57 protein-coding genes, 1 tRNA gene and 1 pseudogene (2 of these 59 cut by a window edge) are annotated in these 56058 nt (G+C 63.9%); 31 read left to right on the top strand and 28 right to left on the bottom strand.

Annotated elements, in window-relative coordinates; genetic code table 11:
• Positions 1 to 216, bottom strand: the 5' portion of a protein-coding gene (locus BM222_RS06735; RefSeq protein ID WP_092227501.1) for an MlaE family ABC transporter permease. It extends 921 nt beyond the left edge of the window; 216 of the gene's 1137 nt are visible here — the first part of the coding sequence; the start codon lies at positions 214 to 216; its stop codon lies off the left edge, out of view.
• Between the two features lie 159 nt (positions 217 to 375).
• Between BM222_RS06735 and BM222_RS06730 the strand changes: the two genes are divergently transcribed.
• The 4 genes and pseudogenes from BM222_RS06730 (at position 376) to BM222_RS06720 (ending at position 2377) form a co-directional block, all read left to right on the top strand.
• Entirely contained in the window at positions 376 to 651 is a 276-nt protein-coding gene (locus tag BM222_RS06730; RefSeq protein ID WP_092227500.1) for a hypothetical protein, read from the top strand.
• Complete coding sequence (locus tag BM222_RS06725; protein ID WP_092227499.1) at positions 652 to 1113, top strand: phage holin family protein; 462 nt, start codon at positions 652 to 654, stop codon at positions 1111 to 1113.
• Between the two features lie 12 nt (positions 1114 to 1125).
• Positions 1126 to 1254 (top strand): annotated as a pseudogene (gene fixK, locus BM222_RS43225) (nitrogen fixation protein FixK); the annotation flags it as partial.
• A gap of 139 nt (positions 1255 to 1393) precedes the next feature.
• On the top strand, positions 1394 to 2377 hold the full coding sequence (locus tag BM222_RS06720; protein WP_092227498.1) for a zinc-dependent alcohol dehydrogenase family protein: 984 nt from the start codon (positions 1394 to 1396) through the stop codon (positions 2375 to 2377).
• 9 nt (positions 2378 to 2386) lie between these two features.
• Here BM222_RS06720 and BM222_RS06715 read toward each other — a convergent pair whose 3' ends face one another.
• A complete protein-coding gene (locus BM222_RS06715) occupies positions 2387 to 4216 on the bottom strand; it encodes a PHA/PHB synthase family protein (RefSeq protein ID WP_210188491.1) in 1830 nt (609 codons plus the stop codon).
• A 126-nt stretch (positions 4217 to 4342) separates the two neighbouring features.
• Here BM222_RS06715 and mgtA point away from each other — a divergent pair, with 126 nt between their 5' ends.
• Entirely contained in the window at positions 4343 to 6886 is a 2544-nt protein-coding gene (gene mgtA / locus BM222_RS06710; protein WP_092227496.1) for a magnesium-translocating P-type ATPase, read from the top strand.
• A gap of 56 nt (positions 6887 to 6942) precedes the next feature.
• On the opposite strand, the gene phbB is transcribed toward mgtA, so the two are convergent.
• Positions 6943 to 7668, bottom strand: coding sequence for an acetoacetyl-CoA reductase (gene phbB, locus BM222_RS06705; RefSeq protein ID WP_092227495.1), 726 nt, complete (start codon positions 7666 to 7668; stop codon positions 6943 to 6945).
• On the opposite strand from phbB, the gene BM222_RS06700 reads away from it, so the two are divergent.
• Positions 7667 to 8629, top strand: a complete 963-nt coding sequence (locus BM222_RS06700) for a universal stress protein (protein WP_244547022.1) — start codon at positions 7667 to 7669, stop codon at positions 8627 to 8629. The genes phbB and BM222_RS06700 overlap by 2 nt on opposite strands.
• On the top strand, positions 8629 to 8970 hold the full coding sequence (locus BM222_RS06695) for a c-type cytochrome (protein ID WP_502690871.1): 342 nt from the start codon (positions 8629 to 8631) through the stop codon (positions 8968 to 8970). The genes BM222_RS06700 and BM222_RS06695 overlap by 1 nt, the downstream gene beginning before the upstream one ends.
• A gap of 53 nt (positions 8971 to 9023) precedes the next feature.
• Here the strand turns inward: BM222_RS06695 and BM222_RS06690 are convergent, their stop codons facing one another.
• Both BM222_RS06690 and BM222_RS06685 read right to left on the bottom strand, forming a co-directional pair.
• Positions 9024 to 10136, bottom strand: a complete 1113-nt coding sequence (locus tag BM222_RS06690; RefSeq protein WP_092227493.1) for an OpgC domain-containing protein — start codon at positions 10134 to 10136, stop codon at positions 9024 to 9026.
• 41 nt (positions 10137 to 10177) lie between these two features.
• A complete protein-coding gene (locus tag BM222_RS06685) occupies positions 10178 to 10639 on the bottom strand; it encodes a CBS domain-containing protein (RefSeq protein WP_092227492.1) in 462 nt (153 codons plus the stop codon).
• Between the two features lie 253 nt (positions 10640 to 10892).
• Here BM222_RS06685 and BM222_RS06680 point away from each other — a divergent pair, with 253 nt between their 5' ends.
• Positions 10893 to 11105 carry a hypothetical protein gene (locus tag BM222_RS06680; RefSeq protein WP_092227491.1) on the top strand — a complete coding sequence of 71 codons (213 nt, stop codon included), beginning with the start codon at positions 10893 to 10895 and terminating at the stop codon, positions 11103 to 11105.
• Positions 11106 to 11151: 46 nt separating this feature from the next.
• Positions 11152 to 11604: a pyridoxamine 5'-phosphate oxidase family protein gene (locus BM222_RS06675; protein WP_092227747.1), complete on the top strand. Its 453-nt coding sequence runs from the start codon at positions 11152 to 11154 to the stop codon at positions 11602 to 11604.
• Between the two features lie 19 nt (positions 11605 to 11623).
• Here the strand turns inward: BM222_RS06675 and BM222_RS06670 are convergent, their stop codons facing one another.
• A complete protein-coding gene (locus BM222_RS06670) occupies positions 11624 to 12328 on the bottom strand; it encodes a hypothetical protein (RefSeq protein WP_244547021.1) in 705 nt (234 codons plus the stop codon).
• Between the two features lie 499 nt (positions 12329 to 12827).
• On the opposite strand from BM222_RS06670, the gene BM222_RS06665 reads away from it, so the two are divergent.
• The gene (locus BM222_RS06665; RefSeq protein ID WP_092227489.1) at positions 12828 to 13391 is read left to right on the top strand and encodes a hemerythrin domain-containing protein; all 564 of its coding nucleotides are present in this window, start codon (positions 12828 to 12830) and stop codon (positions 13389 to 13391) included.
• Positions 13392 to 13485: 94 nt separating this feature from the next.
• Positions 13486 to 13797, top strand: coding sequence for a c-type cytochrome (locus tag BM222_RS06660; RefSeq protein ID WP_092227488.1), 312 nt, complete (start codon positions 13486 to 13488; stop codon positions 13795 to 13797).
• Positions 13798 to 14118: 321 nt separating this feature from the next.
• Here BM222_RS06660 and BM222_RS06655 read toward each other — a convergent pair.
• Positions 14119 to 14195 (bottom strand) — tRNA-Pro (locus tag BM222_RS06655).
• Positions 14196 to 14269: 74 nt separating this feature from the next.
• On the opposite strand from BM222_RS06655, the gene BM222_RS06650 reads away from it, so the two are divergent.
• The 6 genes from BM222_RS06650 (at position 14270) to BM222_RS06625 (ending at position 19990) form a co-directional block, all read left to right on the top strand.
• A complete protein-coding gene (locus tag BM222_RS06650) occupies positions 14270 to 15253 on the top strand; it encodes an L-threonylcarbamoyladenylate synthase (RefSeq protein ID WP_244547034.1) in 984 nt (327 codons plus the stop codon).
• A 17-nt stretch (positions 15254 to 15270) separates the two neighbouring features.
• Positions 15271 to 16698 carry an FAD-binding oxidoreductase gene (locus BM222_RS06645; protein ID WP_092227486.1) on the top strand — a complete coding sequence of 476 codons (1428 nt, stop codon included), beginning with the start codon at positions 15271 to 15273 and terminating at the stop codon, positions 16696 to 16698.
• Positions 16699 to 16700: 2 nt separating this feature from the next.
• Positions 16701 to 17138, top strand: coding sequence for a GNAT family acetyltransferase (locus tag BM222_RS06640; protein ID WP_502690870.1), 438 nt, complete (start codon positions 16701 to 16703; stop codon positions 17136 to 17138).
• Positions 17139 to 17147: 9 nt separating this feature from the next.
• Positions 17148 to 17729 carry an NUDIX hydrolase gene (locus BM222_RS06635; RefSeq protein ID WP_092227484.1) on the top strand — a complete coding sequence of 194 codons (582 nt, stop codon included), beginning with the start codon at positions 17148 to 17150 and terminating at the stop codon, positions 17727 to 17729.
• Positions 17730 to 17831: 102 nt separating this feature from the next.
• A complete protein-coding gene (locus BM222_RS06630) occupies positions 17832 to 18761 on the top strand; it encodes a glycine reductase (RefSeq protein ID WP_092227483.1) in 930 nt (309 codons plus the stop codon).
• 35 nt (positions 18762 to 18796) lie between these two features.
• Positions 18797 to 19990 (top strand): CaiB/BaiF CoA transferase family protein, encoded by a 1194-nt coding sequence (locus BM222_RS06625; protein ID WP_092227482.1) that lies wholly within the window; start codon positions 18797 to 18799, stop codon positions 19988 to 19990.
• A gap of 165 nt (positions 19991 to 20155) precedes the next feature.
• Here BM222_RS06625 and BM222_RS06620 read toward each other — a convergent pair whose 3' ends face one another.
• Positions 20156 to 20914, bottom strand: a complete 759-nt coding sequence (locus tag BM222_RS06620) for an SOS response-associated peptidase (protein WP_092227481.1) — start codon at positions 20912 to 20914, stop codon at positions 20156 to 20158.
• A 62-nt stretch (positions 20915 to 20976) separates the two neighbouring features.
• Between BM222_RS06620 and BM222_RS06615 the strand changes: the two genes are divergently transcribed.
• The 4 genes from BM222_RS06615 to BM222_RS06600 all read left to right on the top strand — a co-directional run bounded on the left by BM222_RS06615 (position 20977) and on the right by BM222_RS06600 (position 22815).
• Positions 20977 to 21477: a hypothetical protein gene (locus tag BM222_RS06615; protein ID WP_092227480.1), complete on the top strand. Its 501-nt coding sequence runs from the start codon at positions 20977 to 20979 to the stop codon at positions 21475 to 21477.
• Positions 21478 to 21494: 17 nt separating this feature from the next.
• Positions 21495 to 21929 carry an NUDIX hydrolase gene (locus BM222_RS06610; RefSeq protein ID WP_092227479.1) on the top strand — a complete coding sequence of 145 codons (435 nt, stop codon included), beginning with the start codon at positions 21495 to 21497 and terminating at the stop codon, positions 21927 to 21929.
• A gap of 103 nt (positions 21930 to 22032) precedes the next feature.
• Positions 22033 to 22410, top strand: a complete 378-nt coding sequence (locus BM222_RS06605; RefSeq protein ID WP_092227478.1) for a TIGR02301 family protein — start codon at positions 22033 to 22035, stop codon at positions 22408 to 22410.
• Positions 22411 to 22548: 138 nt separating this feature from the next.
• On the top strand, positions 22549 to 22815 hold the full coding sequence (locus tag BM222_RS06600) for a hypothetical protein (protein WP_092227477.1): 267 nt from the start codon (positions 22549 to 22551) through the stop codon (positions 22813 to 22815).
• 41 nt (positions 22816 to 22856) lie between these two features.
• Here BM222_RS06600 and BM222_RS06595 read toward each other — a convergent pair whose 3' ends face one another.
• The 5 genes from BM222_RS06595 to BM222_RS06575 all read right to left on the bottom strand — a co-directional run bounded on the left by BM222_RS06595 (position 22857) and on the right by BM222_RS06575 (position 26938).
• Positions 22857 to 23177, bottom strand: coding sequence for a cupredoxin domain-containing protein (locus BM222_RS06595; protein ID WP_092227746.1), 321 nt, complete (start codon positions 23175 to 23177; stop codon positions 22857 to 22859).
• Between the two features lie 10 nt (positions 23178 to 23187).
• Complete coding sequence (locus BM222_RS06590) at positions 23188 to 23721, bottom strand: DUF4142 domain-containing protein (protein ID WP_092227476.1); 534 nt, start codon at positions 23719 to 23721, stop codon at positions 23188 to 23190.
• An 89-nt stretch (positions 23722 to 23810) separates the two neighbouring features.
• Positions 23811 to 24500, bottom strand: coding sequence for an RNA polymerase sigma factor (locus BM222_RS06585; RefSeq protein ID WP_177243068.1), 690 nt, complete (start codon positions 24498 to 24500; stop codon positions 23811 to 23813).
• Between the two features lie 73 nt (positions 24501 to 24573).
• The gene (locus tag BM222_RS06580; RefSeq protein ID WP_092227475.1) at positions 24574 to 25449 is read right to left on the bottom strand and encodes a sulfurtransferase; all 876 of its coding nucleotides are present in this window, start codon (positions 25447 to 25449) and stop codon (positions 24574 to 24576) included.
• Positions 25450 to 25603: 154 nt separating this feature from the next.
• A complete protein-coding gene (locus BM222_RS06575) occupies positions 25604 to 26938 on the bottom strand; it encodes a dihydroorotase (RefSeq protein WP_092227474.1) in 1335 nt (444 codons plus the stop codon).
• 101 nt (positions 26939 to 27039) lie between these two features.
• Here BM222_RS06575 and ygfZ point away from each other — a divergent pair, with 101 nt between their 5' ends.
• From ygfZ to BM222_RS06545, 6 genes are all read left to right on the top strand, one after another.
• On the top strand, positions 27040 to 27921 hold the full coding sequence (gene ygfZ / locus BM222_RS06570) for a CAF17-like 4Fe-4S cluster assembly/insertion protein YgfZ (RefSeq protein WP_092227473.1): 882 nt from the start codon (positions 27040 to 27042) through the stop codon (positions 27919 to 27921).
• Complete coding sequence (locus BM222_RS06565) at positions 27918 to 28544, top strand: DNA-3-methyladenine glycosylase I (protein ID WP_092227472.1); 627 nt, start codon at positions 27918 to 27920, stop codon at positions 28542 to 28544. The genes ygfZ and BM222_RS06565 overlap by 4 nt, the downstream gene beginning before the upstream one ends.
• A complete protein-coding gene (locus tag BM222_RS06560; protein WP_092227471.1) occupies positions 28541 to 29155 on the top strand; it encodes a YfbR-like 5'-deoxynucleotidase in 615 nt (204 codons plus the stop codon). The genes BM222_RS06565 and BM222_RS06560 overlap by 4 nt, the downstream gene beginning before the upstream one ends.
• Before the next feature lie 81 nt (positions 29156 to 29236).
• Positions 29237 to 29743, top strand: coding sequence for a tyrosine phosphatase family protein (locus BM222_RS06555; protein WP_092227470.1), 507 nt, complete (start codon positions 29237 to 29239; stop codon positions 29741 to 29743).
• A 19-nt stretch (positions 29744 to 29762) separates the two neighbouring features.
• A complete protein-coding gene (locus BM222_RS06550) occupies positions 29763 to 30725 on the top strand; it encodes an NUDIX hydrolase (RefSeq protein WP_092227469.1) in 963 nt (320 codons plus the stop codon).
• Between the two features lie 45 nt (positions 30726 to 30770).
• The gene (locus BM222_RS06545) at positions 30771 to 33461 is read left to right on the top strand and encodes a DUF2339 domain-containing protein (RefSeq protein ID WP_092227468.1); all 2691 of its coding nucleotides are present in this window, start codon (positions 30771 to 30773) and stop codon (positions 33459 to 33461) included.
• Here the strand turns inward: BM222_RS06545 and BM222_RS06540 are convergent, their stop codons facing one another.
• The 6 genes from BM222_RS06540 to BM222_RS06515 form a co-directional block, all read right to left on the bottom strand.
• Positions 33462 to 35150 (bottom strand): methyl-accepting chemotaxis protein, encoded by a 1689-nt coding sequence (locus tag BM222_RS06540; protein WP_177243043.1) that lies wholly within the window; start codon positions 35148 to 35150, stop codon positions 33462 to 33464.
• A gap of 304 nt (positions 35151 to 35454) precedes the next feature.
• A complete protein-coding gene (locus BM222_RS06535) occupies positions 35455 to 37191 on the bottom strand; it encodes a methyl-accepting chemotaxis protein (RefSeq protein WP_092227466.1) in 1737 nt (578 codons plus the stop codon).
• Positions 37192 to 37383: 192 nt separating this feature from the next.
• Positions 37384 to 37635 (bottom strand): DUF6894 family protein, encoded by a 252-nt coding sequence (locus BM222_RS06530; protein WP_092227465.1) that lies wholly within the window; start codon positions 37633 to 37635, stop codon positions 37384 to 37386.
• 166 nt (positions 37636 to 37801) lie between these two features.
• On the bottom strand, positions 37802 to 38416 hold the full coding sequence (locus tag BM222_RS06525; RefSeq protein ID WP_092227464.1) for a hypothetical protein: 615 nt from the start codon (positions 38414 to 38416) through the stop codon (positions 37802 to 37804).
• 112 nt (positions 38417 to 38528) lie between these two features.
• A complete protein-coding gene (gene acuI / locus BM222_RS06520; protein WP_092227463.1) occupies positions 38529 to 39515 on the bottom strand; it encodes an acrylyl-CoA reductase (NADPH) in 987 nt (328 codons plus the stop codon).
• A 41-nt stretch (positions 39516 to 39556) separates the two neighbouring features.
• The gene (locus BM222_RS06515) at positions 39557 to 40807 is read right to left on the bottom strand and encodes an MFS transporter (RefSeq protein ID WP_092227462.1); all 1251 of its coding nucleotides are present in this window, start codon (positions 40805 to 40807) and stop codon (positions 39557 to 39559) included.
• Positions 40808 to 41140: 333 nt separating this feature from the next.
• Here BM222_RS06515 and nadA point away from each other — a divergent pair, with 333 nt between their 5' ends.
• Genes nadA through nadC form a run of 3 tightly spaced genes read left to right on the top strand, consistent with a single transcriptional unit; the run spans position 41141 to position 44750 of the window.
• On the top strand, positions 41141 to 42244 hold the full coding sequence (nadA, locus tag BM222_RS06510) for a quinolinate synthase NadA (protein WP_092227461.1): 1104 nt from the start codon (positions 41141 to 41143) through the stop codon (positions 42242 to 42244).
• 8 nt (positions 42245 to 42252) lie between these two features.
• Positions 42253 to 43860: an L-aspartate oxidase gene (locus BM222_RS06505; protein WP_092227460.1), complete on the top strand. Its 1608-nt coding sequence runs from the start codon at positions 42253 to 42255 to the stop codon at positions 43858 to 43860.
• Between the two features lie 11 nt (positions 43861 to 43871).
• Positions 43872 to 44750, top strand: coding sequence for a carboxylating nicotinate-nucleotide diphosphorylase (nadC, locus tag BM222_RS06500; RefSeq protein ID WP_092227744.1), 879 nt, complete (start codon positions 43872 to 43874; stop codon positions 44748 to 44750).
• Between the two features lie 7 nt (positions 44751 to 44757).
• Here the strand turns inward: nadC and BM222_RS06495 are convergent, their stop codons facing one another.
• From BM222_RS06495 to BM222_RS06480, 4 genes are all read right to left on the bottom strand, one after another.
• A complete protein-coding gene (locus BM222_RS06495; RefSeq protein WP_177243042.1) occupies positions 44758 to 46215 on the bottom strand; it encodes a cell wall hydrolase in 1458 nt (485 codons plus the stop codon).
• Between the two features lie 127 nt (positions 46216 to 46342).
• Complete coding sequence (locus BM222_RS06490; RefSeq protein ID WP_143105904.1) at positions 46343 to 46720, bottom strand: hypothetical protein; 378 nt, start codon at positions 46718 to 46720, stop codon at positions 46343 to 46345.
• 14 nt (positions 46721 to 46734) lie between these two features.
• A complete protein-coding gene (ppdK, locus tag BM222_RS06485; RefSeq protein ID WP_177243041.1) occupies positions 46735 to 49662 on the bottom strand; it encodes a pyruvate, phosphate dikinase in 2928 nt (975 codons plus the stop codon).
• Between the two features lie 96 nt (positions 49663 to 49758).
• A complete protein-coding gene (locus tag BM222_RS06480) occupies positions 49759 to 49914 on the bottom strand; it encodes a DUF3096 domain-containing protein (RefSeq protein ID WP_007607177.1) in 156 nt (51 codons plus the stop codon).
• Between the two features lie 235 nt (positions 49915 to 50149).
• Between BM222_RS06480 and BM222_RS06475 the strand changes: the two genes are divergently transcribed.
• On the top strand, positions 50150 to 50503 hold the full coding sequence (locus BM222_RS06475) for a DUF1236 domain-containing protein (RefSeq protein WP_092227456.1): 354 nt from the start codon (positions 50150 to 50152) through the stop codon (positions 50501 to 50503).
• A 183-nt stretch (positions 50504 to 50686) separates the two neighbouring features.
• Here BM222_RS06475 and glyS read toward each other — a convergent pair whose 3' ends face one another.
• From glyS to BM222_RS06450, 5 genes are all read right to left on the bottom strand, one after another.
• On the bottom strand, positions 50687 to 52786 hold the full coding sequence (gene glyS / locus BM222_RS06470) for a glycine--tRNA ligase subunit beta (RefSeq protein ID WP_092227455.1): 2100 nt from the start codon (positions 52784 to 52786) through the stop codon (positions 50687 to 50689).
• Complete coding sequence (locus BM222_RS06465) at positions 52786 to 53721, bottom strand: glycine--tRNA ligase subunit alpha (protein WP_092227454.1); 936 nt, start codon at positions 53719 to 53721, stop codon at positions 52786 to 52788. The genes glyS and BM222_RS06465 overlap by 1 nt, the downstream gene beginning before the upstream one ends.
• Before the next feature lie 224 nt (positions 53722 to 53945).
• Positions 53946 to 54137 carry a hypothetical protein gene (locus BM222_RS06460; RefSeq protein ID WP_092227453.1) on the bottom strand — a complete coding sequence of 64 codons (192 nt, stop codon included), beginning with the start codon at positions 54135 to 54137 and terminating at the stop codon, positions 53946 to 53948.
• A 105-nt stretch (positions 54138 to 54242) separates the two neighbouring features.
• The gene (locus BM222_RS06455; RefSeq protein WP_092227452.1) at positions 54243 to 55151 is read right to left on the bottom strand and encodes a S49 family peptidase; all 909 of its coding nucleotides are present in this window, start codon (positions 55149 to 55151) and stop codon (positions 54243 to 54245) included.
• A 216-nt stretch (positions 55152 to 55367) separates the two neighbouring features.
• Positions 55368 to 56058 carry the 3' portion of a tRNA1(Val) (adenine(37)-N6)-methyltransferase gene (locus tag BM222_RS06450; protein WP_092227451.1) on the bottom strand. 77 nt of this gene lie beyond the right edge of the window, so the window shows 691 of its 768 coding nt (coding positions 78-768); its start codon lies beyond the right edge, outside the window — the gene reads right to left on this strand; its stop codon occupies positions 55368 to 55370.

Here is a 56058-nt window from a genome sequence, read left to right as displayed (position 1 = left end):
ACGCGACAGTTTCTCCAGAAGCCAGGCGCCGAGCGTGTCGAGCTCGCTGACACCGGCCATATCAAGCGTCACGGCCTTCGATCGATCGACGGCCGCTCTTGCCGCCAGAGAGAGCGCTTCGAGCCTCGACACGTTGGCGGCGATCCATGGCCCCTCAGGCCGCAGTTCGAGCCCGTCGCCAGACGGCGTCGCCAGCAGCATTGGTTCCGAGTTCACGCCTGTATCCTCATGGGATCGCTCCTGATCCGTCCAGGTTTCTAGGTCACGGCCACGCACCTGGATTGACCTGCGTCAAGACCGGAACACGCCGTTGACGCAAATCAATTGCCAACGCGCCGGCTCGCATAGGCTTCTTCCATTGAATGGAGGCCGCCAATGTTCGACACCGGCAGCATGAACGACGAACTGAACGCGATGAAGGTCGATGTTGCGCGCCTGCTGAGCAAGGCCGGCGAGCAGATGCCCAATGCGCCGGAAGACTGTGCCGAGGCCTTGGCCGACCAGATCAAGGCCGCGCTGACCGAACTCGGCGAGACCGTCAGTGAGGAGCAAGAGCAGCTCCATAGCCTCCTCGCAGAGCGTCCGGTGGCGTCGCTCGCGTCGACCTTCGCACTTGGCGTGGTCGTCGGATTCATGCTGAGGAGACACTAGGTGGCTACGGAAAATATCATCAAACACCTGCGCGTGCTCTGGCGCACCGACAGGATCATCGCCGACATCAGACTACGGCACCTCCTGATCGGGCTGGGCCTGCGGGCCTTCGCAGCGCTGATCGCCACCTTTGGTCTGCTGATGCTCGAATTGTCGGCCTATTTCGCCCTGGTCCAGATCTGGAGCGCAATCGTCGCGGCGGCCATTCTCGGCGCGATCAATTTCGTCATCGCCGCAATGCTGTTCCTCGTCGCGGGGCGGCCGCCGTCAGGACGCGAAATCGAGCTCGCCAATGAAATCCATGGTGCAGCTATCGAAGCCATTCAGCTCGAGGCGCGCGCGCTCCACGCTCAAGTGAGGGGGACGATCCACCACCCGCTGAGCGGCCTGCTACCGCTTCTCACGCCGCTAGTTGCGATCGCAGTCAAGAGCCTGCGGAAGCCGCCTGTTGCACCCCCCTAGCTCACGGCGGCTTGCCGCCGGGCCATCATCGAAACAGCGGTACGCCTGGTGAAGCGCGCGAGCCTTGAGGTTCTCGGTTTCTCCGGTGCCCGCCGGATCGTGCTGCGCAACCGCCAGCGCCTGCACCATCTCGACGCCTGATTTGACGTCCCGATATGTGGGCCCCTTCGAGAACCTGTGGGCAGTCGCATCTTGCGCTCGCGTCGCGAACGGCGCACACTGACTTCAGATCCGGCGAGACAAGACCCGGACGACGCACGACGAGCCGCGAGAATACGACATGTACGCGATGGCTCTCTCCGCGCGCGGCGCGCCGCTGACGTTGCAGCAACGACCCGACCCGGTCCCCAGCCCCGGCGAGGTTCGCGTCAAAGTCAGCGCGTGTGGCGTATGCCGGACCGACCTGCACGTGGTCGATGGCGAGCTACCCGATGTTTCCTATCCCATCATCCCGGGACATGAAGTCGTGGGCCGCATCGATGCACTCGGTGCAGGCGTCAATGCGCTGGAGTTGGGCATGCGCGTAGGAGTTCCATGGCTCGGCTTCACCTGTGGCGAGTGCATTTATTGCCGCGCCGACAAGGAAAATCTCTGCGATCGTCCTGAATTCACCGGCTACACACGCGATGGCGGCTTTGCCAGCCATCTTATCGCCAATGCCCGATATTGCTTTCCGCTCGGCGAGCATGGCGAGGACGCAGACCTTTCGCCGCTGCTTTGCGCCGGCCTGATCGGCTGGCGATCCCTGGTGATGGCCGGCGACGGCGAAACGCTTGGCATTTACGGCTTCGGCGCGGCCGGCCATATCGTCGCGCAGGTGGCCAACTCGCAGGGACGGAAAGTTTACGCCTTCACCCGTGAGGGCGACAAGGAAGCGCAGCAACTTGCGCTTTCGCTCGGCGCTGACTGGGCCGGCGCTTCAGAGGACATTCCGCCGACCGAACTCGATGCCGCCATCATCTACGCGCCGGTCGGAGCGTTGGTGCCGCTTGCCCTGCGCGCGGTGCGCAAGGGCGGTCGCGTTGTATGCGCCGGCATTCATATGTCCGACATTCCGACGTTCCCCTATCGTATTCTTTGGGGCGAACGGCAGATCGTATCGGTTGCCAATCTCACGCGAAAGGACGGCATCGATTTTCTCGCCGCCGCCGCAAAGATCGATATCCAGACACACACGACGGTATTCCCGCTCGTCGAGACCAATGAAGCGCTCGCCCGTCTGAGGGACGGCAAGCTGACTGGCGCAGCCGTTTTGCGGCCGTGACTGCCGCGTCTACGGCTCGAGCACGTAAGAGCCAGGTGCCTCATCCGACGGCGCGCTCTTCTGTCCCAAATCTGCCGTCAAGCAGCTCGGAACAGACTGACCGGAATGCGCGGCGAGAAATCGCGTCCACTCCGTCCACCATGATCCCTCGTGGGACGGTGCGCGCTTGATCCATTCGTCCGGACCGAGATAGGGATCATGAGCCTTCTTCGTATGCACCTGATAGCTGTGCCCCTCTTGGCCGGGAGGCGCGACAATGCCGGCATTGTGTCCGCCGCTCGTCAGAACGTAGGTGATGTCTGCATCGGCAAGGAAGTTGATCTTGTATGTCGACTTCCACGGCGCGACGTGGTCGCGCAAGGTGCCGACGACAAACATCGGGATGTGCAGATCCGCGAGCGAGACCGGCCTGCCACTGACCTGATATCGGCCCTCGGCGAGATCATTGTTGAGAAACAGGCGCCGCAAATAGTCCGAATGCATTTGGTAGGGTAAACGCGTGGCATCGGCGTTCCACGACATCAGTTCGCTTGGCGCGGCCCGCTCTCCGATCAGATAGTCCCGTACGACGCGCGACCAAAGCAGGTCATTTGTCCGCAACATCTGAAAGGCCCCTGCCATCTGTGCCGTTGCGAGCAGCCCCTGCCGCCACATCATATCCTCCAGGAACGCGACCTGGCTTTCGTTGATGAACAAGGTGAGCTCGCCGGCTTCCGTGAAATCGGTTTGCGCCGCGAGCAGCGTCACCGTTCGCAGGCATTCGGGCCGCTCGCGAACCAACCCGGCCGCCGCGATCGACAACAGGGTGCCGCCAAGGCAATAGCCGGCGGCGTGAATAGCCTGTCCAGGCCGAAGCGAGTTGATGGTAGTGATCGCGGCATCCACTCCGCGCTCGCGGTAATCTTCGAGACTGAAATTGCGATATTCGGGTGTGGGGTTCTTCCATGAAATCATGAAGACAGTGAAGCCGCTCTCGACCAGATAACGGACGAGAGAATTACGCGGCGTCAGATCGAGAATGTAGTACTTCATGATCCAGGCAGGCACGATCAGAACGGGTTCGGGCCGCACGGTCGGCGTCGTCGGGGAATACTGGATGAGCTCGATCAGCTCGTTGCGATAGACGACCTTGCCGGGTGTGATGGCAACGTCCTTACCCACCACATACGTCTGATCGCTCCTGAGCCTTGCACCAGCGAGCAGGGCTTGCCAGTCCTCGACAAAGTTGTGCAGGCCATAGACGAAGTTGCCGCCGCCAGTCTCCATGATCTTGCGCAGAACTTCAGGATTGCTGACGGCGAAATTCGTCGGGGCCACCGTGTCCAGGCATTGGCGCAGCGCGAAGTCGGCGATCGCCGCGTTCGAATGGGCCAGTCCGTGAATACCGGTCGTCGTCGAATGCCACCATTGTTGGTTCAGCAGGAAAGCCTGGGCCAGGAGATTGAAGGATGGCAGCTCCCAATCGGGGCCCGTGAAACGGCGATCGTTCTCCGGCGGCCGGATCACGGACCAAGGCTCGAATACCGCATGCCTCGGCACCATGGCATCGACGAGATCAAACGCATTCTGGATCGCCCGGCCGGCAAGGCTGGCCCGCTTACCGGGTGAAGCCAGAAGGTGCAGTTGCCAGTCGGCAAAAGCCAGCGCCAGCGCTGCCGGCGAGACGCCGCCGGTCAACCGCGCCAGCGCCGCGTGGAAGAATCGATCGATGTCATCGACGGCTGGATCGGAGCCGGACGGCTGCATTGGCACCATTGCCTCGACCGCCTGAGGCTCGATGGGGACCTCGTCAGAATTCGAAGCCATGGGAAGGCGGTTGACGGATGCAGGAGGCGACATGGTGAACTCCTTTGGGCTCCGCAACCTAACTGTGTTGTCTGAGACCGAATTGAGCTGCATCAACCCAAGGATTGACCTGCCTCTTACCTTGCTGGTCGAGCGACCAACAAGCCGGCGAGCCTTCCGATGATCGAGCAGCCTAGCGCGGCCACGGCTTTGGCCGCAGCCGACTTCTGGCAAACACCAAAAGACGCCCTCTACCGCGCGCTAGGCTCTGGCCCCAACGGGCTTTCGCAGGTCGAAGCGGACCGGCGCCTCGCGATATTCGGAGCAAACCACGCTGACGCCTCTCCAAGCCGATCGGTCCTGCGCAAGCTCGGGCAACGCCTTTGGAACCCCTTGATTGCGATGCTCCTGGCGGCCGCGCTCGTATCCGGACTTAGCGGCGACGTTGGAAGCTTCGCGATTATCGCAACCGTGCTCTCTCTGTCCCTCACGCTGGACATCGTTCAGGAACATCGCGCCGAGCGGACCGCCGAAGCGTTGCGGGACTCGGTTGCCATTCAGACCGACGCCGTCCGGGATAGCAAGGACATTACAATACCGGCGACGGGGCTCGTGCCCGGCGACATCGTGAAGCTCCGGATCGGCGACCTCATACCCGCCGATGGCATCGTCCTCGAGGCCCAAGAATTGCAGGTCAATGAGGCCTTGATGACCGGAGAGCCGTTTCCGGCCCTCAAGACGGCCGCTCCCTGCTCCGCGGCGTCGCCGGCGGAAGCGACCAATGCCCTGTTCGCCGGAACCAGCACCGTGGGCGGCAGCGGCACGATGTTGGTGGTGAAAACCGGAGGACAAACCCGGTTCGGCGGGATCGCTGCCGCATTGGCGGCAAACGCTCCGCCAACGGCTCTCGAACAGGGCGTGCGCAAGCTCGGACTATTGATCCTTCGGCTTACCTTGTTTCTCACCCTCTTCGTCTTGATGGCTCATCTCATCGCGCAACGCCCCGCGCTGGAATCGTTCCTGTTCGCGGTCGCGCTCGCAGTGGGGCTGACACCCGAGCTGCTTCCCATGGTGATGACGGTGACGCTCGCCCGCGGCGCGCTGCGCATGGCCGACCGCAAGGTTATCGTCAAGCGACTGTCCGCAATCCATGATCTGGGCGCCATGGAGACGCTTTGCGTGGACAAAACCGGCACGCTGACGGAAGCGAGAATAACGCTTGAAGCGCGGGTCGATCCGAAGGGGCGACCCAGTGACCGCGTTCTGAGCCTCGCGTATCTCAACAGCACCTTCCAAGCCGGGGTCAGAAGTCCCCTCGATCATGCGATACTCTCAGCGAAAGACGGCGGCATGGATGGCTGGGTTCGACTCGCGGAGGTGCCGTTCGACTTCGAGCGGAGGTGCCTGTCGGTGCTGGTGGCACGGAACGACGAACACATCTTGATCGCAAAAGGCGCTCCGGAAGCCATCCTGGCGCGCTGCGTCGCCGTGGACATCGATGGTCTGGCCCATCCGCTCGATCCCGCCTGGCAGAAAAAGATGGAAGACATACAGGATCGATATGCCCGCGACGGCTTTCGGCTTCTAGCTGTCGCAGTCAGATCCATTCCGCTTGGACAGCAGACGATTGCCGTCGGCGACGAGATGGATCTGACCATGATTGGGTTCTGTGTCTTCGCCGACCCGCCGAAGCAGGATGCAGCCTCAGCCATCAAAACCCTTACCTCGCTCGGCGTGACGATAAAGATCCTCTCGGGTGACCACGGCGCAGTTGTCTCTCACGTCGCTCGTTCGGTCGGTCTTCAGTCGAATCGTATCATGACCGGAATTGAGATCTCCGGGCTCACCGATGCAGCGCTCGCGGCCCAGGTCGATAATATCGATCTGTTTGCCCGCATCGATCCTGATCAGAAGCGACGGATCATTGCCGCACTCCGCCATCGCCAGCACGTGGTCGGCTTTATGGGAGACGGCGTCAACGACGCCCCGGCGATCCATGCAGCCCATGTCGGCATATCCGTCACGGGGGCGACCGAAGTCGCCCGCGCAGCCGCCGACATGATCCTGCTCGCTCCCGACCTTTCAGTCCTTGCGGCCGGCGTGCGCGAAGGCCGCAGAACGTTTGCCAACATCCTGAAGTATGTCCGAATGGGAACAAGCTCCAACTTCGGCAACATGCTTTCGATGGCCTTGGCCTCGATCGTTCTTCCGTTCCTGCCACTGCTACCGCTGCAAATTCTGTTGAACAACCTGATCTACGACCTCTCCGAAGTTGGCATTCCTTTCGATGAGGTCGACCGCGAAGATGTCGCGCGACCGGAAACCTGGAACATGGCAAATATCCTCCGCTTCACGATTGTGATGGGAATGGTCTCTTCCCTCTTCGACGTGGTCACCTTTGCCGTTCTTCTCAAGCTATTTGAAGCTGATGCAGCACTGTTTCAGACCGGCTGGTTCGTGGAATCAATATCGACGCAGATCCTGGTGATTTTCGTAATCAGGTCTCGCCGGATGCCGTGGCGCGCAAACGGTCCCCACCCCATCTTGATCGCGACGTCCTTCGGCGCGCTCATCGTGGGCGTAGGACTTGCGCTCGGCCCATGGGGCCAACTGTTCGGCTTTACCGCTCCTTCTGCGGCACTCGTGGCGACGATCATCGCTATCGCGCTCGCTTATCTCGTCTCCGCGGAGATTGCCAAGCGCCTCGCAGTTTCAATTCTATAAGGCCCCCGGGAGTAAACAGCTTGCGCGAGTTGGAAGCGACAACGGTCGGTCGAAGCTCAGATCATGTACTGGCCGCCATTGATCGACATTGTCGATCCAGTGATGAAACCCGCGTCTTCTGCCGCCAAAAACACGACGGCGCGCGCAATCTCTTCTGGTCGACCGAGACGGCCGACCGGAATTTGCGGCAGAATGCTGTTCTCCAGAACATCTCGCGGCACAGCATCCAGCATCTCGGTATGGATATAGCCCGGGCAGATGGCGTTGACCGTGATTCCGAGGCGCGCTGTTTCCAGCGCCAACGCCCTGGTGAACCCAAGCTCGCCGGCTTTCGCGGCGGAATAGTTGGTCTGACCGAACTGGCCTTTTTGTCCGTTGATCGACGAGATGTTGATGATTCGACCGTATCGTCGCGCACGCATGCCGTCGATGACCTGTCGGCACATGTTGAACGCACCGTCGAGATTGGTGCGGATCACAGCATCCCATTGCGTCCGGCTCATCTTGTGAAGCGTCGCGTCACGAACGATTCCGGCATTGTTGACAAGAACGTCGATTGGTCCGAGCGAGGACTCAACGGATTTCACGCCGATGGCGCAAGCATCGAAATCACCAATGTCCCATTGATAGGACGAGATGCCCGTTCGGCTCATGAAGGCTTTGGCCGCCTCGGCGTTTCCGGCGTAGGTGGCAGCTACCCGGTAGCCCGCCGTCTGAAGCGCTTGCGATACGGCGGCACCAATACCTCTGGTACCGCCCGTCACCAATGCCACCCGCGCCATGTCCGGCACTCCCGCCTACACGGTCAGGAGGATATCCGCAGTTCCTGCTGCCGCTTTGACGTGCGTCAAGTCTCCCAATGGCGACATGTGCTGCTCTTTGACGGCAAGATCGAAACGGGAGGCACGCATGTTCAAGGATCTACTGGTGCATATTCCAACAGAGCGCTCGCCGCGCCCCGTCATCGATGCGTCCGTTTCCCTGGCGATGAGTGCCGGCGCGCATCTGGATGCACTTGCGACAGGATATGCCTCGACGAACGTGCCGTTTGTTGCGGAAGGCGGCGCGGCCATCGCAGCATCGCTGCAAGTCGAGTACGAACGTGCGCTGGAACGCGCCCAAGCTGCACTGCGCATTTTCGAGATCGAGGCGAAGAACGCCCGAATCGACTACGGGACATACGCACTGAGCGAGACTCCTGCCGAGATCGTCTCGAAAGCCGGGGCAGCGGCTCGCCTCTATGATTTGACGATCGTGTCACAAGGCGATCCGGATTGCGATACGTTCGACAACCAGCTTCCTAAGGAGCTCCTGTTGCAGTCGGGTGGGCCTTTGCTGTTCATACCTTATACTTTCCGGGGTACGTTCAAGGCGGCACGCGTCGGCATCTGCTGGGACGGCAGTCGCCTTGCCGCCCGCGCCTTACGTGACGCGATGCCATTCATCATCCGGGCAGACGCTCTGACCACCATCACCCTCAATGCATCCGAGGTACCGTCCGACGCATCGCCCGAACACCTCCTGAGGCACCTCGCGCGGAAGGGCTTGCCGGCAAAGACCGTTTCGCTTCAATCCGACCGCAGTAATCTGCAAGCGAGCATCCTGTCGATCGCTGCGGATGAAGGCCTCGACCTCCTGGTCATGGGCGGTTACGGCCATTCTCGATTCCAGGAAGCGGTGTTCGGCGGTGTCACGCAGGAGACGTTCCGCAGCATGACCGTTCCGGTCATGATGTCGCATTGATGGAGCGCGACGTGAGGAGACCCGTACGCGCGATCGCGGGCGCCATGCTCGCTGCGAATTTGCTTCTCCCCTCGAGCCCAACTGTGGCTTCAAGCGTCGAACAAGGCCGGCGCCTTGCACTGCTGTATTGTGCGAAGTGCCACTCGACCGACAAGGTCAGCCTCAGCCCCCTCAAAATCGCTCCCCCATTCAGGACGTTACACGAACGATATCCAATCGAGATGCTGCAAGAGGCCCTGGCCGAGGGCATCGTCACGGGGCATCCGGCAATGCCGGAATTTCGTTTCGAAGCCGATCAGGTCGGCGACTTCATGGCGTTCTTGAAGACGTTGCAGCAATGAGGCTGCTGGCCGATACCGGCTCGGATGCGTGCGAAGGCCGAAGAGAGATGGAGTCAGAGCAATCTCATTCGAGACGCGGCCAGGTCCGTGGTTCGGGTCAACACGGTGGCAACGACTGTGAGAAGCGCGATCCCCATGCCGCTGACCATAATTTGAGCAAGCACGTCGTCGGATGCAGTCCTCAGAAGGAAGTAAGCGGCAACCGAGAGCAAAACTCCCACACAGTAAACCTCGAGCGAATTCTCTCCACAACGAACAGCGCCCAACAGCGCGCGCGACCGTAAGGCGGCCCAATGCGCCGGCACGATATTGGCGACACACACCGCAAGCGCAAGGAAATGCAGAAGCCGCAGCGGATCAAGATCCGACTTGTCTATTGGGTAGATCCAGCCCTTCATGAACTGAGGAACTGCAAGCTCGAGCGCCGGATCGATCCAACTCATTGTAACAGCCAGTGACCAAATCAGGTATGCGGCCGAAAGCATGATCGCCGGACGCGACATCACGAATGGCGCCAACCGCCCACGCCCCACCACCGCCCACCATCCACCGATCGTGACGAGGAATTGCCAGGCGAACGGGTTGAAATACCAGTCGTTCGTCGGCCATCCCCGCAGGTTCCAACCGTAAGTCTGGACCAAGCCGTACAGGAGAGCCGAAAGCGCCAAGGTCGCATTTGGCCATCTGAGCAAAAGCAGGAGCCACGGCGCAAACAGCAAATGGAAGAGCACGAAAGTCGGCAGCACGTCCGTATTGACGGGCCGGTATTGCAGGATTGCCGCACGCGACAGAGCTTCTCCCGGCTTCTGCAGGACGATCGCCACATTTGTCTCGTCTGCGAGGTCGGCATCCATCCAATGAACGGTCACTACCAGACATAGCGTCAACAGCAGAAATGCCGAATAAATCTCCCAGCTCCGCCGTACCGTATGACAGATGGTTGCCCAAGTCCCGGCGCTTCTGAACACGTGCCCATATGCCATCGTGCACGTCAGCCCCGAGACAAACATGAAGACTTCAGAGGTGTCGCTGAATCCATAATGGCTCAACGTAAGCCAACTACAGATATTCCCGGGGATGTGGTTGATGAAGACGAACCAGAGTGCAATGCCTCTGCAGGCATCGAGCCGAATGTCTCGGTCAGGCATCTTGTCGAGTGGACCCATCTCAAAAGCTCGAAAAACCGCCGCTCGGCTGACCTGTTCTCTCAAGGCTTGCCAGGCTTCCCAAGACAGCTTGCCAGCGCCGTGAGGATCTGCATCCGGCCAACGATACCCACGACCTTTCTCTTGCGGAGCACCGGCAGCTGCGAGATCTGGTAGACATCCATTTCCTTGACGACAGCATCGATCGTGGCATTCTCCTCGACGCAAACGGGATGACGGCTCATGACTGCTTCGACCCGCAGTCCCCTGGTTCGCTCACGAGCAAGTTCGCCTTCCTGCTTCCCCAGCAGCCATTCGAGCCAACACCCTTCGGGATAGGTGACGCCCAGCTCGCGACGATGGAGGAAGTCGCCTTCGGCAATGATGCCGACCAAGGCCCCTTCGCGATTGAGAACCGGCAGGCCACGTTGATTGGTCTCGAGAAGGAGATGGAGGGCCTCCAGCAGCGGTGCTTCCGGCCTCACAGTTGCGAACGAGGTCCGCATGATATCTGACGCCCGCATCGTTTCTCTCCCATCGGAATCGCCAAGCCGGTAGTCGGAGCTGCCACGTCACGCAGGCTGCTCCAACGGCCTGCGCTACTCGTCCAGCAAGTGCTTTTCGATGTCGCCGAACGGGTGCCTCGTGAGGTCCTTCGCAAGCTCGGGCGGAGGTCGGTAATTCTTACCGCTTGGCGGAGCTCCATCGCTTGATCCTGATCAATCTGGACTGCTGGCAGATCCGGCAAGATGCCGGGCAAATCGAAAGTGAGAGACCATGGCACATTTTGTCGTCCGCTTTCTCAAGGACGTGGTTGGCGACCAGGGACAGCCTTGTGAAGCGTGCCAACACACGATCGACATCGATGCGCGCGACGAGACGGAAGCAGCCCTGCTGGCCCAGCAGACATTTTGCGAGGGGCGCGCGATTCGAGACTGGTCACTTCACGCCGATCGCATCGCCGTGGAGCCGGCGGATTTCCCAAGCTGAGTACGGTTTGAACACCGCCATCACCACGTTCATGATGAGGCAACCAATGGACGAAAAGTTCAGGCGGAAGATCCTTCGGCTTTTGAATCAGCACCGGACCGCGAGGATCGCTACGGTACGACCCGACGGGTGGCCCCAGGTGACTACCGTCGGCTACGCCAACGATGGACTCGTCATCTATTTTCTTTGCGGAGCGGACAGCCAGAAGGCAGCCAACCTGGCGAGGGACGATCGGGTCTCGCTAACGGTGGACGACGATCCCGCCCAGGTATTGGACATCGCGGGTTTGTCGATGGCGGCACGCGCGAACCTCGTAACGGATCCCGCCGAATTCGAAAAAGCCTTGCGGCTCCTGATCTCGCGATATCCGAACCAGAAAGGCCTCGATCTCCCCATGCCGAAAACCTCGCAGGTCTGCGTCTTTCGCCTGACACCCACGATCGTCTCACTGCTCGACTACTCACGGGGATTTGGACATACCGACCTCATCGCGTGCTAAAGAGCTGCAAGCTGAGAACTTAGCGAGCCCGGTCGGCTTGCAAGGTCTCGAAGAACGCCACGATCGCGTCAATCTGGTATTCGACGAGCTTTGGGTTGAGCATTGCCTGGTTCGGGCCGACGCGACGGTGATTTGACGTCAATAGTTGTCGGAGATCGTTGGCTGAAAAAGATGGTCGGCTGGCAATTTCGCCGAAGCTTGGCGCGGGGAAACGAAAGGCAGGCGTCTCCCTTGAGGAATCCGAGACGACGTGACAGAGGCCACAGGTCCCGTGAGCGAGCGCGCGCCCCTGCGCGACCTGATCCACGAACAGCTGATCGCTGAACGGCGAGTTGGCCGGCACCTGGATGGCGATCGAACCGAATCCGCTGGCGCGGTGGCAGGCGTTGCATTCGTTCGTGAGATCCGAGTAGGCCTTGGAAAAAGCTGCACCATCTTTCTGTTGGATCGCGCGATCCAGAGCTTGCAGCTCTTCGGTACCTTGAGACGATCGCAAGCTTTCGGAGGGGGACGGCATTACCTTCCGCAAGTTTGTCTGGATCTGTCGAAGCTCATAATTCGCCAGATCCCAGTTGCTGAACTTTCCGGCAAACCATAATTTGATGTGTTGGAATTGTAGCGCGATCATCAGGTCGGATAGTTGGGTTGACGTGCTGCCAGCAGGCAAGTTCAGCTGTGCTCCCGCATTGAATGGCGGGAGTATCGCAGCAATCACGACGATCATCAGAGTCCGCAACTTCATGGCGCTTGAAATGGATGAGGCACGATAGCGTCCTTCTGGATCGGCCGGGCCTATCTGATCAGACGAGCAGGTTCGTAAAGAACGGTTCGGTGATGTCGGCGGCTGACGGCTCCGTCCTGTCCGGCTCGGCAGCGGTGACAAATTCGCTTTTACAATTCCAGCAGCGCCAGAGCTCTTGCGCTTCCTGAGCATTAATGCGTTCGTGCCACTCGAGGTGCATCAACCCGGAACCACAGCGAGGGCATCTTTCGTGTAGTGCTGAGAACGGTGCCATATGGAACCTCCCTCGTGTCCGGTGAGCAGCATGCGATGTTGGCGGCATGGTGAAATGATCTAGATCAACGATTTCCTCGTTCTCCGGCAGCTGAGGTCATTTCAGCGTACGTGGCTGCATACTAATCTGACGAGATTTGATCTGTCGCAAAGCAGATGCAGGCCAGAGGATCATTCTTCGAAACGGTTCACTCAGTGGAGTGTTGCCATGATCATTGAACGCCTGTCCCAAGAGCATCGCAATATCGAGACACTGCTCACCATCCTCGAGCGGGAACTCGAGGTGTTCGACCGCGGAGAACGTCCCGACTACGAGGTCATTCGCGCGGTGATCAGTTATTTCGAAGTCTACCCGGAAGTGTATCACCATCCCCAGGAAGACCGCGTCTTTGCCAAGCTAAAAACACGCGATCCAGCTGCTGCTGCGAAGATCGGTGATCTGGCTCGCGAACACCAGAAAGGGGCCCAGCTTCTACGCCGCGTCGCTCGGGTGGTCGACGGCGTACTCGCGGATCGGGAAATGCTTCGCGAAAATGTGGATATCATCGTTCGCGATTTTATCGCGCACGAGCGCCGTCACGTGATGATGGAAGATCGCGATTTCTTTCCCGCTGCGCTCAAGGCACTCAAGCCACAGGATTGGACCGAGATCGCCTCGGCGGAAACCGGTCTCAAGGATCCGCTGTTCAGCGACGTTGCCGAAGAGCGGTTCGATGCGCTGCGCGCCCATATTCTGCGGCTGGAGCAAGAGGCTGAAGCCGAACGAAAGTAGCCGCGTTTTCTTGGCCATAAGGTTCCCAGCAGCAATACGCCGACCAAATGCAGCCGGGCGGACAAGCCACCTCGCCGAACGTAAAAGGCCTACCATGTCCGAAACGCTTAAATCCTCCTTCGTGGTATTGCTCGCGTGCGCGATTCTGGCGCAATCCGCGGTGGCCGATCCCCAACACGGCAAGGACATCGCAAAACGCTGGTGCTCAATCTGTCATATCGTCGAGTCCGGCCAGACGAATGCCATCGACCATGCGCCGCCATTCAGCCAGATCGCGCGAACGCCCGAGTTCGATCAGAACAAACTCGCGTTCCTGCTGCTCAAGCCGCACCCCAATATGCCAAGCCTGTCGCTCCAGCGATCAGAAATATCGGATTTGGCCGACTACATCCGCTCACTCAAGTGACAGAATGACGGAGCTGCAGAACGGATTCTCCCCCGTTTGAATGTCGTAGGGCTTGCCCGTCTGCCCGGCAGGGTCACACGCCACACCCTGCGCCATACCGCTGCAACATGGCTAATGCCACGTGGCGTGCCAATCTGGGAGGCGGCAGGGATCCCAGGCGTGTGTCCCGAGGTCCTAGAGGACACCTACGGACCACCACACCCGGACTTTTTGCAGGGGGCGGCCACCGTCATTGGCCAAAAAAGCCGGTATGTTTCCGTGGTTGAAACGATGGTTGACTCGGGAAGGACCACAGATCAGAAGGAAAAACCTAATGATTTCTGGTCGGAGTGGCAGGATTCGAACCTGCGACCCCTGCGTCCCGAACGCAGTGCTCTACCGGGCTGAGCCACACTCCGACAAGAGGCCGGCTTATAGCGTCGGGTTTGGCGCACCGCAAGCGGCCGTTATGAGGAATTTTGTCCCTGTGAAAATGGGTCTTGAAACGTCGATTTTGCCGGCCGGCCAAGCCGGCGCGGAAGCCGCCGCCCGGACTTTAGCCGCAGGCGGGCTGGTCGCGTTTCCGACCGAGACCGTCTACGGGCTCGGGGCCGACGCGGCGAACGCGGCCGCGATCACCCATCTCTACGCCGCCAAGGGCCGGCCGGCCTTCAATCCGCTGATCGCCCATGTCGCCGACCTCGCCGCGGCACGGCGGATCGGGCGGTTCGACGCGTGCGCGTTGAAGCTCGCGGAAGCGTTCTGGCCGGGGCCGTTGACGCTGGTGGTGCCGAAGACCGACCATTGTCCGGTCTCCGATCTCGCCACAGCGGGCCTCGACACGGTCGCGATCCGCATGCCCGCCCACCCCGTGGCGGAGGCGATCCTGCGCGCCTTTGGCGGCGCGGTGGTGGCGCCGTCGGCCAACATCTCCGGCCACGTCTCTCCGACGCTGGCCGCGCATGTCGCGAGCGACCTTGCGGGGCGGATCGACCTGATCATCGACGGCGGGCCTGTTGCGGTCGGCGTGGAATCGACCATCGTCGGATGCTTCGAGGCGCCGACCCTGCTTCGCCCGGGCGGATTATCGCGCGAGCGGATCGAGGCCGTGCTGGGCCTGCCCTTGGCGCGACCGCCCGTAGAGACCGAGAGCGACGACAGCCAGCCGCTGGCGCCGGGCATGATGGCCTCGCATTACGCGCCGCGCGCCCAGGTGCGGCTCGATGCGCGGGACGTTGCCCCCGATGAAGCGCTGCTGGCGTTCGGGCCTGATCGCCTGCCTGGCCAGGAGGCGACCGCCGCCGTCATGAATTTGTCGCCCACCGCTGATCTCGATGAGGCCGCGGCCAATCTGTTCGGCTATCTTCGAGCGCTTGATGCGAAAGCACCGCGGGCGATCGCGGTGATGACGATCCCCGAAGAAGGCCTCGGTGAAGCGATCAATGACCGGCTGCGCCGGGCCGCGGTGGCGAGATAAGAAACAGAGACGAGACGATGAACATCAATCAATCCGCCATTCCGCCGCTTGCGCCCGAGCTGATCGACCAATTCCGCGAGATCGTCGGCGATCGCCACGCGATCACCGACGCGACCGACATCGAGGCTTACGTCACCGAGGAGCGCAATCTGTTCCACGGCCGCTCGCCCCTGGTGCTGCGCCCGGGCTCGACGGCGGAAGTCTCCGCGATCTGCAAGCTCGCCTCCGCGCATAAAATCGCGCTGGTGCCGCAGGGCGGCAACACCGGGCTCGTCGGTGGGCAGACGCCGCACAATGGCGAGGTGGTGGTGTCGCTGCGGCGCCTGGACAAGATCCGCGAGGTCGACACCGCCTCCAACACCATGACGGTCGAAGCCGGCGTGGTGCTGCAGATCGCGCAAGCGAAGGCATCCGACGTCGACCGGCTGTTTCCGCTGTCGCTCGGCGCCGAAGGCAGCTGCACCATCGGCGGCAATCTCTCGACCAACGCCGGCGGCACCGCCGCGCTCGCCTATGGCGTCGCGCGCGAGATGGCGCTGGGGCTGGAAGTCGTGCTCGCCGACGGCCGCGTGCTCAACGTGCTGTCGAAGCTGAAGAAGGACAACACCGGCTACAATCTGCACAATCTGTTCATCGGCGCGGAAGGCACCCTCGGCATCATCACTGCGGCAACATTGAAGCTGTTTCCGAAGCCGCGGGCGGTCGAGACCGCCTATGTCGGGCTGAAGTCGCCAGCGGCGGCGCTGAAACTACTGAGCATCGCGCAAGGCGAGGCTGCGAACGCACTGACGAGCTTCGAGCTGCTGTCGGAGATGGCGGTGGACTTCTCCGTTCGCCACGGCATCGACGTGCGCGATCCGCTCGCTGAGAAGCATCCGTGGTACGTGCTGATGGAATTGTCATCGCCCGGCGAGGACGCGCGCACCCCGCTGGAGACGATCCTCACCCGCGCCATGGAAAACGGGATCGTCGACGACGCCGTGATCGCGGCCAACCTGACCCAGCGCAACGCCTTCTGGAAGCTGCGCGAAGAGATGTCGGCGGCACAGAAGCCCGAGGGCGGCTCGATCAAGCACGACATTTCCGTTCCCGTAGCCGCCGTGCCCGAATTTATCGCGGAGGCGAACGCCGCCGTCGTCAAGCTGATCCCGGGTGCGCGGCCGGTGCCGTTCGGCCATCTCGGCGACGGCAATCTGCACTACAATGTCAGCCAGCCCATCGGCGCCGACACCGCGGATTATCTGGCGCGCTGGCACGAGGTGAACGCCGTCGTGTTCGAGATCGTGCTGCGCATGGGCGGCTCGATCTCGGCCGAGCACGGCATCGGCGTGCTCAAACGCGACGAGCTGCCCGAGGTCAAGGACAAGACCGCGATCGAGCTGATGCGGTCGATCAAGGCGATGCTCGATCCGCACGGCATCATGAATCCGGGGAAGGTGCTGTGAGCATGCTTGCGATTGACGCCATCGATGATGCCGATGTCGAGACCGTCGTTGCGCTGTGGCAGCGTTGCGGCCTGACCCGGCCGTGGAACGATCCGCATGCCGACATCGCGCTGGCGCGCCGGCGCGAGAACTCCACCGTGCTGATCGGCCGCGACGCCGCTGCGATCGTTGCGTCCGTCATGGTCGGCCATGACGGTCATCGCGGCTGGGTCTACTACGTCGCCGTTGATCCTGATGGGCGCAAGCGCGGCTATGGCCGCGCCATCATGGCGGCGGCCGAAGAGTGGCTGCGCCAAGCCGGCATCGCAAAGCTGCAGCTCCTCGTGCGCCGCGAGAATGCGCAGGCCAATGCGTTCTACCAGTCGCTCGGCTTCGAGGAATCGACGTCGGTGATGTTCCAGAAGTGGCTCGACGGCCGCGAGACCACTGCAAGCAACTGAGATCAAGTCATGACCATTTCCAACCGCGTCCGCATCAAGGACGTCCGCGTGCTCTCGGACGGCTGGACCCCGCTGAAGACCACGACGTTCGACTACCGCCGCGCCAATGGCGAGTGGCAAACGCAGCACCGCGAGACCTATGAGCGCGACAATGCCGCCGCCGTGCTGCCCTATAATCGCGCTGGCCGCACCGTGATCCTGGTGCGCCAATTCCGCCTGCCGGCGTTCATCCGGGGCTACGACGATCTGCTGATCGAGGCGGCCGCCGGCGTGCTGGACGACGCCGCGCCCGAGGTGCGCATCCGCGCCGAGGCCGAGGAGGAAACCGGTTATCGCCTGCACGACGTCCACAAGGTGTTCGAGGCGTTCATGAGCCCCGGCGCCATCACCGAGAAGCTGCATTTCTTCGTCGCCGAATACGAGCCTTCGATGCGCGTCAGCGCCGGCGGCGGCCTCGCGCATGAGGGCGAGGATATCGAGGTGCTGGAGCTCGGTATCGACGAGGCGCTCGCGATGATCGCCGACGGGCGGATCATCGACGCCAAGGCGATCATGCTGCTGCAATACGCGGCGCTGCATATTTTCCGATAGCCCCACCGGGACGACAATTCTGGCCTGCGCGCCCGTGGCGGCTGTTGAGCAAACCACCGACTATCTCTAATCTGGGCTCAACAAGAACCTGGAGACGCGCCCATGTCCGCTCCGCGCGACGACGAATTCGGCTTTGCGCCCGACTATGATTCCCCGGTCCCCTATATGCAGCGCACGCGGGATTATTATAGCGCGATCGGTTACACCACGCCGTATCGCTGGGCGCATTACACCGAAGCGCCGTTCCAGCCGTTGAAGAAGAAACTGGCGCAGTCGCGCGTCACCATCATCACCACGGCGGCGCCCTACGATCCCGCCAAGGGCGACCAGGGACCAGGCGCGGCGTATAATGGCAGCGCGAAATTTTATCAGGTCTATGACGGCGACACGTCGCAGCAGCACGATCTGCGCATCTCGCATATCGGCTACGACCGCAAGCACACCACGGCCACCGACAACGGCACCTGGTTTCCGCTGCCGCAACTCTTGAAGGCACGCGCCGCGGCCCGCATAGGCGAAGTTGCGCCGCGCTTCTTCGGCGCGCCGACCAACCGCAGCCATCGCGTCACACTCGACACCGACGCGCCGGAGATTTTGGCGCGCTGCCTTGCCGACGAGGTCGACGTCGCCGTGCTGGTGCCGAACTGCCCGGTCTGCCATCAGACCACGGCGCTGGTGGCGCGGCATCTGGAGACCAATGGCATTCCGACCGTGATCATGGGCTGCGCCAAGGACATCATCGAGCACGCCGCTGTCCCGCGCTTTTTGTTCTCGGATTTCCCCCTCGGCAATTCCGCCGGCAAGCCGCACGACGTCGCCTCGCAGGCGCAGACGCTGGAGCTGGCGCTCACGCTGTTGGAGACCGCGAGCGGCCCGCAGACGACCATGCAGTCGCCGCTGCGCTGGAGCGAGGATGCGTCCTGGAAGCTCGACTACAACAATGTCGCGCAGCTCTCGCCCGAGGAGCTGGCGCGCCGCCGCGCCGAATTCGACAAGCAGAAGGAGATCGCGCGCGGCAACCGCGCCGCCTGACGTCCTCCAATAACGACAAACAACGGGAGAGAGACGTGACGCGACCGTTCGAGGGCGTGAAGATCCTGGACTTCACCCAAGTTCTGGCCGGCCCCTATGCGAGCTATCAGCTCGCATTGCTGGGCGCCGATGTCATCAAGGTCGAGCGGCGCGAGGGCGAGGACATGCGCCGGACGCCGCTCTCACGCGAATGGGCCGAGCGCGGGCTGGCGCCGGCGTTCCAGGCCATCAACGGCAACAAGCGCAGCCTGACGCTCGATCTGCAAAAACCCGACGCGATCGCGATCGTGAAGAAGCTTGCTGCCCAGGTCGACGTCGTCATGGAGAACTTCCGTCCGGGCGTGATGGACAAGCTCGGCATCGGCTACGAGGCGCTGTCGGCGATCAATCCAAAGCTGATCTATTGCGCGGTCTCGGGCTTTGGCCAGACCGGCCCGGATCGATTGCGGCCGGGCTATGACGGCAAGATGCAGGCGCTATCAGGCATCATGGCGATCACCGGTCACCCCGAAACAGGGCCGACGCGCGCGGGTTTTGCGGTGTGCGACGTGCTCTCGGGCGCGACGGCCGCGTTCGGGGTGTCGAGCGCGCTCTATCAGCGCGACCGCACCGGCAAGGGCCAGCTCATCGACGTCTCCATGCTGGAGGCAACAATGGCATTTCTCTCGGGGCAAATCGCGGACTGGTCGGTCGCCGGCCACCGGCAGCAACTCTCGGGAAATCAGGCGGTCAGCCGCCGGACCACCGCAAACCTGTTCAAATGCGGCGACGGTCACATCCTGCTCGCCGTCAACAATGAGAAGCAGTACCGCGTGCTGATGTCCACGCTCGGCCGCGAGGATACGCTCGCCGATCCCCGCTTCGCCGACTGGTTTTCCCGCAACGAGAACGAGCCCGCGCTCCGCGCCATCATCGAGCAAGCACTTGCGGCAAAGCCGGCACGCGAGTGGGAAAAAATCCTCGAGGACGCCGGCGCGCCCTGCGCCAGCATCTGGAAGATCGAGGAGATCATCGATCATCCGCAGATCAAGGCGCGCGGTGCGATCCAGGAGCTCGACACACCCTACGGCCGCCTGCGATTTGCCGGCAGCGGGTTCAAGCTCGCCCATGGCGGCGGCAAGCTCGACCGGATGGCGCCGGAGCTTGGCGCGGATACGGATGCGGTGCTGGGCGAGCTCGGGTTTGATGCAGCTGGGATCGCTGAGTTGAAGGCTCGGGAGATTGTGTGAAGGCGGCATCCCAAGCTCGATGTCGTCCCGGCGAAGGCCCGGACCCATAACCACCGAATTCAATTTGGCGAAGATTGCTCACTGCCATCTCGCCTCATAACTACTCCCTGGGGTATAGGTCCCGGCTTCGCCGGGACGACGTCGGAGTGAATGGCTCAAGCTGAGCTAGAACAACGAGCCCTGCCCGTCGTCGGCCGAGCTGGCCGCAACTTTTCGCACCGCTTTCTTCGGCCTCGCAGCGTCGGCTTCCATCTCCTCGGCGCTGATCGGCAAGAGCAGCTGCTCATCGTCGTTGGCGACGCGATTGACGCGGGTGGAGACCGGGTGCCAGGCGAATTCGCCGATACGTGGTGGCGCCATCAGCGGCAGGACCGGATCGATCTCGTCGCTCCGGCTGTCGAGCCAGCGCTCGAAGTCGCGCGGGCTGATGGTCACGGGCACGCGGTCATGCAACGCGGCGAGATCCTCGCCTGCTGCAGCCGTGACGATTGCCACCGTGTCGAGCTCCTCACCGTTCGGCCCGATCCAGGTCTCGAACACCGCAGCGAAGCCGAGCGGCGCACCGTCCGCGCGATGGATGAAGAACGGCTGCTTGCGGCCGTCGAGAGACTTCCATTCGTAATAACCATCGGCCGGGATCAGCCCACGGCGCCGGCGTATGGCCTTCTTGAACGCAGGCTTCTCCAGCACCGTCTCGGAACGGGCGTTGATCAGCAGCGTAAAGCCTTTGGGGTCCTTGACCCAGCTCGGCAACAGGCCCCAGCGCATCAGGCGGAAATGGCGCGCGCCGTTCTCGAGCAACACGACCGGAATCGGTTGCGTCGGCGCGACATTGTACCGGGGAGGGAAATTCGGCTGCTCGACGTATCCGAACAGTTGCCGTAAAGCCGCGGGGGCCGAAGTTATGACGAAGCGTCCACACATCTCAGGCGTCTATATAGGGTCCGTTCAGGTCCTTTTAACCCCGAACGTTAACACTGCGGTGGATGAGCTCAATGGCCTCGCAATCCGCGCGGACGCATGCAGAGACGGCCTCCGAGGCGCAAGCCTGGGCCGAACGGCTGCGCGTGGCCAACATCAACCCGCGGACCGGGCTTGCCACTGACTATCTCAACCATTTCAATGAAGCCGTGATGCTCCTGGAGATGATCCCGGATATGCCGGAATGCGCTGAGGACTTTCTGACCTGGTCGCCGCTGTCCTATGCCGAGCATTTCACGGCCTCGAACTTCAAGGCGCGGGACCTGGCCATCGAAGCCTATGAGAAGGCCGATCCAAACGTGCGCGCCCAGTTCGACCACCTCACCGACAGCATGACGTCGATCCTGATTGCGGTCGGTTCCGCGATGCGCGACGTCGAGAAGGACACGACCCGCGTTCGGCTGGCCGAGCAGGCCACCCTCTGGGTCAAGCCGCTGATCGCGGCCTGCGGCGGCATCATCAATGGCGGCGCGGAAGCCGACGTCGACACCATCATGGCGAATTAGCCAGGGTTGCTGAAAAGATGCCCTCGGTCGCCCAGCCCACCCATCCCCAGATCGCGGTCAGCGCGGCGATTTTCCGCGAGGGCAAGGTGCTGCTGACCCGCCGGGCCCGTTCGCCCGCCAAAGGGTTCTATTCGCTGCCGGGCGGCCGGGTCGAATTCGGCGAATCGCTGCACCAGGCCCTCAGGCGCGAGGTCGACGAGGAGACCGGGCTCGAGATCGAGATCATCGGCCTGGCCGGCTGGCGCGAGGTGCTGCCGGCCGATCCGGGCGCCGGTCACTACCTGATCATGTCCTTTGCCGCCCGCTGGGTGGCACGGGAACCGGCCCTGAACGACGAGCTCGATGATTTCAGGTGGGTCGCCCCGGATCCGCTGGGCAGCCTCGGCGACCTCAAGATGACCGGGGGCCTGGAGGAGATCATCCAGGCGGCTGCGCGGCTGATCGGCCTCTGAACGAGCCCCGAGCTCCGGTCCCTCTCCGCAAGCGCGAGAGGGAGCGCATCGCCCGCCCGGCTCGCCTTGCTTCCCCGGCCGCGACGGGGCATACAGCCCGCCGATGTCGACGCGATTTCTGGCCATCCTTGCCCTGATCCTCGCCTGCGCCTCTGCGCCCACCCGGGCCCAGGACGTGGCGGCACCGTTCGACGGCGATTTGCAGCGGCTGGCCGAGATCCTCGGCGGCCTGCACTATCTGCGCGGCATCTGCGGCACCAACGAGGGCAACAAATGGCGCAGCGAGATGCAGGCGCTGATCGATGCCGAAACCCCCTCCGGCGAGCGCCGCACCCGCATGATCGCGGGCTTCAATCGCGGCTATAACGGCTTTCAACAGACCTATCGCAGCTGCACGCCGGCCGCGACGGTGGCGATCCGCCGTTCCATCGAGGAAGGTTCGAAGATCTCGCGCGATCTCACGGCGCGCTACGCGAACTGAGTTCGCGGGAACTTTGTCATCGACTTTATTCACAGCCGTTAACCGTTCTTAAAGATGTGGCCTAGCGGACGTTAATGCGCGTGCTACACCTCTTGCACAGCGCATCGCCGTGGATCGCGCCCAGCCTGATCGAGTTTCATGAGCCAGCCGATTTCCTACGCCCCCGCCCGCGCGCCGCTGCCCGATCATGAGCAGAAACAGGCAGCACTGAGTTATCTCAACGAGGCCTGGGCCGAAGCGCGCCATGACGGCGTCGACGGTGACTGCCTGGCGCAGGCGAGCCTGTTTGCCGCGCTTGCCGAACTTGTCGGCACCTATGGCGAGGACGCGGTGGCGAAATTCGTCGAGGGTTTTCCCGCGCGCATTCGCAACGGCGAATTCTCGGTCTGCCTCGCGCGGCAGTAAGTGCGGCCGCAACGGCCCCGCCACACGAGCAGGGCCGTTCATCACGGCTCGATGTTGAGCGTCGCTTTCATGTTTGGATGATAGCGACAATAATAATCGACCACCCCGGCCTTCTTCAGGACTGAGGTCGCCGATGTCTTCGGCGGCAGAGTCACGTCGAAGTCGCCGTTCTTCGCGGTGGCGGTGTGGGCGAAGACGTCCCTGTTGATCCAGGTGACGGTGTCACCGACCTTCGCCAACATTTCGGCCGGTGAGATCACGAGATTTTCCATCGTGATCTCGATGGTCGCGGCGTGTGCCGGGACCGACATCGACAGGACGGCGGCTGCCAGCGCGATCGAAGCGAGGCGTCCCGACATCATCACATGCGCCCTATTTGAGCTCGGCCGCGACATGCTCGGCATGCTGCTGATGGCCCTGGAAAATCTTCAAGCCGGTCTGCAACAGGCTCTTCAGCTCGGGATTGCTGGCGGAGGGAATCAGCTGGGTCTCCAGCGCGCCATTGACCGTCTTGTGGTAGGCGACCTCGTTGGCGACATAGGCCTTATCGAACGCAGCACCGTCCAGCTTGTCGAGCTCGGCCAGCTTGTCGCTCGCCTGCTTCGACAGCGCCTTGCTGGTATCGTTGTCCTCAGGTGTGACGTTGAGCTTCTTGACCAGCGCGAGCGCCTGCTCGTTGACCGCCTCGTGGTCGCGCAGCATGTCGTCGGCGAACGCCTTGACGTCCTTGTTCTTGGCCTTTTTCTGCGCCTGCTTGGCCGCGTTGATGTCGATCACGCCGGCGGTGTAGGCGATGTGGGCGATCTGCGGATCGATGAGCTTGTCGGCAGCGCGCGCGCCTTGCAGCAGCACGGGGCTGGACAACAGAATGGCTGCGGCGACCGCCGCGCTCCAACGAACGAACATGATGTGACACTCCTGTGCTGCCGGATGGTTGTGCCGGCGTTGCTCCACAGGAATTGGATGGAATTTTCGGCCAGACGTTCCCGAATAATTCAGCCGCCGATTCCAAGACGCTTCAGCACCGCCAGGGTCAGGCGCTCGCAACGCCAGCCCGCAAACGGGAAGGCGTCCATCATCACCGGTCCGATCTCCTTCTCGACGATCTCGCGCAGCATGGTTCGCGCGCGGTGCAGGCGCGTCTTCACGGTCTCGGGCTTGACGGCGAGCAGATCGGCGGTCTCCTCGATGGTCATCCCTTCCATCACGCGTGCGACGAAAACCATGCGAAAAACGTCAGGCAACTCGTCGATGGCGCGCTCGACGACGCGCTGGATTTCACGCTGGGCCATGGTCCTTTCCGGATCGCCTGGAGGAGAGACGGGAAATTTGATGATTTGCGCCTCGAGCGCCTCTTCGCCAACCGCGCCGAGCTCGACGTCGGGTTTTGCACTTCGCACCCGGCCCAGCGCTTCGTTGATGGCAATGCGCGACAGCCAGGTCGACAGCGCGGATTCACCCTTGAAGCCATCGAGATGGGTGAAGGCGCGGACATAGGTTTCCTGCACCACATCCTCGGCCTCGCTGTCGCTGCGCAGAATGCCGCGTGCAAGGCGGTAGAGCCTGCGGTTGTTGGCCTGCATGATCTGGCGGAGCGCGGCCTCGTCCCGGCCCCGCGCCCGGTCGATCAGCTCGGCTTCCGATGTCCTGATGGCGGCTGTCTGGCCGGCTACGGTCCGTTGCATGGCGGTCACCTGCTCGTTCAGCTTGGTTCCAGACATTGGATGCAGGATGGCGACGAAGGTTCCCGACTTTTTCTTACCTTTCATCCGTCTCGATCGGCAGCGCCGCGTCCCTCGCCCATTCGCCCATCGAGGCATCGTACAGCATCAGCTTGTCGTAGCCGAGCTGCGTCAGCATCAGCAGATCGACCGTCGCGGAGATGCCGCCGCCGCAATAGAGGATCACATTCTTGTCGCGCGTGACGCCCAACGCGGTGAACTTGGCTTCGGCGTCCGCAAGCGTCGTCAGCGTCTTGTCGGCATTGGTGAGCGTTGCGGCTGGTACGTTGACGCTGCCGGGCACGCGACCCGGCCGGCCGTAACGGCTCGGCTCGAGACCTCCGTGAAATTGCGGTCCGAGGGCATTGACGATAACGGTCGATGGGTCGCCGATCCGCGCCTTCACAAAGGTCTTGTCGACGAAGAAGCCAGCGCGCGGCGCGGCTTCGAAAACCGTGGCCGGATAGCCCTTCGGCGCACCCGTCTCGACCGCCCGCCCCTCGTCCTTCCATTTGTCGAAGCCGCCGTCGAGCACCTGCGCATCGACGCCGAGCGAGCGCAGCATCCACCAGAATCGCGTCGCCCACATCATGGCGCCGATGCTGTAGAGCACGATGGTCTTCTTGGCATCGAGCCCATGGCGGCCGAAGGCGGCTTCGAGCTGGGCCACTTCAGGCATCATGAAAAACTGCTGCGCGGAGGTGTCGGAGAATTCGCCTTGCAAATCGAGGAAATCGGCGCCCGGGATGTGGCCGGCGGCGAAGGTCTTGTCGCCGGGGACGGCGCGATACGGCACGTTGCTGCCTGGTGGGACAGGTTCGTTATAGGTCGTGCAATCGTAGAGGCGGAGGTTGGGATGGCCGAGGATGCTAGCGAGTTGCTCGGTGGTGATGAGGGCTGACGGCTGGGACATCGCACTGCACTCCCGTTCGAGGGGAAGTGTAGCTCTCTCCCCTCGTCATTGCGAGCGCAGCGAAGCAATCCAGACTGCGCCCGCGGAGGGATTCTGGATTGCTTCGCTGCGCTCGCAATGACGGCTGGGGAAGCAGCTTGCGCGCCCAACCCCCTTACGGCTTCAACGTCTCCAGAAACCGCACTGCCTCGCCCTGCGAGGACGAGACCAGTTCGCCCTGCCACATCACGCGCTTGCCACGCACAAACGTGCCGACGGGCCAACCCGTCACCCGAACGCCGTCGTACGGCGTCCAGCCTGCTTTCGACGCGACCCATTTGTTGGTGATGGTCTCGCTGCGCTTGAGGTCCACCACCGTGAAATCGGCATCATAGCCGGCCGCGATGCGGCCCTTGCAGGCCATATTGTAGAGACGCGCGGGGCCGGCGCTGGTGAGGTCGACGAAACGGGCGAGAGAAAGCCGGCCGGCATTGACGTGATCGAGCATCAGCGGCACCAGCGTCTGCACGCCGGTCATGCCGGAGGGCGACGCCGGATAGGTCTTCTGCTTCTCCTCGAGCGTATGCGGGGCGTGGTCGGAGCCGAGCACGTCGATGATGCCCTGCTCGATGCCGCGCCAGATGCCGGCGCGATGATCGGCTGATCGCACCGGCGGGTTCATCTGCGCCAGCGTGCCGAGGCGCTCGTAGCATTCAGGCGCGACCAGCGTGAGATGATGCGGCGTCGCCTCGCAGGACGCGACGTCCTTATGGTCGCGCAGAAACTCGATCTCTTCCTTGGTCGAGATGTGCAGCACGTGGATGCGCTTGCCGGTCTCGTGCGCGAGCTTGATCAGCCGCTGGGTCGCCATCAGCGCCGCGGTCTCGTCGCGCCAGACCGGATGCGAGCGCGGATCGCCCTCGATGCGCAGCGATTTGCGGTCGTTGAGACGATACTCGTCCTCAGCGTGGAAGGCGGCTCGGCGGCGGATCACCTGGAAGATGCGGCGCAGGCTTTCGTCGTCCTCCACAAGCAGCGCGCCGGTCGAGGAACCGATGAACACTTTTACGCCGGCGCAGCCCGGCGCACGTTCCAGCACCGGCAGATCCTGCACATTCTCGCGGGTGCCGCCGATGAAGAAGGCGAAATCGCAATGCATGCGGTGATGGGCACGCTTCACCTTGTCGGTGAAGGTGGCCTCGGTCACCGTGAGCGGCGCCGTGTTCGGCATTTCGAACACGGCGGTGACGCCGCCCATCACGGCGCTGCGCGAGCCGGTCTCGAGATCTTCCTTCTGTTCCAGCCCGGGCTCGCGGAAATGCACCTGCGTATCCATCACGCCGGGCAGGATGTGCAGGCCCTTGCAGTCGATCACCTCGGCGGCGGAGCTTTGCGACAGCGGACCCAGCTCGGCGATGCGACCATTGGTGATGCCGATATCGCGAACGCCCTCGCCGTCCTGGTTGACGATGGTGCCGCCCCTGAGGATCACATCGAAGCGCTGGGTCATGGCTGGAGGCCTCTCTCATCCCCAAGCGCAGGGCTCGAGGTCTTGTCGTTTATGCCTTGCGGGCTTACGTTCCGAAGCACCATGTCGCAAGAGATTTTCGCATGAAATCAGCGTTTCTTCCTGACCGGAGCGTGATCAAGGTCGCGGGCGAGGATGCGCGCAACTTCCTCAACGGCCTCATCACCACCGACGTCGACAGGCTCAAGCCGGGCCTGGGGCGATTCGGTGCATTGCTGACGCCGCAGGGCAAGATCGTCGTGGATTTCCTGATCACGGAAGCGCCCGCCGGCCATGGCGGCGGGTTCCTGATCGACTGCCCGACGGCGCTGGCCGAAGTCCTCGCCACCAAGCTGAAATTCTACAAGCTGCGCGCCAAGGTGACGGTGGATAACCTCTCCGGCGATCTCGGCGTGCTTGCGGCCTGGGACGGCCTGCCCGCGACGCTGCCGGACCTCGCCTTCGCCGACCCACGCAATGAAGCGCTCGGCACGCGCATCCTGATCCCCGAAGAGCTCAAGCAGAAACTGTCCGACCTGATCGGTGCCGAGCTGGTCGACGCCTCCGAGTACGAGGCGCACCGGATTGCGCTCGGCGTGCCGCGCGGCGGGCTGGATTTCATGTACGGCGACGCATTCCCGCACGAGACCAACATGGACCGCCTGGCTGGCGTCGATTTCGACAAGGGCTGCTACGTCGGCCAGGAGGTCGTCTCGCGCATGCAGCATCGCGGCACCGCGCGCACCCGCAGCGTGAAAGTATTGATCGAGGACTCCTCGCCTGAGCCTGGCGTCAGTATCATGGCTGGCGACAAGCCGGTCGGCACGATGGGCTCGTCGGCGAAAGGCAAGGGCATCGCGCTGGTGCGCATCGACCGCGTTGCGGACGCGCTCGATGCCGGGCAGCCGCTCGCCGCTGGCGGACTCGCGCTTGAGCTGGCAGAACCTGACATCGTCCGCATCCCTGCAAAGCAGCCCATTGCATGAGCCGTGCTCCCCGCCTGCATCCCGACGGAAAGACGCGTTGCCCCTGGCCGGGCGAAGATCCGCTCTATGTCGCCTATCACGACACCGAATGGGGCGTGCCCGAGTATGATGACCGCGCGCTGTATGAGAAGCTGATCCTCGACGGCTTCCAGGCCGGCCTGTCCTGGATCACGATCCTGCGCAAGCGCGACAATTTCCGCAAAGCCTTCGACGATTTCCAGCCGGAGAAGATCGCGCGCTACACCGACAAGAAGGTGCACGCGTTGATGAACGACGTCGGCATCGTGCGCAACCGCGCCAAGATCGACGGTGCGATCCTGAGCGCGAAGTCCTACCTCGACATCATGGAGAAGGGGCCGGGCTTCTCAAAACTGCTGTGGGACTTCATGGACGGCCGGCCCAAGGTCAACACTTTCAAGACCACGGCAAGCGTGCCGGCTTCGACGCCTTTGTCGATCCAAATCTCCAAGGAATTGTCCTCGCGCGGCTTCAAGTTCGTCGGCCCGACCATCGTCTATGCCTTCATGCAGGCGACCGGCATGGTCAACGATCATCTCGTCGACTGCCACTGCCACGCGACCTGCAGCAAGCTGCAGCGCAAGCCGCGCCTCAAGTCCAAATGACGGCCAGGAAGACCTCGCGCGATGTGGCGTCCCGCGCCTGGCAGCGCATGCTGTCGGGCCGGCGGCTCGATCTGCTCGATCCCTCTCCGCTCGATGTCGAGATCGGCGACATCGCGCATGGGCTCGCGCGCGTCGCTCGCTGGAACGGGCAGACCACCGGGGCGCATATCTTCTCGGTCGCGCAGCACACGCTGCTGGTGGAGACCGTGCTGCGGCACGAGATGCCGCGCGTCGACGCGCGCATGCGGCTGGCAGCACTGCTGCATGATGCGCCTGAATATGTGATCGGGGACATGATCTCGCCGTTCAAGGCCGTGCTCGACGGCCACTACAAGGCCGTGGAGAAACGTCTGCTTGGCGCCATCCACATCCGTTTCGGTTTGCCGCCGGTGCTCCCCGAGGAGATCACACAGGCGATCAAGGCTGCCGACCGCGGCGCGGCCTATCTGGAGGCGACCGAGCTTGCCGGTTTCAGCGAGAGCGAGGCGAAGCGTCTGTTCGGCAGGGATCCCGGCCTCTCCGACAGCATCAGGCGCGACTATCTGACGCCCTGGACCGCGGCCCGGGCCGAGAAGCAGTTTCTGGAGCGGTTTGGCGCCGTGTTTGCGTAGGTGCGAGATGGTGGGCACGGTGCGATGCGCCTTTGCCCGCCCCAGCGGCCGCGGTTATAATCAGCGGCAAAAAGGTTTGCCATGATCCACGTCTGCTCGCTCGCCGCTCTTCCCGAAACCGTGCGCCGCACCGGGGCCAGCCATGTGCTGACCGTAATGGCCAATGTCGAGCAGGTGGCGCGGCCGGTCTCGGTGCTGCCGGCCAATCATCTCAAGGTGTCGATGGACGACATCACCGAGGAGATGGACGGCTTTGTCGCGCCGTCGGAAGCACATATCGGCCAGGTCCTGAACTTCGTGCGCGGGTGGGACCGCACTGCGCCGCTGGTGGTGCATTGCTTTGCCGGCATCAGCCGCTCCACCGCGAGTGCATTCACAGCCGTCTGCGCGCTCAACCCCGAACGTGACGAGATCGAGATCGCGAAGAAGATCCGCGCGGCATCTCCGATCGCCTCGCCGAACCGGCGCATCGTCAGCCTCGCCGACCGCGCGCTGGGGCGCAACGGCCGCATGCTGCGCGCGCTCGACGAAATGGGCCCGGCCGAGATGATGGTCGAAAGCCGCCCCTTCGCGATCGAGCTCGAATGACACCAGCAATAACCGCCGCATGAGCGACAAGCTCCTCACGCCGATCGAGATTGGCCTGACTGCCGCGATCGTCGCGATCGAGGATCATGAGCCGCTGGTCCTGACCTCGCGTGGCAGTGACGGGCTCGCCGGCCTGCCCTTCGGTCCGTTCGATGCGCCGAGCCATCGAACGTTCGAGATCGGGCTGCGCGCCTGGGTGGAGGAACAGGCGGGCCTGCGGCTCGGGTATGTCGAGCAGCTCTATACGTTTGGCGATCGCGGCCGCCATGCGGAGGCCGGCGACACCGGCGCGCATATGGTGTCCATCGGCTATCTCGCGCTGACGCGCACTGCCGAGAGAGCTGCGACCACGGCGAGCTTCGAGCCCTGGTATCGCTTCTTCCCCTGGGAAGACTGGCGCGAGGCGCCGCCCGCGATCATCGGCCGTGATATCGTCCCGGCGCTGACCGCCTGGGCCGCGCAAGAGACGCCGGAGACCACGCGCGCGTTGCCGCGCCGGGATCGCGTGCGACTCTATTTCGGGCTCGACGGCGCGGCCTGGGACGAGGAACGCGTGCTCGACCGCTATGAGCTGCTGTACGAAGCCGGGCTGGTCGAGGAGGCCAGACGCGACGGCCGACCGGCAGCAAGGGCGCGCACGACACTGCCCGCGCTCGGCACCTCGATGCGGTTCGACCACCGCCGGATCCTCGCTACGGGGATCGCGCGGCTGCGCGCAAAACTGAAGTATCGCCCTGTGGTGTTTGAACTTTTGCCCGCTGAGTTCACACTCACTGAGTTGCAGTACACGGTGGAGGCGATCTCCGGCCGCCACCTGCACAAGCAGAATTTCCGCCGTCTGGTCGAAACCGAAGCCCTGGTCGAACCGACCGGCGTGATGTCGACACAGACGGGCGGGAGACCGGCGGCGCTCTATCGCTTCCGCCGTGACGTGCTCCAGGAGCGGCCCGCGCCGGGCTTGCGCGTACGCTCCCGGCGCTAGATCAAGTTTGCGTCGGCCCCTGCGCGCCGATCGCCAGGAGGCCCCATGTTCGACGCCCCGTTCGACGTCTTTGCAGTGATGATTGCGATCGCCGCGTTCCTGATCGCGCTGAAAGCGTCGAATCAGGCGACCGAGTTGCGCCGGCGGCTGGGCTCGCTGGAGGCCGCGCTGCTGGCGCTGCGGCAGGTCCAGCCGCCGCCACCGCTGCCTGTGCAGGAGCAAGCGAGCACGCCTGCAGCAGAGCCGCCGCCGCTTGCGCCGGAAGCCGAGGCCGCACCGCCACCCGTCACCGAAGAGGCTGCGCCGCCCCCGATCGAGGCGAGCCCCGCAGCCGAAGCGCCGCCGTCGCTGCCGACGCCAGCCCCCGGCTTCGAAGAACGGCTCGGCACGCGCTGGGTGGTGTGGATCGGCGGGCTTGCACTCGCGCTCGGCGGCTTCTTCATGGTGCGCTATTCGATCGAGGCTGGCCTTGTCGGCCCCGGCGTCCGCGTATTCCTCGGTGGCTTGTTCGCGCTCGCGCTGCTCGGTGCCGGCGAATGGACGCGGCGCAGGGAAAGCATCTCCAACATCCAGGGACTGCCGATCGCTGACATCCCCGCGATCCTCACCGCCGCCGGAACAGCGGTGGCATTTGCGACCGTCTACGCCGCCTATGCGCTCTACGGCTTTCTCGTGCCCGCCACCGCCTTCGTGCTGCTCGGCCTCGTTGCGATGGGCACGCTTGCGACCGCGCTGCTGCACGGGCCGGCGCTTGCGGGCCTCGGCGTGGTCGGTGCCTTCGCGACGCCGGTGCTCGTCTCCAGCGGCAAGCCGGACTATTGGGCGCTGTATGTCTATCTCGCCATCGTCACCGCCGCGAGCTTTGGCCTCGCCCGCATCAGGCTGTGGCGCTGGCTCGCGGTCACGACGATCGTCTTCGCCGTACTCTGGATCTTCCCGGGCCTTGATACCGGCGACCGGCACCTCGCGCCGCATGCCTTCCACCTGATGTCAGGGTTCGTGCTCGCCGCGTTGCTCGTCGTCTGCGGCTTCATGTTCGGTCCTGATATCGAGGACGGGCAGATCGAGCCGGTCTCGTCGAGCGCGCTCGGCGCCTATCTGTTCGGCGCAATGCTGATCGTGCTGTCGAGCGCGCATGCCGATCTCTCGCTGATCGCCTTTACACTGCTTGTCGCGGCGACGCTGGCCGTCGCCTGGCGCGCGGAGGCCGCCGCCGGCGCGCTGGGCGCCGCGGCTGCAACCGTCTTCATCGTGTTCGGCGAATGGGCGGTGCGCGCCAACCCTGATGTGCTGGTGCTGCCGGGCGGCCCCATGGCCGGCGTCGCGCCGACCGCAATCGACAGCGCGGTGACACAGCATCTGGTGATGGCCGCGATCTTCGCCGCCGGCTTCGGCCTGGCCGGCTTCTTCGCGCAAGGGCGCTCGAATTCGGCGATCATTCCCGTCGTGTGGTCGGCGGCAGGCGTCGCCACGCCGATCGCGATCCTGGTCGCGCTCTATGCCCGCATCGCCCATCTCGACCGCTCGATCCCGTTCGCGATCCTGGCGGTACTGCTCGCAGCCGCCTTTGGCGCGGCGACGGAAGCGCTCACCCGCCGCGAAACCCGGCCGGGGCTTGCGATCTCCACGGCGTTGTTTGCAACCGGCACGCTCGGCGCCCTGGCGCTGGCGCTGACCTTCGCGCTCGAAAAGGGCTGGCTCACCATCGCGCTGGCGCTGATGTCGCTCGGCACCGCCTGGATTGCGATGCGGCGGCCGATTCCATTCCTGCGCTGGCTTGCCGCGATCTTCGCCGGCATCGTCACCGCACGCGTCGGCTATGATCCGCGCATCGTCGGCGATGCCGTCGGCACCACGCCCGTCTTCAACTGGCTGTTGTGGGGTTATGGCGTGCCGGCAGCCTCGTTCTGGGCCGCTAGCCTTTTCCTGCGGCGCAGGGGTGATCACGCGCCACTGCGGATGGTGGAGGCCGCGGCGATCCTGTTCACGGCGCTGCTCGCCTTCATGGAGGTCCGCCATCTCGCCACCGACGGCGACATGATCGCCGCGCCGTCACTGTTAGAGGCTGCCCTGCAGGTCTTGATGGCGCTGGCCATGGCGATCGGGCTGGAACGCTTGCGGCTGCGCAGCCACTCGATCGTGCACAATGTTGGCGCGGTCGTGCTCACGGCGATTGCCGGCTTCATCAGCGTGTTCGGCCTGCTGTTCCTGCAGAACCCGCTGATCTGGCACATCGATGTCGGCGGCGCCGTTTTCAACCTGCTGCTGCTCGGCTACGCCCTGCCGTCGGTGCTGATGCTGCTGCTCGCCTATGCCGTGGCCGGCGAACGCGGCAAGATCTACGCGAACGTGATCGCAGGCACAGCGCTGGTGTTTGCACTGTCGTACCTGACGCTCGAGATCCGCCGCTTCTATCACGGTCCGTTCCTCGACAGCGGTGAGACGACCGGGGCCGAGCAATACACCTATTCGATCGGCTGGCTCGCCTTCGGCGTGGTGCTGCTCGGTATCGGCATAGCGGTCAATTCGGAACGCGCCCGGCTGGCGTCGGCCGTCGTCATCGCGCTGACGATCCTGAAGGCTTTCGTGATCGACATGTCGACGCTGACAGGCGTCTATCGCGCGCTGTCGTTCATGGGCCTCGGCATCGTGCTGGTCGCAATCGGCTGGCTCTACCAGCGCATCCTGTTCCGGCGGCAGGTCACGCCACCGCCGGCGCCACAGACGAGCGGTTGATCATGCCGCGCGGACCGAATCCAGGAACTGCGCGACTTCGACCTTGAGGCGGGTGCTGTCGGTCGCCAGCGATTTCGCCGCCGATAGCACCTCGGTCGAGGCCTCGCCGGTCTCGATCGCACCGCGTTGCACATCGCTGATGTTCGATGAAACCTGTTGCGTGCCGACCGAAGCCTGCTGCACGTTACGCGAGATTTCCTGCGTGGCCGCGCCCTGCTCTTCGACGGCCGCGGCGATGGCTGCGGACACCTCCGACAGCCGCTCGATCGTGCCGCTGATCTCCTGGATGGCATTGACCGATTCCTGCGTCGCGGTCTGGATGCCCGCGACCTGCGCTCCGATTTCTCCGGTCGCCTTCGCGGTCTGCTCGGCCAACGCCTTGACCTCGGAGGCGACGACCGCGAAGCCGCGGCCGGCTTCGCCGGCCCGCGCGGCCTCGATGGTCGCGTTCAGCGCCAGCAAATTGGTCTGGCCCGCGATGGTGTTGATGAGCTCGACGACATCGCCGATGCGGGCGGCCGCCTGCGACAGCTCGTTGACGCGCTCGTTGGTCCGCGTCGCCTGCTCGACGGCCTCCGCGGCCATCCGCGCCGAATCCTGCACGCGGCGGCTGATTTCGGTGATCGAGGACGACAACTCCTCCGAAGCCGACGCCACGGCCTGAACGTTGGTGGAGGCCTCCTCGGAGGCCGCGGCGACGACGGTCGCGAGCTCCTGTCCGCGCTGCGCCGTGTTGGTCAGCGTCGAGGCGGATGCCTCGAGCTCGGTCGAGGCCGACGACACGGTCCCGACAACCTCACCGATCATCGCTTCGAACTTGCGGGTGATGGCGTCGACGCGGCGGCCGCGTTCGATCTTGGCGTCGGCATCGCGCCCGGCCGCTTCGTCAGCAGCCCTCTTGGCGATCAGCGCCTCCTTGAAGATCTGAAGCGCGTCGGCCATCGCCCCGATCTCGGTCTTCTCGCCGCGATGCGGCACCTCTGCCGAAAGATCGCCTTCACCGAGCGACTGCATCGGGCGAATGATCGAAGCGATGCCGCGCGACACGTCGCGAACCAGATAATGGGCCGCAGCGATTGCGATCACGACCGAGAGCACGATGATGCCGACCAGCAGGCGGAAGATCGAGGCGTAGCTGTCAGCCGCCTGCTTGGTCTCCATCTCGGCGCCGCGGTTGTTCAGCTCGATGTCCTTCGTCAACAGCGGATCGGCGGCCTGCGCCATCTTGGCGACCTTGCTCTGCAACAGCTCGTTCGCTTCGGTCGGGAACTTGCCCGGACTCTTGCGCGACAGCGCCATCACCTCTTGCACGCCGTTGAGATACTCGCCCCACGCCGCGGTCCATTGCCCATAGATCGAGCGCTCCTCGGCAGACGTGATCAGCGGCTCGTAGATCTTACGGGTCTGCTCGATGCGTTCGCGCAGCGAGGCGAGGCGTTTTTCGGCAGCTTGCTTGCCCTCGGCCGTATCCTGCATCACATGCAGACGGAGCGCGACGCGCAGCTCGTTGACATCGGCGCGGATCGAGCCCAGCGCACGCACGCTCGGCAGCCAGCTTTCCGCGATCTCGACCGTGTGCGAATTGATGTTCTGCATGGTGCCGATCGCCACCACACCGACGCCGGCAAGCGAGAGCACGAGGACCGACAGCACGGCCAGAAGCTTGAAGACGATCGACAACTTCGACATCACAAAATCCCGATGAGACCTAAACGCACACGTCACTTGCGCCACGACCGTCAAGACGGACGGCAGGGCGTGTCATTCCAACAATGCTGGCTGGTTCTTATCCGGCAAGATTGCGCAATACTTGCAAGCAGCCGTTAACAGAGGCCTACGTGGGACGACGGATGTGCGATTATGGCCATTATTCCTTCCACAACATTGGTTGCGATCCAGCGAACATCCCCTGGTGCCGCACCGCTGCTCCAGGGACGGCCAATGGCCGCCGTGCCCAGGGCGGTCGTTGATCGGGAAGCCGGGCAGGCCGGGTTCAGGCGGCCCGAACGGTGTCCAGGAACTTGCCGACCTCGAGCTTGAGGCGATCGCTGTCGCCAGACAGCATCTGCGCGGCGGAGAGAACTTGCGACGACGCCGATCCGGTCTCCCCGGCCCCGCGCTGCACGTCAGCGATGTTGGACGAGACCTGATGCGTGCCTTGCGCAGCCTGCTGCACGTTGCGGGAGATTTCCTGCGTCGCCGCGCCTTGCTCTTCCACGGCCGCGGCGATGGTCGAGGAAATCTCGGACAGCTTTTCGATGGTGTCGCTGATGTCCTTGATGGCCCCGACCGATTCCTGGGTCGCGGTCTGAATGCCTGAGATCTGTTGGCCGATCTCGCCGGTCGCTTTCGCGGTCTGCTCGGCCAGCGCCTTGACTTCGGCGGCGACGACGGCAAAGCCGCGGCCGGCTTCGCCGGCGCGTGCCGCCTCGATCGTGGCGTTGAGCGCCAGCAAATTGGTCTGGCCAGCGATGGTGTTGATCAGTTCGACCACGTCGCCGATCCGCGTTGCCGCCTTGGACAATTCGCTGACGCGCTCGGTGGTATTGCGCGCCTGGCCGACCGCCTCGCTCGCAACCCGCGCCGATTCCTGCACCTGGCGGCTGATCTCGGTGATCGAAGACGACAGCTCCTCGGTCGCCGAGGCCACCGACTGGACGTTGGTGGACGCCTCTTCGGAGGCGGCAGCGACCATTGTGGCAAGCCCCTGTCCGCGCTCGGCAGTCGAGGTCAGCGTCGAGGCAGAAGCCTCGAGCTCCGTCGCGGCTGAAGAGACTGTCTCGACGATCTCGCCGATCGCAGATTCGAAGCTGTCGGCAAGCTTGTGCATCTCGGCCTTGCGCTGCGCGGCCGCGGCTTGATCCTGCCTGATCTTGGCTTCTGCTTCCTCGCGCGCCTTTTGCTCAGAGACGATCTTGAACTTCTCGACGGCCGCTGCAACGCCGCCGACCTCGTCCTTCCGGCCAAGGCCCGGCAGCACGACGGAAAAGTCGCCGCCGGCGAGCTTGTCCATAGCGATGGTGAGCGCGCGGATGGGCCGCGCGATGGTGAGGAAGGATACGAGCCAGCTGCCGATGAGCACGAACATCGTGCAGGCTCCGATCATCATGGCAACGCGCTCCGCGGCTGCCATTTCCTGCTCCGCCTCGGCATATTCCAGTTCAGATTTGTGCTTGGCAAATTCTGCGATCTGGCTCGCCAGAGCATCAAGTTCGGAGGCGATGGGCAGCGTCACTTCTCGTGCCCGACGAATCGCTTCGGCGTTGATTTCCGCCAGCCGAGCTCCGCCCTCGGCCGAGCCGGGCGAAAAGGCTGCGCTGCGCACAGCGGAAATTTGTTGCGCGCCCTTGACATAGTCGGCAGCGCGCGTCTTCAGCTTCTCGATGCGGGCGCGATTTTCGGCAGAGCGCGACAATCTCAGCATCGCGTCGGCAATTGCTGCGACAGACTTCTCCCGCTCGACAAGTGCGTCGCCGGCCTTCTGCAGTTCGGACGCATCTCCGGCAAGACGAACATCGCGCACGGCGAGCTGCATGCCGCGAACGGCAACCTTCGCCTCCACGGCGTCTCGCGCGATTTCCTGCTGCCCAAGTACATTCTGGTTCGACTGCCGCAAACTGGTGTTGCCGAACTTCTCGCTCGCGATCATCGATGCCACCAGCAGAATGGCGAGCGCGGAGGCAATCGCAAGCTTGGTTCCGATCTGCAAATTCCGGACAAGGCTCAACATGGCGCGTTTCCAGGAGACGAGCGGCCAGTCATTGCCGACCGCTTGGACGTTGATCGCCCTTACCCGGAAGGCTATCGGTCAGAGCTCCATCTACGGTTAATGGCGAGATCAGCAGAAATACTGATTTTTTGCGCTACATGATTGAAATTGAAGGAGCCTGATCTCGTCATGGGTGTAAATTGCGACCTGAAGTCAGCGCGGGGTTATTTTGCATCCGACGGCCTCGCCGTCCAGGCTGATGCGAAAGACCGGTTTCTTGTTCTCGTCGAGCAGCTCCATGCTCCACTTCGCATTCGGCTTCAGGTTGCGTGCGATGCCGCCGAGCAGATTGGCACACACCTCGGTCATCTCGGTCCAGGCCGCGGCGCGATCCTCGAACTCGTACGGCTGATCGGCGGCGCCGGAATAGCGGCCGGTGCTGATGCGGAAGAAGTACAGCGACATCGTTGAAGCCTTGCGTAGGGCCGCTTTCCGGCCGGTACGCAAGGCTGGGGCGTCAGTCGCTACCAAGGCATGAAAACCGCAGGCCGTATGATTACGGCGCCGCGGCTTGGCGTGCGATGCATTCGTCAAAGGCAGGTAAATTGCGCGCGAAGTATCGCGCGAGATATCACTCGGTCGAGCGTCGCAGCTCGAGCGGCCCTTCGTTCCTCGACCCGGATTTGGGTTCGGGCTTCGCTTCCGACTTCACCGGCTCGATCCGGCTGCTCTCGACCCGCGGTGTTTCGACGCGCGCAGCGACCTCGGTGCTCGGTGCGTTGACCGAACCGGTCTGCTCCGGCGCACGGAGCGAGCGCGGCCGCGCAACCGCGCGCGCCATCAGCATCTGGTTGCCGCCCTGATGGTGGAAGTCGCAATAGGCGAAACCCATGCCCGAGACCGAGCCGCGGAAGCTGCGCTCGTCGGTCTTCTCCAGGTTGAAACAAGGCTCGAACGGAATTCCCTTGATCGAGGCGCAGACGTTCTGGCCACGGATCTGGAGGGTGTTGCCCGGCAGGCGCAGATGGCGGACCGGGCCCGAACCCGAGAACTGCACCGCGCCGGCGGCGCCGAGATCGTCCAGGATACGCCCCGCACCGCGGGTGCCGTCGAAACAGGTGAAGGCGAACACCTTGCCGGCGACGAAGCGGCGTGCCTCATCCGCGTTCATACTGCCGGCCAAGGCGATGGCCGGCGCAAACGTCACGACTGCTGTGACAGCCCCCAACACAATACGCGCAAGCATGCTCAACTCCGAACCAACCCCGCAGCGGGCGATGCCTTATCTCTTTACCCGCTGCTTACCATACCAACCATGGCGACATTGAAGCAGCTTGGTTGGTAAAGTCTGAACGCCGTTAGACAATTTTTACCACGATGCGACCGCGGACCTGGCCGGCGAGGATTTTAGCGCCCCACTCCGGAACCTGGTCCAGCGCAATTTCTGTAGTTATTTCAGATAGTTTTGGCCGATCCAGATCGGAAGCGAGGCGCTGCCAGGCGGCTTTTCGCGGCGGAAGCGGGCACATGACGGAATCGATGCCGAGAAGGCACACCCCACGCAAAATGAAGGGTGCGACCGAAGACGGCAGGTCCATACCGGCCGCCAGACCGCAGGCGGCAATGGCGCCACCATAGCTTGTCATCGACAGCAGATTCGCGAGCGTGGTCGAGCCGACGCTATCGATACCAGCCGCCCAACGCTCCTTGCCCAGTGGCTTTGCCGGCCCCGACAGTTCATTGCGGTTGATGATTTCGGCGGCACCCAGGCTCTTCAGGTAATCGGTCTCCGAGGCGCGGCCGGTCGAAGCGATGACATGGTAGCCGAGCTTCGACAGCACGGCGGTCGCGACCGAGCCGACGCCGCCGGCCGCGCCCGTCACGACGACCGGGCCGCTTTTCGGCGAGACGCCGTGCTTCTCCAGCGCCAGCACGGCGAGCATCGCGGTGAAGCCCGCGGTGCCGATCGCCATCGCATCCCGTGCCGACAGGCCCTGCGGCAGTGCGACCAGCCAGTCGCCCTTCACCCGCGCCTTCTCGGCATAGGCGCCGAGATGGGTTTCGCCCATGCCCCAGCCGGTGCAGACGACCTTGTCGCCCGCCTTCCATTGCGGATGGGAAGAGGCTTCGACGGTGCCGGCGAAATCGATGCCGGCGATCATCGGGAAGCGGCGCACCACCGGCGCCTTGCCTGTCAGCGCAAGGCCGTCCTTGTAGTTCAGCGTCGACCATTCCACGCGGACGGTGACGTCGCCGTCCATCAGTTCGGCTTCGTCGAACTGCGTCAGCTGCGCGGTGGTGCCCTTGTCGGCCTTGTCGATCCGGATCGCCTTGAAATTGGCCACGGCTGAACTCCCTGACTTGTTTGACCGGGATGTTTAGCCGATCAGGCAGGCTGCGCAACCGCTCGTGCGACCGGCTTTTCGACGATCGGAAGATTGATCAGCGCCGAGAGCACCCCGAACAGGATCGAGAGCCACCAGATCGGCGTATAGGAACCGTATCGCTCGAACACGATGCCCCCTAGCCAGACGCCGAGGAAGCCGCCGACCTGATGGCTGACGAAGGCGAAGCCGTAGAGCGTCGCAAGCCAGCGCGTGCCGAACATCAGCGCCACCAGCGCCGAGGTCGGGGGCACCGTCGAGAGCCAGGTCAGCCCGGACACCGCGCCGAACGCGATCGCCGAGAACGGCGTGATCGGGAACGAGATGAATGCGAGCGTCGCGAGCGCACGAATGAAGTAGATCGTCGAGAGGATGTAGCGCTTCGGCAAGCTATTCTGGAGATAGCCGACGCCCAGAGAGCCCATGATGTTGAACAGGCCGATCGCCGCGATCACCCAGCCGCCGGTTTGCGCCGAGACGCCGCGGTCGACGAGGAACGCAGGCAGATGCACGGTGATGAAGGCGAGCTGGAAGCCGCAGGTGAAGAAGCCGAGCACCAGCAGCACGTAGGAACGATGGCCGAACGCCTCCGTGAGTGCCCCGCTGATGGTCTGCTCATCCGCAGGCGCCGCATTGGCCGTGTTTGCGACCGGCGGCGTCGAGATCGCCAGCGCCAGCGGGATGATCAACAGCATCAGGAAGCCGAACACGGTGAGAGTTTGCTGCCAGCCGAATTTGTCGATCAGGGCAACGCCGATCGGCGCGTACAGGAACTGGCCGAGCGAGCCCGCGGCAGTGCCGGCCCCGAGCGCAAGTCCGCGCTTCTCGGCCGGAAGCAGCTTGGTGAACGCCGACAGCACCAGGTTGAACGAGCAGCCCGCGAGACCGAAGCCGATCATCACGCCCGCACCGATGTTGAGTGACAGCGGCGTCGAGGAATAACGCATCAGCAAGAGACCACCGGCATAGAGCAGCGCACCGACGCACATCACGCGGTACAGGCCGAAGCGATCGGCGATCGCGCCGGCCAAGGGTTGGCCCAATCCCCACAACAGATTCTGCACGGCGATCGCGAGGCCGAACACGTCGCGACCCCAGGCGAATTCATGGCTCATCGGCTGCACAAAGAAGCCCAGCGCCGAGCGCGGCCCGAAGCCCAGCATGCCGATCGCACAGCCACAGAGGATGACGACGGCCGGCGTGCGCCAATTGGAGGAACGTGAGGGCGTGAGTTCGCCCGTTTGGATCGACATGGTGCTCCTCATCGGTCGCTTGGCGGGTCCGCCGATCAGCGACCGCAGTCAGGCATTTAATGCAGATGCATGAAAATCCAAAATGAAAAATGATTGCATCCCAGGAGGGGCTGCTGCGGGAGCATTGCGTTTATCGTGTGCTTTGACGCGCGTAGCGACTTGACGGGAATGTGTGCGACAGCCCCTGGCGCTCCCCTCCGCGGCGTGTTATTTTGGATTTACTCAGGTTGAGCATAATGAGTCCTGATGAAATCTGCCCGGCCTCTCGGCCGGATTTCTAGGCTCAATATATGCTCGTATTGAGCATATACGTCATCTGCATGGGAGGCTTCGATGCCGATCGCTGGAATTTACGGTCCCGACGACTTTGCCAATCGGCCGCAGGGCCAGGCCACCTCCACCCCATCAGCGGCGGCGCAAACTGGCCCTGCGCTGCCGCGGCCGTCGCTGGAATGGACCGCCGAGGTCGAGCGTGCGACCGCGCCGATCTATGAGCGCCTCGAGCATGTCATCCCGCCGATCGAGTGGCCCCTGATCGCGCCGGCGATTCACGCGATCAATCAGCTGAAGCGCGCGCGCAACGCGGTGATCCTCGCCCACAACTACCAGGCGCCGGAGATTTTTCATGGCGTCGCCGACATCGGTGGCGATTCCCTCCAGCTCGCCGTCGAGGCCACCAAGGTGAAGGCGGATGTCATCGTCCAGTGCGGCGTGCACTTCATGGCGGAGACGTCAAAGCTGCTCAATCCCGACAAGACCGTGCTGATCCCGGATTCACGCGCCGGCTGCTCGCTCGCCGCCAGCATCACCGGCGCCGACGTGCGCCTGCTGCGTGAAAGATTTCCCGGCGTGCCCGTGGTTGCCTATGTCAACACGTCGGCGGAGGTGAAAGCCGAAGTCGACATCTGCTGCACCTCGTCCAACGCGGTGCAGGTGGTGGAGAGCCTGAACGCACCAAGCGTGATCTTCCTGCCCGACCGTTATCTTGCGACCTATGTCGCCTCGAAGACCGATGTGAAAATCATCGCCTGGAAGGGCGCCTGCGAGGTGCACGAGCGCTTTACCGGCGACGAGCTGCGCGCGTTTCGCGAGGCCGATCCCTCCGTGCAGATCATCGCGCATCCCGAATGCCCGCCCGACGTGCTGGCGGAGGCCGACTTCACCGGCTCGACCGCGCACATGATCAGCTGGGTGCGGGAGCGGCGCCCGCGACGCCTGGTGATGATCACGGAGTGCTCGATGGCCGACAATGTCCGCGCCGAGTTGCCCGAGGTCGAGATGCTGCGGCCCTGCAATCTCTGCCCGCACATGAGGCGCATCACCCTCGCCAACATTCTCGAGAGCCTGCTGACGCTGGGCGAGGAAGTCACGATCGATCCGTCGCTTGCGGCGCGCGCGCGGCGATCGGTCGAGCGGATGATCAATTTGAACAATTGAGGCGTGACATGACATACAACATCCACAACCTCACCCGCTCCGTCGATGAGGTCGTCATCGTCGGCGGTGGGCTCGCAGGATTGTTCTGCGCGCTGAAGCTGGCGCCGCGACCGGTGACGCTGATCGCGGCGGCGCCGCTCGGACAAGGGGCGTCATCCGCATGGGCGCAAGGCGGCATCGCGGCTGCCGTGGCCGAAGGCGACGGTCCCGAAGCGCATGCCGCGGATACGATTGCGGTCGGCGGAGGCATCGTCGACGAAGCGATCGCGCTCGGGATCGCCCGCGAGGCGGGCTCGCGGATTCACGATCTGCTCGCTTACGGCGTGCCGTTCGACCGCGATCTCGAGGGACGGCTGGCCGTGGGCCGGGAAGCGGCGCATTCCGCGCGGCGGATCGTTCACGTCCGCGGCGACGCCGCCGGCGCGGCGATCATCGCGGCGCTGAGCGAGGCGGCGCGCCGCACCCCGTCGATCCGCCTGATCGAAGGGTTTGTCGCCGAAGCGCTGCTCACCGAGGACGGCGCGGTCACCGGCCTTCAATTGCGCGAGGCCGGTAGCTGTGCAGCAATGCCCATCATGATCGCCTCGCGCGCCGTCGTGCTCGCAACCGGCGGCATCGGCCATCTCTACGCCGTCACCACCAATCCAGCGCAGGCCAGCGGATCGGGTCTTGCGATTGCGGCACGCGCAGGCGCCGTGATCGCCGATACCGAATTCGTGCAGTTTCACCCGACCGCCATCATGGTTGGCCGTGATCCAGCACCACTTGCGACCGAGGCGCTGCGCGGCGAAGGCGCCACGCTGATCAATGGCAATGGCGAGCGCTTCATGGCGGCGCAGCATCCGCTCGCCGAGCTCGCGCCGCGCGACATCGTGGCCCGCGGCGTGTTCGCCGAGATCGCGGCCGGGCGCGGCGCCTTCCTCGATGCGCGGCAGGCCTTGGGCATGCACTTCGCCGAAAAGTTCCCGACCGTGCATGCAAGCTGCATCGCCGCGGGCATCGATCCCGCGATCGAGGCCATCCCGATCGCGCCGGCCGTGCACTATCACATGGGCGGCATCGCGGTGGACGCACGCGGCCGCAGCTCGATCGACGGGTTGTGGGCCGGCGGCGAAGTCGCCTCAACCGGTGCGCATGGCGCCAACCGGCTTGCGTCCAATTCGCTGCTGGAAGCCGTGGTCTATGCCGCACGTATCGCCGACGACATCGCCGGCCACACGATGCCCTCGCCGAGCCGCCTGCCGGAGGCGCTGCTGACACCGCGCGGCGGTGCACCGGATGCAGCCGCGGTGAAACGCCTGCGCACGATGATGAGCGCGAATGTCGGCGTGATCCGCGACGGTGATGGGCTTGCGGAAGCTGTGCGCAGCATGGCCGCGCTGGAACACTCGGCCAACAGCGTCGCCGTCCGCAACATGGCGACAGCGGCCCTGCTCGTCGCGACCGCGGCCTGGAGCCGCCGCGAGAGCCGCGGGGCGCATTTCCGCTCGGATCATCCGGCGGATGTTCCCGCATTGGCGCAGAGAACCATGACCACCCTCGCTGCGGCGCGCGCGATCGCGGACGGGCTCGCCGATCCTTCAACCCCGCGCCTCGCGCAATCCATGATCGCATGACGGAGTTTGCCATGATCACCCCGACCTCCCTGCTCTATCCCGACGCCTTCCTCTCTCCGCTCGCCATCGATGGCGCCGTGCATCGCGCGCTCGACGAAGATCTCGGCCGCGCCGGTGACATCACTTCACTCGCGACGATCCCGGAAGCAACAAAGGCGCAAGCGATCCTCGTCGCGCGCCAATCCGGGATCATCGCCGGGTTGCCGCTGGCGCTGGCGACGCTACAAAAGCTCTCGCCGGATATCGAGATACGCGCCCATGTCCGCGATGCCGCGAGGCTCGTCCGCGGCCAGCAGGTGCTGACGATCTCGGGCCCGGCTCGTGCCATCCTCACCGCGGAACGCACCGCGCTGAACTTCGTCGGCCGCCTCTCGGGCATCGCCACGCTCACCGACGACTACGTCGCGCGCACCGAGGGCACCAAGATGCGCATCTGCTGCACGCGAAAGACCACGCCGGGATTGCGGGCGCTGGAGAAATACGCGGTGCGGTGCGGCGGCGGCTTCAACCACCGTTTCGGCCTCGATGATGCGATCCTGATCAAGGACAATCACATCGCCGTCGCCGGTGGCATCCGGCCCGTGCTGGAGCGCGCCCGCGCTCATGCGGGGCACCTCGTCAAGATCGAGATCGAGGTCGACACGCTCGCGCAGCTGCGCGAGGTACTGGCGACTGGCCTTGCCGCGGCGGTACTGCTCGACAACATGGACCTCGCGACGCTGCGCGAGGCCGTCAGGATCACGGAAGGCCGCCTCACACTCGAAGCGTCCGGCGGCGTTACGCTGGACTCGATTGCGGCGATCGCGGCAACCGGCGTCGACTACGCCTCCTCAGGCGCGCTGACGCATTCCGCGCCGAACTTCGACTGCGCGCTGGATATCGAGACCTGAGGCGCGCTCAGCGCCGCTCGGTCACGCCCATCTCGGCGGAGCTCTTCGCTTCCTGCGCGAGCTCGGCCGAGAGTGCGGCGGTCTGCGCCGGCGTGCCCCAGCTCGGCTCCTCCTCGCCGTTACCCCAGGCGCGCGGACGGTAGAAGGTGTGTACGCCTGTCTTGTACATCTTCTTCATCTCGGCGACCCAGGACGGACGCACCCAATAGGCATGGTAGTGCGTCGACTTGCCGACCTCGGGCAACCAGATCTGGCCATCGAGCATCGCCTTGGAGATCTTCTTCGCACGATCCCACATCTCGGGCTCGCGGATCACGTCGGGATTGTTGTCGCAGGCGAACGTGAACTGGCAGGCGAAATGGCGGTATTTGTTCTGATAGACCACGCCGCACACCGTATCAGGGTATTTGCCGGAGAAGACGCGGTTCATCACCACTTGCGCGACCGCGATCTGGCCGCGCACGGCCTCGCCGCGGGATTCGAAATAGACGGCTTCAGCGAGACACTTTTCAGACTTGGCCCGTGACTTGCCGTCCAGCGCCAGCCGCTCGGCCGGCGATTTGGAGCGCTGGTTGTCGGCGTTGACCTCGCCTTTCGGCGCGACGCTCTCGCCGCTCTCGGTCGCGTTTCCGACGTCGTCGGTCGGCGGCGACAGCGAGGCCAGCTTCATGTCGGGGTCGGGCATCACGATCAGCGGCTCGGCACCGGGCTGCCAGCTCTCGATGCTCTCGACGGCGCCGCCGAGCGAGGAGCTGCCGAAGAACAGATTCGAGGTCTTCACACTGAAGGGATCGCGCGGCGGGGCGACCGTCGCCGGCTTCAGCGCGTTGAGCGGCTGTGCCGCGAAGGACAGCGCATTCTCGTCGGCCTTCGGATTGGCATATTGCGTCAAAGGCGGCGCGCGCAGCGCCTCCTGAAGTTCGGGATCGAGTGCCGCCGCGGACTCCGGCGACATTGCCTGTGGCTGCTCGACTGCTCGCTGGGCCGTCTTGGCACCGAAGACGGAGCTGTTAGACGTGGCGGGATCCTGCTGCGCTGGCGTCGCGGAGGGCGCGGACGTCTCGGGCGGCGGCGCAGGCGTCACGGTGGCGAGACGGTCGCCCTTGAGCGCCCGCTCGACCTTGGGGAAATCGGAGGCCTGATAGCGCGTCGGGGCCTGGAGCGCGGGATTGCCGCGGGAGATCGTGCCGGTGACGTCGCGGCCATCGAGGCTCGCCAGGCGAACCATCGCGCTCTGCGGAATGGACGTGCCGATCGGACGCGAGAAGCTGTAAGTCGCAAGCTGAATCGACGAGGCCGCGGAGAACACCTGCTTCTGCCAGCGCTCGGCAACGCCGGGCTGACGCGCCAGCAGGGAGCCTATGTCCTGATAGCCGGTCTCTCGCGGCATCAAGGCGAAGATGAAGAGACCGATTCCGAAGGACGCGAACCGCGCGCCCTTCGGATGGTTACGCAACACTAACATCGTTACGCTCACGCTACGCTTACGCCAGTTTCCGACCGAACCCAGTACATCCGTGCAATTCGATCTTTGTCGTAAGTATCTAATTTAGGTTGCCGGGGCGTTAATCGGCGTTGCGCGGCAGGCACACTCAAGCAATGTCAGGTGTTTTCAGCGGACGATGCTGCACGTTGGTAAAGGCCGCGTCATCTGAAGCGGTAAACATCTGGTCAACGCGAATGGTGAAGGAACTCTTGCTGACCAGGTCTTGCGCGCCGTATCGATACGGGACGCGTGATGAGTTCCGTTGTTTGCGCGGCGCTTCCAACATGATTGGCGTCATGCGCCGCGAAAGCGGGGCATCCAGTAAGCCGAGGCTTTTCGGCTCAATTGCTGGTGCCTCGGAGTGCTGGATCGCCCGGTCAAGCCGGGCGATGACAGCGCGCGTGTGGCGCTCGCTTTGAGTGAAGGCGAGAGCATCGCCCAAAACAAAAAGAGGCGGAGCTTGGCTCCGCCTCTTCGCAATCACTGCCTCAGTTCGTCCTACGCCTGGCTCGCGATCGCCTTGCCGAGCGCAGCCTGCGCGGCGGCGAGGCGCGCGATCGGTACGCGGTACGGTGAGCACGACACGTAGTCGAGGCCGACATTGTGGCAGAAGGCGACGGAGGCTGGGTCGCCGCCGTGCTCGCCGCAGATGCCGACCTTGAGCTTCGGGCGCGCCTTGCGGCCGCGCGCGACGCCGATCTTGACGAGCTCGCCGACGCCTTCCTGGTCGAGCGAGATGAAGGGATCGATCGCGAGGATGCCCTTGGTCACGTAGGGACCGAGGAAGCTCGCGGCGTCGTCGCGGCTGATGCCGTAGGTCGTCTGCGTCAGGTCGTTGGTGCCGAACGAGAAGAACTCGGCGCTCTCGGCGATCTGTTCCGCGAGCAGGCACGCGCGCGGCAGCTCGATCATGGTGCCGACCTGATAGGCGATCTTGGTGTTGGTCTCGCGCATCACCGACTTCGCGGTGGCGTCGATGCGGGCCTTGACCAGATCGAGCTCGGCCTTGGTCGCGATCAACGGCACCATCACCTCGAGGCCGACCGCCTTGCCGGTACGCTTCTCGGCCTCGACCGCGGCTTCGAAGATCGCGCGGGCCTGCATCTCGGCGATCTCGGGATAGGCGATCGCGATACGGCAACCGCGGAAGCCGAGCATCGGGTTGAACTCCGACAGCTCGCGCGCGCGGTCAGCCAGACGCCGCGGATCGGTGTTCATGGCGCGCGCCACTTCCTCGACCTCGGCATGGGTATGCGGCAGGAACTCGTGCAGCGGCGGGTCCAGCAGGCGGATCGTGACGGGCAGGCCCTTCATGATCTCGAACAGCTCGACGAAGTCGGCGCGCTGCATCGGCAGCAACTTGGCAAGCGCGGCACGGCGCGACTGCTCGTCCTCGGAGAGGATCATCTCGCGCACCGTGCGAATGCGCGTCTCCTCGAAGAACATGTGCTCGGTGCGGCAGAGGCCGATGCCTTCCGCGCCGAACTTGATCGCGGTGCGGGCGTCATCGGGCGTGTCGCCGTTGACGCGGACGCCGATCTTGCGGACCTGGTCGGCCCAGTTCATCAGCGTGCCGAACTCGCCTGACAGTTCCGGCTCGATCATCGGCATGCGGCCGGCCAGCACCTGACCGAGCGAGCCGTCGATGGTGATGACGTCGCCGGCCTTGAAGGTGCGCGAGCCGATGCTCATGGTGCCGCGGCCATAATCGACGCGGATGGTGCCGCAGCCTGAGACGCAGGGCTTGCCCATGCCGCGCGCCACGACCGCCGCGTGCGAGGTCATGCCGCCGCGGGTGGTCAGGATGCCTTCGGCGGCGTGCATGCCGTGGATGTCTTCGGGGCTGGTCTCGATGCGGACCAGAATGACCTTGCGTCCGTCGCCCTGAAGCTTGGCCGCTTCATCCGAGGAGAACACGATCTCGCCGGAGGCCGCACCTGGCGACGCCGGCAGGCCGGTCGCGATCACGTCGCGATTGGCTTCGGGATCGATGGTCGGATGCAGGAGCTGGTCGAGCGAGGCGGGATCGATGCGCGTCACCGCTTCCTGCTTCGTGATCAGGCCTTCGTTCGCAAGCTCGACCGCGATGCGCAGCGCGGCCCTCGCGGTGCGCTTGCCGCTACGGGTCTGCAGCATCCAGAGCTTGCCCTGCTCGACCGTGAACTCCATGTCCTGCATGTCACGGTAGTGCTTCTCGAGCAGCGTGTAGATCCGCGTCAGCTCCTTGAAGGCCTCCGGCATCGCCGCCTCCATCGACGCCTTGTCGGAGCCCGATTCCTTGCGCGCCTCTTCGGTGATGTCCTGAGGCGTGCGGATGCCGGCCACCACGTCCTCGCCTTGCGCATTGATCAGGAATTCGCCGTAGAGCTTGCTCTCGCCGGTCGAGGGGTTGCGAGTGAAGGCGACGCCGGTCGCCGAGGTCTCGCCCATGTTGCCGAACACCATGGCCTGCACGTTGACCGCGGTGCCCCATGATTCCGGAATGTCGTGCAGTTTGCGGTAGGTCACCGCGCGCGCGTTCATCCAGGATGAGAACACCGCTCCGACCGCGCCCCAGAGCTGGTCATGCGGATTCTGCGGGAAGTCCTTGCCGGTCTCGCGGGCGACCGCGTCCTTGTATTTGCCGACCAGATCGACCCAGTCGTCGGCGGAGAGGTCGGTGTCGAGCGTGTAGCCCTGGCTGTCCTTGAAGGTGTCGAGGATTTCCTCGAAGTGATGATGCTCGAAGCCGAGCACCACGTCGGAATACATGGTGATGAAGCGGCGATAGCTGTCATAGGCGAAACGGCGGTCGCCGGACAGCTCCGATAGTGCTTCCACGGTTTCGTCGTTCAGGCCGAGATTGAGCACGGTGTCCATCATGCCCGGCATCGAGGCGCGCGCGCCGGAGCGCACGGAGACGAGCAGCGGGTTCTTGGTGTCGCCGAACACCTTGCCCGTCAACTTACCGACATAGTCGAGCGCGTTCTCAACCTGCGACTGCAGTTCCTCCGGATAGGATTTGTCGTGGGCGTAGAAATAGGTGCAGACCGACGTCGGGATGGTGAAGCCGGGGGGCACCGGCAGGCCGAGATTAGCCATCTCGGCGAGGTTGGCGCCCTTGCCGCCGAGCAGGTCGCGCATCTCCGTGCGGCCCTCGGCCTTGCCGTCACCGAAGGTGAAGACCCACTTGTTGGCAGGAACCTTGGCTGGTGCGGCCTTGACCGGGGCGCCCTTGGCCGGAGCGCTCTTGGCCGGAGCGCTCTTGGCGACCTTCGGCGCAGCCGACTTGGTCGCAGCCTTCGCAGCTGGCTTGGGCGCCGGCTTCGGTGCGCTCTTCACGGCGCTCTTGGCAAGCGCCTTGCGGGCCACGGGCGCCGCCTTGGTCTTGACGGAGGCCTTTGATTTCGCTGGAGATTTATTCGGCTTCGAGGCGGCTTTGGCCATAGCTTGCACACAACCTGCGAGAGGGACGGGAAATTGCGGGCCTTACACCATTTTGGGCGGGCCCGCGCAAGTCGAAGAGTTCCGGAAAATGAAGGCCTAGAGATGGAGCCATTTCAACAAACCGAGCCCGATCGCACCATTGACGATGAGAAAGATCGCGACGATCAGGTTCAGCAGGCGCGGCATGATCAGGATGAGCACACCCGCGAGCAGGGACAGGATCGGCGAGATGTGGGCGACAGTGATGTGCATGAATTGTTTTTCCGAACGTTGAGGCGAATCGCGGGCGGATCATAGCGGACCAGGTTCCGCGGGTAGAGACGCGCCAGCACCTTGGCGAGTTCCCCAGTTCGCAAAAACTGCCCGAAATTGCCGCCGATGCGGCAGGGCTTCTTCGGAACATCGCGCGCGGCGCAGCATTGGCAACCGGTCGCGCCGTTGGCGCGTCAGGTAAACCCATGTCGCAAGCACGTCGAAGGAGTTGCCCATGCGAAACAGGATTCTTGCCCTTGCAGCGCTCGCGGCCGCGATCGGCTCGCCGGTCGCAGCGCAGGCGCAAACCGGGATCACCGTGGGACGCGCGCCCGTCGTGGTCGATAGCGGCCCGACGATTGCGGTCGAGCAGCGCCCGGCTTTCCGCGACTATGTCGTCGAGCAACGTGTGCCGGCCTTCCATATTCCGGATCGCGTGGTCGTCGGCGCCACCTTACCCGAAACCGGCATCACTTATTATGACGTGCCGCAACGTTTCGGTGCGACGACCTACCGCTACACCGTCGTGAACGGCTCCACCGTGCTGGTCGAACCGCGCTCGCGGCGCATCGTCGAGGTGATGGACTAGGAGAATCGGTTCAACTCGATGTCCGGCGCGCCACGTCGATCAGGCCGGCGCAGCAGTGAAAAAATCGGACATCAGGCCCCGCCCGGTCTTTCCCCCCGCCGGGCGGGGCATTTTTGTGCTCACGTGTCGCGGTCGCGGACGCGACGCAGCGCGCAAGCGATGCGGCGCGTCCGGGGCACGAGATCAGTCCTGAATCTTCGAGAAGTCCGCGACCGCACGCGTGGCGCTGCGGATCTCGTTCAGCAGCTTCAGGCGGTTTTCGCGCACCTTCGCATCGTCGTCGTTGACGCGCACCTTGTCGAAGAACGCATCCACCGGCGGACGCAGCTTCGCCATCGCGCTCATCGCGGCCGCGAAGTCTTCCTTCGCGACAGCAGCGCTCGCTTCCGTCTTGACCTCGCCGATCGCCTTGGCCAACGCCTTCTCCTCGTCGAGACTGTAGAGCGCGGCATCCGGCGCACCGTCGAAGGTACGCTTGTCTTTCTTCTCCTCGATCGAAAGGATGTTGCTCGCACGCTTGGTGCCGGCAAGCAGGTTCTTGCCGTCGTCGCTCTCGAGGAATTTTCCGAGCGCCTCGACGCGGCGAACGATCATCAAGAGATCGTCCTGGCCGCCGAGCGCGAACACGGCGTCGACGAGATCGTGGCGCGCGCCCTGCTCGCGAAGCTGGACTTTCAGGCGATCGGCGAAGAAGGCGAGGAGATCGCTTGGGATCCTCTCGGCCTCCGCAGACTTCACCGACAAGCCGGCGAGTGCGGACGCGGCCACCTTCATAAGCGACAGTCGAAGCGCGTTCTCTGCAATCAGCCTGATCACACCGAGCGCCGCGCGACGCAGCGCATACGGGTCCTTGCTGCCCGTCGGCTTCTCGTCGATCGCCCAGAAGCCGACGAGCGTATCGATCTTGTCGGCAAGCGCGACCGCGACGCTGACCGGATCCGTCGGCACGCGATCAGCGGGACCTTGCGGTTTGTAATGCTCCTCGCAGGCAGCCGCCACCGAGGCGTCTTCGCCCTGGGCCAGCGCGTAGTACTTGCCCATCAGGCCCTGCACCTCAGGGAATTCGCCGACGACTTCCGTCAGCAGATCCGCCTTGGCGAGATGCGCGGCGCGCGTGGCCTTGGCGACATCGGCGCCGACCAGCGGCGCGATCTCGCCGGCAAGCCGCTCGATGCGCTTGATGCGCGCCGCCTGAGTCCCGAGCTTCTCGTGAAACACGATCTGCTCGAACTTCGGCAGGCGATCCTCGAGCTTCGTCTTCAGGTCCGTCTCGTAGAAGAACTTCGCATCGCTCAGCCGCGCGCGGATCACGCGCTCGTTGCCTGATACGATGACCTTGCCGCCGTCGGTCGCTTCGATATTCGCGGTGAGCACGAATTTGTTGGTCAGCCTCCCGGTCTTGGGGTCGCGCACCACGAAGCATTTCTGGTTGTTGCGGATGGTGGCACGGATCACCTCGTCGGGAGTCTTCAAGAACTCCTGCTCGAACGAGCCCATCAGCACGACCGGCCATTCGACGAGGCCCGAGACCTCGTCCAGCAGATTCTGGTCCTCGACGAGTTCGAACCCTTGCGCGAACGCCAGCTGCTTGGCATCGGTCAGGATCGTGTCCTTGCGCCTGTCGGGGTCGAGCACGACCTTCGCGTCCAGCAGCTTGGCTTCGTAGTCCTCGAAGCGGCGGACCGAAATGGCCGATGGCGCGAGGAAGCGATGGCCGTAAGTGGTCTGGCCGGTCTCGATGCCGTCGACGGAAAACTTCACGACATCGGGCTCTTCGGTCTCGAGGCCGAAGGTCGCGGTGATCGCGTGCAGCGGGCGCACCCAGCTCAGCGAGCCCGACTTGGCCGAGCGCGCGCCCCAGCGCATCGATTTCGGCCAGGGGAAGGTTCTGATGATGACGGGCAGGATTTCCGCGAGCACGTCGATGGCGTCGCGGCCGGGCTTCTCGATCAAACCGATGTAGAAATCGCCCTTGGGGTCGCGCTGGATCTTGGCCTCGTCCAGCGAGTTCATGCCTGTCGCTTTCAAAAAGCCCTGCACGGCCGCATCGGGCGCGCCGACTTTCGGTCCGCGGCGTTCGGTCTTCAGGTCAGGCTGGCGCGCGGGGATGCCGTGCACGGTGAGCGCAAGACGGCGCGGAGTCGCGAAGGCTTTCGCGCCCTCGTAGACCAGGCCTTCGGCGACGAGCCTGTCGGTCACCAGACGGCGCAGATCGTCGGCCGCCTTGGCCTGCATGCGCGCGGGGATCTCTTCCGAAAAGAGTTCAAGCAAAAGATCGGGCATCAGGCCGCTCCACCGGCTTCGGTGTGCACCCAGGCTTCGCCGCAGGCTTTCGCCAGTTCGCGGACCCGGAAGATGTAGCTCTGTCGCTCCGTCACCGAAATCACACCGCGCGCGTCGAGCAGATTGAAGACATGGCTCGCCTTGATGCACTGGTCATAGGCCGGCAGCGCCATCAAATGCTCTCTGCGATTGCCTTCGCGCCAGCCGGCGTCGAGGTACTTCTTGCAGGCCGCTTCGGCCATCTTGAATTGCTCGAACAGCATCGTCGTGTCGGCATGTTCGAAATTGTGCCGCGAATATTCCTGCTCGGCCTGGAAGAACACGTCCCTGTAGGTGACCTTCTCGGCGCCCTCGCGGCCGTTGAAGTTCAGGTCCATGATGCGGTCGACGCCCTGCAGATAACAGGCGAGGCGCTCGAGGCCGTAGGTAAGCTCTCCGGCGACAGGCGCGCATTCGACGCCGGCGACCTGCTGGAAATAGGTAAACTGGCTGACTTCCATGCCGTCGCACCAGCACTCCCAGCCGAGTCCCCAGGCGCCGAGCGTCGGGCTCTCCCAATCGTCCTCGACGAAGCGGATGTCGTGAATGGCGGAGTCGATGCCGATCGCGGCGAGCGACTTCAGGTACAGCTCCTGAAGGTTCGGCGGCGACGGCTTGAGGATGACCTGGAACTGGTAGTAGTGCTGGAGCCGGTTCGGGTTCTCGCCATAGCGGCCATCCTTGGGCCGGCGCGAGGGCTGCACATAGGCGGCATTCCACGGCTTTGGGCCGAGCGCGCGCAGGGTCGTCCCGGGATGGAAGGTGCCGGCGCCGACTTCCATGTCGTAGGGCTGCAGGATCACGCAACCGTAATCCGCCCAATAGCGCTGCAGAGCCAGAAGCAGGCCCTGGAACGAGCGGTCCGGGCGCATATGGGCGGGCAATGAGGCGTCCATCGTCAGATCAGGCTCTCGCGGGGGGTTGAATCGCGCGGGACCGTATCGACGGCGGGGATGGGAATCAAGGCAAAGGGGGGTTTTCTTACCTCTCCCGCCTGCGGGAGAGGTCGCGCCGAAAGCGCGGGTGAGGGCTTTCTCCTTTCGGGGTTTTCTCGCTTGTGGAGAGACCCCAGCCCTCCCCCGCAAGCGGGAGAGGGAGCGCACCTTCCGTGCTGCGTGAGCTAACCCGGCCTATAGGCTCCGGTCACGGGGTCACGCTTCAGCGTCTGGACGGCCCCCATATGGGCGGCCTCGGCGACGCGCGACAGGCGCATCTCCTCCAGCTCCTGGTTGATCCGGAGTGCGGTCTTGTACGCCCAGCGGACCACGGCAAGCCCACCCAGGACGCCCGCGAATGCAACGAACGGCGGCATCGGTCGATCCTTGTCTAGTGCTCAACCCCCACGCACATTCTCGCGCAGTCCGGGCTGCGCCGCAATTGGCTCAAGACGGACCAAATGGCGCGGGAGGCGATTCGCCTAGAACCCGAATTTCGCCCAAATCGCCCGCGTCTCGACCGCCGAGATCAGCTCGTCCGGCAGCCCGGCCATTGATTCCATGGCCGAAAGCTGCCCCGCGCCAGGCGATTTCCGCCCGAGCAGGCCGGAGAGCAGCCCGGTCGGCTGCGCGATCACAGGGGTGAGAACCTTCTCGCCGTAGCGGGCACGAAGAGTTGAGCGGAGATCGCCGACGCCATCGGCAAGCCCAAGCGCGATCGACGTCTCGCCGGCCCAGTACTCGCCCGTGAACAGCGTGTCGTCGGCACCCTTGAGCCTGTCGCCGCGGCTCGCCTTCACCAGCGCGATGAAGATCTGATGGATCTCGCGCTGAAGCGCCTTCAGCTTGGCCACGTCATCGGGATTTTCGGGCAGGAACGGATCGAGCATCGCCTTGTGCGCACCTGATGTGTAGAGGCGCCGCTCGATGCCGAGCCGCTTGATCGCCTCCTGGAAACCAAAACTGCCGCCGACCACGCCAATCGAGCCGAGGATCGAGGACGGATCGCAGAAGATCTCGTCGCCGGCGCACGCGATCATGTAGCCGCCGGAAGCCGCGACATCCTCGACGAACACGAGCACCGGCAGCTTCTTCTCCGCCGCGAGCTGCTTGATGCGCAGATAGATCTGGCGCGACTGTACCGGCGAGCCGCCGGGCGAATTGATCACCAGCGCCACCGCCTTGGCGTTCCGATACGAAAATGCCCGCTCCAGCACCCGCGCGACGCCTGCGAGCGTCATGCCCGGACGCAGCGGCGTCACGGCGCCGATGACGCCTGACAGCCGTACCACCGGCACCACCGCCGTGCCCGGTCGGAAGCGCGCCGGCAGGTATTGCAAGAGCTTGTCGGCCAGGCCGGAATTCTCGCGATCGTTCAATTGTTCGGCCATGCCGTTACTCCTGATTAACCAATTCTTATCACGCGACTGTCATTGAAAGTGCCTGGAACGTGTTTTGCAGAATCCGCGGCGGGAAGCTGCAATGAGGCAGCGGAGAAAACGACATGAAGATCTATCTGCTGTTGATGCTGATCGGCGCGCTCTTCACTGCGATTCGCTATACGTCCCCGCAGGAACAGCAGTCGGAATCGCTTCCCCAGTAAGCCGTCACGGCTCCGCCAGCGGCAAGACCGCTTTTCCCTCGAGAATATCCCTCACCTCTTTTTTGGGCAGATGTGACTCGTAATTGAGCATGAGGCCCGGCAGCAATCGCGTCGGCGCGCGGCCGCCCTTGACGGCACGTACCAGCACGCGGATCGCAGGCCGTGCCGCTTCGCCATGAACAGGCAGAATCGACAGGCTGCCAAAGCCGCGTGACAGCGCTGCCAAAACGTCTGCAATTCCGTCCGCGCGCCAGATCAGCGTCAGCACACCGTTCGGCCGGAGGATCCGCCGCGCTGAATGCACCCAGGCATGCAGCGTCTCCTCGGTTGCGACATGCGCGGTGTGACGCGCCCGATCCGGCGAGCCGCGATGCCTGATGGCATCGTTGAAGGGCGGGTTCATCAACACGCAAGCGGCGCTATCAGGCATGAGCCCATGCGCCGCAAACGGCTGCGCGTCATCAGTGACGTCGAGCACGATCACCTCGGCGGCAATCGCATTCGCGGCTGCATTGGCGCGTGCGAGCTCTGCCAATTCCGCATCGATCTCGACCAGGCAAAGATTGAGGCCGGCCACGCGGCGGGCCAGCGCCAGGCCGGCGGTGCCGACGCCCGCGCCGAAATCGACCACGCGATCCCCCTCACGGGCCGCCGTCGCGGCCGCGAGCAGGATGGCATCGTGCCCGGCGCGGTGG

This window comes from Bradyrhizobium sp. Gha (assembly GCF_900113735.1).
In the GTDB taxonomy this organism is placed as follows: domain Bacteria; phylum Pseudomonadota; class Alphaproteobacteria; order Rhizobiales; family Xanthobacteraceae; genus Bradyrhizobium.
This window is presented reverse-complemented; position numbering and strand designations above follow the sequence as displayed.

Coding starts and splice junctions, on each gene's coding strand:
- BM222_RS06515 (WP_092227462.1), bottom strand. CDS start 40,807: ATGTCGATCCAAACGGGCGAACTCACGCCCTCACGTTCCTCCAATTGG.
- BM222_RS06525 (WP_092227464.1), bottom strand. CDS start 38,416: ATGCTTGCGCGTATTGTGTTGGGGGCTGTCACAGCAGTCGTGACGTTT.
- BM222_RS06635 (WP_092227484.1), top strand. CDS start 17,148: ATGACCATTTCCAACCGCGTCCGCATCAAGGACGTCCGCGTGCTCTCG.
- phbB (WP_092227495.1), bottom strand. CDS start 7,668: ATGGCGCGGGTGGCATTGGTGACGGGCGGTACCAGAGGTATTGGTGCC.
- BM222_RS06550 (WP_092227469.1), top strand. CDS start 29,763: ATGAGCGACAAGCTCCTCACGCCGATCGAGATTGGCCTGACTGCCGCG.
- BM222_RS06455 (WP_092227452.1), bottom strand. CDS start 55,151: ATGGCCGAACAATTGAACGATCGCGAGAATTCCGGCCTGGCCGACAAG.
- BM222_RS06670 (WP_244547021.1), bottom strand. CDS start 12,328: ATGATCGTCGTGATTGCTGCGATACTCCCGCCATTCAATGCGGGAGCA.
- BM222_RS06590 (WP_092227476.1), bottom strand. CDS start 23,721: ATGTTCGTTCGTTGGAGCGCGGCGGTCGCCGCAGCCATTCTGTTGTCC.
- BM222_RS06540 (WP_177243043.1), bottom strand. CDS start 35,150: ATGTCGAAGTTGTCGATCGTCTTCAAGCTTCTGGCCGTGCTGTCGGTC.
- mgtA (WP_092227496.1), top strand. CDS start 4,343: ATGATCGAGCAGCCTAGCGCGGCCACGGCTTTGGCCGCAGCCGACTTC.
- BM222_RS06465 (WP_092227454.1), bottom strand. CDS start 53,721: ATGGACGCCTCATTGCCCGCCCATATGCGCCCGGACCGCTCGTTCCAG.
- BM222_RS06660 (WP_092227488.1), top strand. CDS start 13,486: ATGTCCGAAACGCTTAAATCCTCCTTCGTGGTATTGCTCGCGTGCGCG.
- BM222_RS06460 (WP_092227453.1), bottom strand. CDS start 54,137: ATGCCGCCGTTCGTTGCATTCGCGGGCGTCCTGGGTGGGCTTGCCGTG.
- BM222_RS06555 (WP_092227470.1), top strand. CDS start 29,237: ATGATCCACGTCTGCTCGCTCGCCGCTCTTCCCGAAACCGTGCGCCGC.
- BM222_RS06695 (WP_502690871.1), top strand. CDS start 8,629: ATGGAGCGCGACGTGAGGAGACCCGTACGCGCGATCGCGGGCGCCATG.
- BM222_RS06665 (WP_092227489.1), top strand. CDS start 12,828: ATGATCATTGAACGCCTGTCCCAAGAGCATCGCAATATCGAGACACTG.
- BM222_RS06595 (WP_092227746.1), bottom strand. CDS start 23,177: ATGATGTCGGGACGCCTCGCTTCGATCGCGCTGGCAGCCGCCGTCCTG.
- BM222_RS06645 (WP_092227486.1), top strand. CDS start 15,271: ATGAACATCAATCAATCCGCCATTCCGCCGCTTGCGCCCGAGCTGATC.
- BM222_RS06600 (WP_092227477.1), top strand. CDS start 22,549: ATGAGCCAGCCGATTTCCTACGCCCCCGCCCGCGCGCCGCTGCCCGAT.
- nadA (WP_092227461.1), top strand. CDS start 41,141: ATGCCGATCGCTGGAATTTACGGTCCCGACGACTTTGCCAATCGGCCG.
- BM222_RS06715 (WP_210188491.1), bottom strand. CDS start 4,216: ATGTCGCCTCCTGCATCCGTCAACCGCCTTCCCATGGCTTCGAATTCT.
- BM222_RS06615 (WP_092227480.1), top strand. CDS start 20,977: ATGAGCTCAATGGCCTCGCAATCCGCGCGGACGCATGCAGAGACGGCC.
- BM222_RS06475 (WP_092227456.1), top strand. CDS start 50,150: ATGCGAAACAGGATTCTTGCCCTTGCAGCGCTCGCGGCCGCGATCGGC.
- BM222_RS06585 (WP_177243068.1), bottom strand. CDS start 24,500: ATGCAACGGACCGTAGCCGGCCAGACAGCCGCCATCAGGACATCGGAA.
- BM222_RS06575 (WP_092227474.1), bottom strand. CDS start 26,938: ATGACCCAGCGCTTCGATGTGATCCTCAGGGGCGGCACCATCGTCAAC.
- BM222_RS06580 (WP_092227475.1), bottom strand. CDS start 25,449: ATGTCCCAGCCGTCAGCCCTCATCACCACCGAGCAACTCGCTAGCATC.
- BM222_RS06650 (WP_244547034.1), top strand. CDS start 14,270: ATGGGTCTTGAAACGTCGATTTTGCCGGCCGGCCAAGCCGGCGCGGAA.
- BM222_RS06560 (WP_092227471.1), top strand. CDS start 28,541: ATGACGGCCAGGAAGACCTCGCGCGATGTGGCGTCCCGCGCCTGGCAG.
- BM222_RS06610 (WP_092227479.1), top strand. CDS start 21,495: ATGCCCTCGGTCGCCCAGCCCACCCATCCCCAGATCGCGGTCAGCGCG.
- glyS (WP_092227455.1), bottom strand. CDS start 52,786: ATGCCCGATCTTTTGCTTGAACTCTTTTCGGAAGAGATCCCCGCGCGC.
- BM222_RS06530 (WP_092227465.1), bottom strand. CDS start 37,635: ATGTCGCTGTACTTCTTCCGCATCAGCACCGGCCGCTATTCCGGCGCC.
- BM222_RS06605 (WP_092227478.1), top strand. CDS start 22,033: ATGTCGACGCGATTTCTGGCCATCCTTGCCCTGATCCTCGCCTGCGCC.
- BM222_RS06620 (WP_092227481.1), bottom strand. CDS start 20,914: ATGTGTGGACGCTTCGTCATAACTTCGGCCCCCGCGGCTTTACGGCAA.
- BM222_RS06480 (WP_007607177.1), bottom strand. CDS start 49,914: ATGCACATCACTGTCGCCCACATCTCGCCGATCCTGTCCCTGCTCGCG.
- BM222_RS06495 (WP_177243042.1), bottom strand. CDS start 46,215: ATGTTAGTGTTGCGTAACCATCCGAAGGGCGCGCGGTTCGCGTCCTTC.
- BM222_RS06545 (WP_092227468.1), top strand. CDS start 30,771: ATGTTCGACGCCCCGTTCGACGTCTTTGCAGTGATGATTGCGATCGCC.
- BM222_RS06720 (WP_092227498.1), top strand. CDS start 1,394: ATGTACGCGATGGCTCTCTCCGCGCGCGGCGCGCCGCTGACGTTGCAG.
- BM222_RS06700 (WP_244547022.1), top strand. CDS start 7,667: ATGTCCGGCACTCCCGCCTACACGGTCAGGAGGATATCCGCAGTTCCT.
- BM222_RS06685 (WP_092227492.1), bottom strand. CDS start 10,639: ATGCGGGCGTCAGATATCATGCGGACCTCGTTCGCAACTGTGAGGCCG.
- BM222_RS06565 (WP_092227472.1), top strand. CDS start 27,918: ATGAGCCGTGCTCCCCGCCTGCATCCCGACGGAAAGACGCGTTGCCCC.
- BM222_RS06680 (WP_092227491.1), top strand. CDS start 10,893: ATGGCACATTTTGTCGTCCGCTTTCTCAAGGACGTGGTTGGCGACCAG.
- BM222_RS06690 (WP_092227493.1), bottom strand. CDS start 10,136: ATGGGTCCACTCGACAAGATGCCTGACCGAGACATTCGGCTCGATGCC.
- ygfZ (WP_092227473.1), top strand. CDS start 27,040: ATGAAATCAGCGTTTCTTCCTGACCGGAGCGTGATCAAGGTCGCGGGC.
- BM222_RS06640 (WP_502690870.1), top strand. CDS start 16,701: ATGCTTGCGATTGACGCCATCGATGATGCCGATGTCGAGACCGTCGTT.
- BM222_RS06730 (WP_092227500.1), top strand. CDS start 376: ATGTTCGACACCGGCAGCATGAACGACGAACTGAACGCGATGAAGGTC.
- BM222_RS06675 (WP_092227747.1), top strand. CDS start 11,152: ATGGACGAAAAGTTCAGGCGGAAGATCCTTCGGCTTTTGAATCAGCAC.
- BM222_RS06505 (WP_092227460.1), top strand. CDS start 42,253: ATGACATACAACATCCACAACCTCACCCGCTCCGTCGATGAGGTCGTC.
- BM222_RS06630 (WP_092227483.1), top strand. CDS start 17,832: ATGTCCGCTCCGCGCGACGACGAATTCGGCTTTGCGCCCGACTATGAT.
- ppdK (WP_177243041.1), bottom strand. CDS start 49,662: ATGGCCAAAGCCGCCTCGAAGCCGAATAAATCTCCAGCGAAATCAAAG.
- BM222_RS06535 (WP_092227466.1), bottom strand. CDS start 37,191: ATGTTGAGCCTTGTCCGGAATTTGCAGATCGGAACCAAGCTTGCGATT.
- nadC (WP_092227744.1), top strand. CDS start 43,872: ATGATCACCCCGACCTCCCTGCTCTATCCCGACGCCTTCCTCTCTCCG.